This is a genomic window from Marinomonas transparens, assembly GCF_016463975.1.
GTDB lineage: Bacteria > Pseudomonadota > Gammaproteobacteria > Pseudomonadales > Marinomonadaceae > Marinomonas > Marinomonas transparens.
This window is the reverse complement of the sequence record NZ_JAEMNX010000017.1, coordinates 57672-115342: the sequence shown is the minus strand read 5'-3', so window position 1 is coordinate 115342 and position 57671 is coordinate 57672. Positions and strand designations below refer to the sequence as shown.

48 protein-coding genes (2 of these 48 cut by a window edge) are annotated in these 57671 nt (G+C 45.0%); 13 read left to right on the top strand and 35 right to left on the bottom strand.

The window, feature by feature from the left end:
- The 4 genes from I8J31_RS13870 to I8J31_RS13855 form a co-directional block, all read right to left on the bottom strand.
- On the bottom strand, positions 1-532 hold the 5' portion of the coding sequence (locus tag I8J31_RS13870) for an amino acid ABC transporter ATP-binding protein (RefSeq protein ID WP_325101210.1). Its footprint begins 215 nt before the window's first position; 532 of the gene's 747 nt are visible here — the first part of the coding sequence; it begins with the start codon at positions 530-532; its stop codon lies beyond the left edge, outside the window.
- Positions 525-1475, bottom strand: a complete 951-nt coding sequence (locus tag I8J31_RS13865; RefSeq protein WP_199469171.1) for an ABC transporter permease subunit — start codon at positions 1473-1475, stop codon at positions 525-527. Before I8J31_RS13865 ends, I8J31_RS13870 begins: the two co-directional genes overlap by 8 nt.
- Positions 1476-1602: 127 nt before the next feature.
- Positions 1603-2409 (bottom strand): transporter substrate-binding domain-containing protein, encoded by an 807-nt coding sequence (locus I8J31_RS13860; RefSeq protein WP_199469170.1) that lies wholly within the window; start codon positions 2407-2409, stop codon positions 1603-1605.
- A 176-nt stretch (positions 2410-2585) separates the two neighbouring features.
- Positions 2586-3833 (bottom strand): cystathionine gamma-synthase family protein, encoded by a 1248-nt coding sequence (locus tag I8J31_RS13855; RefSeq protein WP_199469169.1) that lies wholly within the window; start codon positions 3831-3833, stop codon positions 2586-2588.
- Between the two features lie 189 nt (positions 3834-4022).
- Between I8J31_RS13855 and I8J31_RS13850 the strand changes: the two genes are divergently transcribed.
- On the top strand, positions 4023-5858 hold the full coding sequence (locus I8J31_RS13850; protein ID WP_199469168.1) for an ABC transporter ATP-binding protein: 1836 nt from the start codon (positions 4023-4025) through the stop codon (positions 5856-5858).
- Positions 5859-5955: 97 nt separating this feature from the next.
- A complete protein-coding gene (locus tag I8J31_RS13845; RefSeq protein ID WP_233402777.1) occupies positions 5956-7314 on the top strand; it encodes a multicopper oxidase family protein in 1359 nt (452 codons plus the stop codon).
- 77 nt (positions 7315-7391) lie between these two features.
- On the opposite strand, the gene I8J31_RS13840 is transcribed toward I8J31_RS13845, so the two are convergent.
- The 3 genes from I8J31_RS13840 to I8J31_RS13830 all read right to left on the bottom strand — a co-directional run bounded on the left by I8J31_RS13840 (position 7392) and on the right by I8J31_RS13830 (position 9513).
- A complete protein-coding gene (locus I8J31_RS13840) occupies positions 7392-7898 on the bottom strand; it encodes a hypothetical protein (protein ID WP_199469167.1) in 507 nt (168 codons plus the stop codon).
- Between the two features lie 254 nt (positions 7899-8152).
- The gene (locus I8J31_RS13835; protein WP_199469166.1) at positions 8153-8461 is read right to left on the bottom strand and encodes a DUF6172 family protein; all 309 of its coding nucleotides are present in this window, start codon (positions 8459-8461) and stop codon (positions 8153-8155) included.
- A gap of 152 nt (positions 8462-8613) precedes the next feature.
- Positions 8614-9513, bottom strand: coding sequence for a LysR family transcriptional regulator (locus tag I8J31_RS13830; protein ID WP_199469165.1), 900 nt, complete (start codon positions 9511-9513; stop codon positions 8614-8616).
- Between the two features lie 155 nt (positions 9514-9668).
- On the opposite strand from I8J31_RS13830, the gene I8J31_RS13825 reads away from it, so the two are divergent.
- Positions 9669-10817 carry an alpha-hydroxy acid oxidase gene (locus I8J31_RS13825; protein WP_199469164.1) on the top strand — a complete coding sequence of 383 codons (1149 nt, stop codon included), beginning with the start codon at positions 9669-9671 and terminating at the stop codon, positions 10815-10817.
- A gap of 381 nt (positions 10818-11198) precedes the next feature.
- Here I8J31_RS13825 and I8J31_RS13820 read toward each other — a convergent pair whose 3' ends face one another.
- The 5 genes from I8J31_RS13820 to I8J31_RS13800 form a co-directional block, all read right to left on the bottom strand.
- A complete protein-coding gene (locus tag I8J31_RS13820) occupies positions 11199-12182 on the bottom strand; it encodes an ABC transporter ATP-binding protein (RefSeq protein WP_199469163.1) in 984 nt (327 codons plus the stop codon).
- A gap of 4 nt (positions 12183-12186) precedes the next feature.
- On the bottom strand, positions 12187-13011 hold the full coding sequence (locus I8J31_RS13815) for a carbohydrate ABC transporter permease (RefSeq protein ID WP_199469162.1): 825 nt from the start codon (positions 13009-13011) through the stop codon (positions 12187-12189).
- Positions 13008-13868 (bottom strand): carbohydrate ABC transporter permease, encoded by an 861-nt coding sequence (locus I8J31_RS13810; protein WP_199469161.1) that lies wholly within the window; start codon positions 13866-13868, stop codon positions 13008-13010. Before I8J31_RS13810 ends, I8J31_RS13815 begins: the two co-directional genes overlap by 4 nt.
- A 99-nt stretch (positions 13869-13967) precedes the next feature.
- The gene (locus I8J31_RS13805; protein WP_199469160.1) at positions 13968-15245 is read right to left on the bottom strand and encodes an ABC transporter substrate-binding protein; all 1278 of its coding nucleotides are present in this window, start codon (positions 15243-15245) and stop codon (positions 13968-13970) included.
- Between the two features lie 57 nt (positions 15246-15302).
- Positions 15303-17624 (bottom strand): alpha-L-rhamnosidase, encoded by a 2322-nt coding sequence (locus I8J31_RS13800; RefSeq protein ID WP_199469159.1) that lies wholly within the window; start codon positions 17622-17624, stop codon positions 15303-15305.
- Between the two features lie 144 nt (positions 17625-17768).
- Here I8J31_RS13800 and I8J31_RS13795 point away from each other — a divergent pair, with 144 nt between their 5' ends.
- Positions 17769-18791 carry a LacI family DNA-binding transcriptional regulator gene (locus I8J31_RS13795; protein WP_199469158.1) on the top strand — a complete coding sequence of 341 codons (1023 nt, stop codon included), beginning with the start codon at positions 17769-17771 and terminating at the stop codon, positions 18789-18791.
- A 3-nt stretch (positions 18792-18794) separates the two neighbouring features.
- Here the strand turns inward: I8J31_RS13795 and I8J31_RS13790 are convergent, their stop codons facing one another.
- From I8J31_RS13790 to I8J31_RS13765, 6 genes are all read right to left on the bottom strand, one after another.
- Positions 18795-20486, bottom strand: coding sequence for an L-rhamnose mutarotase (locus I8J31_RS13790; RefSeq protein ID WP_199469157.1), 1692 nt, complete (start codon positions 20484-20486; stop codon positions 18795-18797).
- Complete coding sequence (locus tag I8J31_RS13785) at positions 20483-21490, bottom strand: ABC transporter permease (RefSeq protein WP_199469156.1); 1008 nt, start codon at positions 21488-21490, stop codon at positions 20483-20485. The genes I8J31_RS13790 and I8J31_RS13785 overlap by 4 nt, the downstream gene beginning before the upstream one ends.
- Positions 21491-21499: 9 nt before the next feature.
- Complete coding sequence (locus I8J31_RS13780) at positions 21500-22507, bottom strand: ABC transporter permease (protein WP_199469155.1); 1008 nt, start codon at positions 22505-22507, stop codon at positions 21500-21502.
- Complete coding sequence (locus tag I8J31_RS13775; protein WP_199469154.1) at positions 22501-24012, bottom strand: sugar ABC transporter ATP-binding protein; 1512 nt, start codon at positions 24010-24012, stop codon at positions 22501-22503. The genes I8J31_RS13780 and I8J31_RS13775 overlap by 7 nt, the downstream gene beginning before the upstream one ends.
- A gap of 234 nt (positions 24013-24246) precedes the next feature.
- Complete coding sequence (gene rhaS, locus I8J31_RS13770) at positions 24247-25242, bottom strand: rhamnose ABC transporter substrate-binding protein (protein WP_199469153.1); 996 nt, start codon at positions 25240-25242, stop codon at positions 24247-24249.
- A 62-nt stretch (positions 25243-25304) separates the two neighbouring features.
- Positions 25305-26087, bottom strand: a complete 783-nt coding sequence (locus I8J31_RS13765; RefSeq protein ID WP_199469152.1) for a DeoR/GlpR family DNA-binding transcription regulator — start codon at positions 26085-26087, stop codon at positions 25305-25307.
- Between the two features lie 223 nt (positions 26088-26310).
- Here I8J31_RS13765 and I8J31_RS13760 point away from each other — a divergent pair, with 223 nt between their 5' ends.
- The 4 genes from I8J31_RS13760 (at position 26311) to I8J31_RS13745 (ending at position 31523) form a co-directional block, all read left to right on the top strand.
- Positions 26311-28404: a bifunctional rhamnulose-1-phosphate aldolase/short-chain dehydrogenase gene (locus I8J31_RS13760; RefSeq protein WP_199469151.1), complete on the top strand. Its 2094-nt coding sequence runs from the start codon at positions 26311-26313 to the stop codon at positions 28402-28404.
- A gap of 36 nt (positions 28405-28440) precedes the next feature.
- Complete coding sequence (rhaI, locus tag I8J31_RS13755) at positions 28441-29733, top strand: L-rhamnose catabolism isomerase (RefSeq protein WP_199469150.1); 1293 nt, start codon at positions 28441-28443, stop codon at positions 29731-29733.
- 165 nt (positions 29734-29898) lie between these two features.
- Positions 29899-30315 (top strand): hypothetical protein, encoded by a 417-nt coding sequence (locus I8J31_RS13750; RefSeq protein ID WP_199469149.1) that lies wholly within the window; start codon positions 29899-29901, stop codon positions 30313-30315.
- Positions 30316-30389: 74 nt separating this feature from the next.
- Entirely contained in the window at positions 30390-31523 is a 1134-nt protein-coding gene (locus I8J31_RS13745; protein ID WP_199469148.1) for a DNA alkylation repair protein, read from the top strand.
- A gap of 38 nt (positions 31524-31561) precedes the next feature.
- On the opposite strand, the gene I8J31_RS13740 is transcribed toward I8J31_RS13745, so the two are convergent.
- Complete coding sequence (locus I8J31_RS13740) at positions 31562-32470, bottom strand: LysR family transcriptional regulator (protein WP_199469147.1); 909 nt, start codon at positions 32468-32470, stop codon at positions 31562-31564.
- A gap of 122 nt (positions 32471-32592) precedes the next feature.
- On the opposite strand from I8J31_RS13740, the gene I8J31_RS13735 reads away from it, so the two are divergent.
- Positions 32593-33417 (top strand): TSUP family transporter, encoded by an 825-nt coding sequence (locus I8J31_RS13735; protein WP_199469146.1) that lies wholly within the window; start codon positions 32593-32595, stop codon positions 33415-33417.
- Positions 33418-33436: 19 nt separating this feature from the next.
- On the opposite strand, the gene I8J31_RS13730 is transcribed toward I8J31_RS13735, so the two are convergent.
- Both I8J31_RS13730 and I8J31_RS13725 read right to left on the bottom strand, forming a co-directional pair.
- Positions 33437-34504, bottom strand: coding sequence for a zinc-binding metallopeptidase family protein (locus I8J31_RS13730; RefSeq protein ID WP_199469145.1), 1068 nt, complete (start codon positions 34502-34504; stop codon positions 33437-33439).
- A gap of 194 nt (positions 34505-34698) precedes the next feature.
- On the bottom strand, positions 34699-35676 hold the full coding sequence (locus I8J31_RS13725; protein WP_325101209.1) for a hypothetical protein: 978 nt from the start codon (positions 35674-35676) through the stop codon (positions 34699-34701).
- A 147-nt stretch (positions 35677-35823) separates the two neighbouring features.
- Here I8J31_RS13725 and I8J31_RS13720 point away from each other — a divergent pair, with 147 nt between their 5' ends.
- The gene (locus I8J31_RS13720) at positions 35824-36291 is read left to right on the top strand and encodes an Lrp/AsnC family transcriptional regulator (protein ID WP_199469144.1); all 468 of its coding nucleotides are present in this window, start codon (positions 35824-35826) and stop codon (positions 36289-36291) included.
- Positions 36292-36695: 404 nt separating this feature from the next.
- Here I8J31_RS13720 and I8J31_RS13715 read toward each other — a convergent pair whose 3' ends face one another.
- The 11 genes from I8J31_RS13715 to I8J31_RS13665 form a co-directional block, all read right to left on the bottom strand.
- Positions 36696-37127, bottom strand: a complete 432-nt coding sequence (locus I8J31_RS13715) for a VOC family protein (protein WP_199469143.1) — start codon at positions 37125-37127, stop codon at positions 36696-36698.
- A gap of 36 nt (positions 37128-37163) precedes the next feature.
- Complete coding sequence (locus I8J31_RS13710; RefSeq protein WP_199469142.1) at positions 37164-38876, bottom strand: bifunctional protein-serine/threonine kinase/phosphatase; 1713 nt, start codon at positions 38874-38876, stop codon at positions 37164-37166.
- Between the two features lie 80 nt (positions 38877-38956).
- Complete coding sequence (locus tag I8J31_RS13705; protein ID WP_199469141.1) at positions 38957-39769, bottom strand: formate/nitrite transporter family protein; 813 nt, start codon at positions 39767-39769, stop codon at positions 38957-38959.
- A gap of 68 nt (positions 39770-39837) precedes the next feature.
- The gene (gene cynS, locus I8J31_RS13700; protein ID WP_199469140.1) at positions 39838-40278 is read right to left on the bottom strand and encodes a cyanase; all 441 of its coding nucleotides are present in this window, start codon (positions 40276-40278) and stop codon (positions 39838-39840) included.
- 568 nt (positions 40279-40846) lie between these two features.
- Positions 40847-42064, bottom strand: a complete 1218-nt coding sequence (locus I8J31_RS13695) for a M20 family metallopeptidase (protein ID WP_199469139.1) — start codon at positions 42062-42064, stop codon at positions 40847-40849.
- 16 nt (positions 42065-42080) lie between these two features.
- Positions 42081-43505: a M20 family metallopeptidase gene (locus I8J31_RS13690; protein ID WP_199469138.1), complete on the bottom strand. Its 1425-nt coding sequence runs from the start codon at positions 43503-43505 to the stop codon at positions 42081-42083.
- 121 nt (positions 43506-43626) lie between these two features.
- Positions 43627-44466, bottom strand: coding sequence for an ATP-binding cassette domain-containing protein (locus I8J31_RS13685; RefSeq protein WP_199469137.1), 840 nt, complete (start codon positions 44464-44466; stop codon positions 43627-43629).
- On the bottom strand, positions 44466-45467 hold the full coding sequence (locus tag I8J31_RS13680; protein ID WP_233402775.1) for an ABC transporter ATP-binding protein: 1002 nt from the start codon (positions 45465-45467) through the stop codon (positions 44466-44468). Before I8J31_RS13680 ends, I8J31_RS13685 begins: the two co-directional genes overlap by 1 nt.
- Positions 45468-45474: 7 nt before the next feature.
- A complete protein-coding gene (locus tag I8J31_RS13675) occupies positions 45475-46386 on the bottom strand; it encodes an ABC transporter permease (protein WP_199469136.1) in 912 nt (303 codons plus the stop codon).
- 11 nt (positions 46387-46397) lie between these two features.
- A complete protein-coding gene (locus tag I8J31_RS13670) occupies positions 46398-47315 on the bottom strand; it encodes an ABC transporter permease (RefSeq protein ID WP_199469135.1) in 918 nt (305 codons plus the stop codon).
- 145 nt (positions 47316-47460) lie between these two features.
- Positions 47461-49011, bottom strand: coding sequence for an ABC transporter substrate-binding protein (locus I8J31_RS13665; RefSeq protein ID WP_199469134.1), 1551 nt, complete (start codon positions 49009-49011; stop codon positions 47461-47463).
- A 195-nt stretch (positions 49012-49206) separates the two neighbouring features.
- Here I8J31_RS13665 and I8J31_RS13660 point away from each other — a divergent pair, with 195 nt between their 5' ends.
- Positions 49207-50142, top strand: coding sequence for a LysR family transcriptional regulator (locus tag I8J31_RS13660; protein WP_199469133.1), 936 nt, complete (start codon positions 49207-49209; stop codon positions 50140-50142).
- A gap of 21 nt (positions 50143-50163) precedes the next feature.
- On the opposite strand, the gene dsdA is transcribed toward I8J31_RS13660, so the two are convergent.
- From dsdA to I8J31_RS13645, 3 genes are all read right to left on the bottom strand, one after another.
- A complete protein-coding gene (gene dsdA / locus I8J31_RS13655) occupies positions 50164-51483 on the bottom strand; it encodes a D-serine ammonia-lyase (protein ID WP_199469132.1) in 1320 nt (439 codons plus the stop codon).
- A gap of 60 nt (positions 51484-51543) precedes the next feature.
- Positions 51544-53031: an amidase gene (locus I8J31_RS13650; protein ID WP_199469131.1), complete on the bottom strand. Its 1488-nt coding sequence runs from the start codon at positions 53029-53031 to the stop codon at positions 51544-51546.
- A 223-nt stretch (positions 53032-53254) separates the two neighbouring features.
- Complete coding sequence (locus I8J31_RS13645) at positions 53255-54409, bottom strand: N(5)-(carboxyethyl)ornithine synthase (protein WP_199469130.1); 1155 nt, start codon at positions 54407-54409, stop codon at positions 53255-53257.
- A gap of 491 nt (positions 54410-54900) precedes the next feature.
- Here I8J31_RS13645 and I8J31_RS13640 point away from each other — a divergent pair, with 491 nt between their 5' ends.
- Both I8J31_RS13640 and I8J31_RS13635 read left to right on the top strand, forming a co-directional pair.
- On the top strand, positions 54901-56415 hold the full coding sequence (locus tag I8J31_RS13640) for a bifunctional metallophosphatase/5'-nucleotidase (RefSeq protein ID WP_199469129.1): 1515 nt from the start codon (positions 54901-54903) through the stop codon (positions 56413-56415).
- A protein-coding gene (locus tag I8J31_RS13635; RefSeq protein WP_199469128.1) for a GGDEF domain-containing protein crosses the window boundary here: on the top strand, positions 56412-57671 show its 5' portion. Its footprint extends 420 nt past the window's final position; 1260 of the gene's 1680 nt are visible here — the first part of the coding sequence; the start codon lies at positions 56412-56414; its stop codon lies off the right edge, out of view. Before I8J31_RS13640 ends, I8J31_RS13635 begins: the two co-directional genes overlap by 4 nt.

Below are 57671 nucleotides of genomic sequence, written 5' to 3'. Positions count from 1 at the left end.
GGTCAAGAGCACTGGTCGGCTCATCAAACAACATGATTTTTGGGTGCATCGCTAAGGCGCGAGCAATCGCCACCCTTTGCTGTTGACCACCAGATAAATGCGATGGGTAGTTATTCATACGTTCAGCCAAACCCACTTTTTTCAGCAGTTCTCGGCCTTCTGTTTCCGCAACATCACGCGTCTTTTTCTTCACCTTTATTGGCGATAAAGCCACATTGCCCAAGGCGGTTTTATGGGGAAAAAGATTGAATGACTGAAACACCATCCCCACTTCTTCACGCACTTTATTAATGTTGGTTTTTCTATCCGTCAGACTGATGTCATCAATATGAATCGTGCCATCAGAAATGGTTTCTAACTGATTAAGTGTTCGCAAAAAAGTCGACTTACCGGAACCACTCGGTCCGATAATGACCACGACTTCTCCACGGTTAATATCTAGCGAAACCTGCTTTAAAGCATGACAGCCATTAGGATAAACCTTTTCCACGTTACGAGCTTGAATAATGCTCTTATCAGATACGTTAGTCACTGGCAGATAACCTCTTCTCAAGACGCTGAATAGCCCAAGACAATGCGCCAGTTAATATCAAATACATAAGCGCAACCGCAAACCAAACTTCAAAGGGTGCAAAGGTCGAACTCACCACTTCTCGACCAGCCTTGGTCAAATCCGTAATCGAAATAACCGATACCAAAGAAGAATCTTTGATCAAGTTAATAAACTGACCCGCCATAGGTGGCAAGGTACGTTTAAAGGCTTGAGGCAAAATCACATTCACCATCGCCTGCACATAATTCATCCCCAAACTGCGCGCCGCTTCCATTTGTCCCGGATGAATAGACTGGATGCCAGAACGCACAATTTCCGCAATATAGGCTCCGGTAAAGACAGACAAGGCAGCAACACCTGCCGTAAAGCGATCTAGGTCTAAAACGGTACCAATGAAGAAATAGAAAATGAATATTTGCACCAATAACGGCGTGCCGCGAATCAGCTCAATGTAGGTAACGGATAAATAGCGTAAGGCAGGGTTGCTGGAAATACGAGCTAAACCAGTAAATAGCCCAATAATCACAGCAAAAATCAAGGACACTACAGACAACTGCAGGGTCATAATAAGGCCCCAAGTTAAGGGGCCAATATTCCAGTGTTTGGTTTCTACCAGAGGATCCCCTTCAAAAACCAAATCGCCGTCATTAATCAGTAAGGTATCGAAGCCTTTAATAACAAGCGGCTCATCGCCAAAATCCGACTCAACCGTAACCAGTTTGTTGGTCTCATCAACGGTCACAGTACCATCGAAAGGTGATCGAATTTCTAAAGGTTCTGTACTAAGAATATACTGAGGAATTCTTTCCCAGCGCCAAGTGTAATCAATGCTTTTACTGGAAGCATAAACGCCAAATCCCAATCCAATAATAATTAGGACAAAGACCGCTTTCCATAAAAGCAGATGTGGATGCTTTTCCATCGGTGAAAGATTCCCCGTAGTGTGCTTTGTGGTATGGCATGATCAAAGTTTTAGAATCGAAAAAACGGCACATCACTGTGCCGTTTCTACTGTATCGCTTTTTCTGATCAAAATTCAGTGGTTGAAATTACTGAACGTTTTTCAACCATGAGTTGCTAGCGAACCACTTTTGATAAATTTTATCGTAAGTACCATCGCCTTTGATTTGCGCTAGGTAGTTGTTAAGGAAATTCAAGAAGTCTGGATCACCTTTACGTACGGCTATACCTAGAGGCTCATAAGTGAAAGGCGTATCAAGGTGAACAACCTTACCTTCATTTTGAGCAGAGTAAATGGCGTTATATGGTAAGTCATAAACAAAAGCATCCGCATTGCCGTTAATTACTTCCAGTGCGCCTTCAGACTCAGTCTCAAATAAATTGATTTTCGCCTTACTCATGTAACGCTTAGTCGCGTAATCCGCTGTCGTGCCCAACTTAGTCGCAATCTTGTACTTAGCATTATTCAAATCGCGGTAGCTTGTTACTTCACCTTTCAATTTTGAACTAAGCAAAATACTTTGACCCACAACAATGTAAGGATCTGTGAAGTTTACCTTCAAATTACGTTCTGCGGTGATCGTCATACCAGAAATAATGAGGTCACATTTAGAAGTCAGCAAAGCAGGAATAATACCGTCCCATGCCGTGTTACGTAGATCAATCTTCACGCCCATCGCTTTTGCCATTGATTTCGCTATGTCCACATCAAAACCAACAATGTTGCCTTTCTTATCACGCATATCAAACGGCATGTAACCCGCTTCTAAACAAACCTGAAGTTCCCCACGAGTAATAATTTCATTAAGTGTCGATTTTTCCCACAGGCTATTATCGGATGCTGAAGCAATAGTGGCACTGAATAACGCCATAGCAGCAATTAGTATTTTTTTCATGTTTTGATGTCCCCAGTTGAATTTAAAACCGCGCTATACGCGCTTATTATCATTTCTAATGGCCTTTCTGACAGCGAATACTACATGATTTTGTGTTAACAGTCCCTAGGAAAAACTTAAGGAATTGCGCCATATTTTCATTTTCCTAGGAATGACATTCACTCAGTCCACGCAGCTTAATCCACTTCGTCTTTAGCACAAGGCGCACTGCAAGAAACGTTCCGAACAAATTCAAACGCCTGCTTTAAGTCTGCAATAAGGTCACAAGTGTCTTCGATACCAACAGAAATACGTACCAAGCCTTCGGATATCCCCAACGCAATACGCTCTTCCAACGTATTTTCCACATGACTGGTCGTTCGAGCTGGCCCATAAATGGTTTCTACTGCACCTAAATTGCCCGCGCAATGGCCGTACTGTAACTGGGGCAATAAGGTTTTCACCATTTCCATACCACCAACCAAGACAAAGCTCACCATAGCACCAAAGCCCCTCATCTGCTGGCATGCAATGAAATAATTAGGGTGACTTGGTAAACCTGGATAGTTAACCGACTCAACCAAAGGCTCTGTTAATAGGTATTCGGCGATAGCCTGAGCACTCGACTGTTGCTGGCGAATTCTTAGGGCCAAGGTTTTCATACCTCGAATAATGAAGTAGGCAGAAAAAGGATCCAATGCTGCGCCATTTATCTCACGGTAATGACGCACTTTTTCTATCAAGGCTTCTGCCCCACACACTAGACCGCCCATGGCATCCGCATGACCACTTAAAAACTTCGTCGCACTGTGCACCACAATATCAACACCAAGCTCTAATGGACTTTGATTCAACGGCGTCGCAAAGGTGTTATCAGCAATCACCAAGGCGCCAACTTTTTTCGCTGCCGCCACCAGCCGTTTGATATCCACAATTTTTAACGTGGGATTAGTCGGTGTTTCTAAATAAAGTACCTCACAGCCTTTGGCAATTTCAGCTTCAATTTGTTCGTGGCTGTGGGTTTCGCATAGGGTCACACTCACCCCCATTCTAGGGAGAAACTCTTCGAAAACTTTATTGGTGCCCCCATAGCTGTCTTTCGTAGACACGACTCGGCTGCCATTCGATAAAAAGGTGTAAAGCACACTACTGATCGCTGCCATGCCAGTACTAAAGGCTACGGCAGATTCGGCATTCTCAAGACCACATAGTTTGGCTTCAAGGGTTTCTACCGTTGGATTACTCATGCGACTATAAATAAAACCGGGGGCAGCCCCAAGCGCCACATCGTACCATTCGTCAATATCCTGATAGCCATAAGCGGCACTCGCCACAATCGGCGTTTGTGTTGCCCGGTAAGGGTGTTCTACCTGCTCACCACTCCACACAGAACGAGTACCATCACCCACATTATTAAGCCCAAAAATATGCGATTTATTCTTCATTTACACCACCAAAACTGTGACCAAACAGCGTCATTTTCAACGCCTTCTTTGGCTCAATATAGCCAATAGATTAAAAAGACAGAAACGATGAATTCAGGGAATAAGGGGCGATTATTTTAATGGCTAAAAGATACATAGAATGACTTATAATAACGACACGCTCAGCATTCATGACCTCTAGGACAATCGATGAAACCCGCACCAGCCGCCCAAAACACCGTCGATAAAAACATGCTAGGTGTGTTTCGCTACAGCCGCCGTGCTATCTTGCTGGTATGGCAAACCTCTTCGGGGTTAACCATTGGTCTGGCGTTAGCAACCTTGATTGCGGGTGTTGTACCCGCTGCGATGGCCTACGTGGGACAATTGATTGTTGATGCGGTTGTGGCTGCCATGGCGCTGTATAAGCAAGATCAAACCCTGCATTATCAAACCGCGCTTAACTACGTGGTACTGGAAGGGGTCTTAGTGTTAATCCTTGCCGCAGCACAGCGGGCGCTGACTGCGCAACAAGCGATTTTACAGGGATTGCTGGGGCAAAAGGTCAACATGTTGATCTTGGAAAAAGCCCAAACCTTAACTCTTTCTCACTTTGAAGACTCCGAATTCTACGACAAGCTAGTTCGCGCCCGTCGCGAAGCATCCAGTCGCCCACTCGCCCTCGTTAATAAAACCTTCGCCCTCATCCAAAACGCCATCTCCCTAACCAGTTTTGCGGTTTTATTATGGCATTTCTCTCCTTGGGCATTGGGGCTATTAATACTCGGTGCTTTGCCCGCCTTTATTGCTGAGGCCAAGTTTTCAGGGGATGCCTTTATTATGTTCCGTTGGCGCTCCCCAGAAGTGCGTCAACAAAACTATCTGGAAACCCTGTTAGCCCGTGAAGACAACATCAAAGAAGTTCGTCTCTACCAATTAGGAGAACGTTTCTTACAGCGCTATGCAGAAATTTTTCTCAAGCTATTCAAAGAAAGTAAGCGTTTAATTCTACGCCGCGAAAGCTGGGGATTCGCCCTCGGTATCATCAGCACCTTAGTGTTTTATGGAGCTTATGGCTGGATTGTCAGTGACACCATTATCGGCGCCATTACATTAGGACAAATGACCATGTACCTGTTGCTGTTCAAACAGGGGCAAGGTTCAGTTTCCGCCTCGTTAACGTCCATCAGCGGCATGTACGAAGACAACCTTTACCTGTCTAACTTGTATGAATATTTGGAACAAGAAACCCCAGCATCGCAACAAGGTTTACAGATCGGCCCCCAACCCAATGACGGCATCCGCTTCGAGAACGTCAGTTTTCAATACCCCGGCAGTGCAAAACCCGCCTTATCAGCGATCAATTTGCATATTAGGCCCGGACACAGTCTCGCCATTGTCGGCGAAAACGGCTCAGGAAAAACCACCTTAATTAAGCTACTTACTCGCCTCTATAACCCGACTGCAGGGCGAATTTTACTCGATGGCTTAGATTTGCTTGAATGGGATGAAACCACCCTATTAAAAAGGGTTGGCGTGATATTCCAAGACTTTGTACGCTATCAATTTATTGTCGGTGAGAACATAGGGGCAGGGGATAATGATCGCTTCAACGATCAAGCTGGCTGGCAAAAAGCCGCTGAACTGGGCAAGGCGACCGACTTTATTGATCAATTACAAAAGGGTTATCAAACGCAGCTTGGTCGCTGGTTCAAAGATGGGCAAGAACTGTCTGGGGGACAATGGCAAAAGGTCGCCCTAGCCCGTGCCTTCATGCGCGAGGAAGCCGACATATTAGTCCTTGATGAACCCACAGCCGCCATGGATGCCCAAGCGGAAGCCAACATCTTCCAACACTTTCAAGAGCACACCAAGGACAAAATGGCGATTCTCATATCCCACCGTTTTTCTACCGTTCGCCTCGCCCACGAGATCATCGTCATGGATCAAGGTGAAATCAAAGAACGTGGAACCCATGAAGCCCTGCTCACACAACAGGGTCAATATGCCCACCTGTTTACACTACAAGCTCAAGGCTATCGCTAAACAAGATGCACAAAAAAACCATCAAAAGCACATCTTTATTTGCTAGGATTCAGCCGCAACTTTTTTGATCCCAATACACCCATAAGGAACAAAGGTTTTGAACAGACGTCGCTTTATCAAATCCAGCGTGGCAGTCGCCGTAATGAACGGCACATTGCCGAGAATTGTCTTGGCGGCTCAACCTTCGGCTGGTTTCGACTATGAACTTATCGTCGCCCCTGCCAACGTCAACATCGTCCCCGGCGGCAGTACACCGGCTTTAAGTTTTAATGGTGGCTACCCTTCTCCCGTCATACGAGCCAAACAACATCAGCCCGTTCGTATTCGCGTAGTGAATCAATTAAATGAACCCACCACCATCCATTGGCACGGTATGAGAATCCCCATTGGAATGGATGGCGTGCCTTTCCTAAGCCAAACGCCCATCATGCCCGGTGAAGCTTTTGACTATGAGTTTACGCCACCAGATGCAGGGACATTTTGGTATCACCCTCACATGAACAGCGTCGAACAACTTGGTAAAGGCTTGGTTGGCGCACTGATTGTGGAAGAAGCGGAAAAACCAGACTTCGATGAAGACCTAGTACTCTGCATGAAAAACTGGCACATCAACGACGATGGTTCCTTTACGGCTCTAACCACACCGCAAAATGCCTTTCGCATGGGAACACCCGGGCGAGTCATGACCATTAACGGTCAAACATCCCCAACCTATGAGGTGCCTGCTGGCGGCGCCATTCGTGTACGCTTCCTAAACGTCGATAACACTGTGGTTTATATGGTCAATTCAACCGATCCAGACGCTCAGATCATCGCCATTGACGGTAACCCGATTGCACAAGCTGTCACCTTAAAGCAACACCCTATGGCACCGGGAATGCGTCTAGATCTTGGTGTTATAGCGCCCAGTAAAGTTGGAGAAACCATTACCTTTAAACACAAAAACAACCCCCTAGTGACCCTAACAACCGTCGCTAGTCATCTGGAAAATCGCAGTCTGCCTAAGTTGCCACTTAACCCTATTCCTGCGCCAGACCTTGATAACGCAGAAACCGTTAAGTTTGCCTTTGAATGGAACGCCAACATCACCCCAATTAAAAAAGATGGAAAGGTAAGTTACAACTTTTGGGCAATGAACCGTCGATCATGGGAAGGCATGTCAAAGGGCCATATTCCAGCACCTTTAGCAACACTAGAGCGAGGTAAAACCTATATTTTTGAACTGTCTAACTTGACTCAATACCACCATCCGATACATATACACGGACACACCTTTACCGTGCTCCACTCCAACAAAAAGGACATAATTCCTTTCCATTCAGATACGGTTTTATTAGGTAAAAACGAAATCGTCACCGCCGCGCTTGTAGCAGACAATCCGGGCCGTTGGATGTATCACTGCCATATCATAGAACACCTAAAAACAGGCTTTATGAGCTACATTGAAGTCACTTAGAACTTAAAAAAGTTAAAAGAAGAAAAGGCGGCACACTATCCTTTTCTTCTTTTTAATATCACCATCACCTAAACCGACTAATTGCCTTTGGGAGTTAATACTACATAAAGCGCCATCACATTTTTCCCAGACTCTTTGGCGATATCGGCCAAAGGTTTCGACTCTTCGGCACTGGCAAAACCACTATCCTTTAACTTAACGACCATCTCGCTAGCCGACATTTCAAACACAGGCGCGACGATCTCTGGAGACTGAGAAATAACCGCCTGAGAAAAAGCAAAAGGCGGTGGTCCACCAGCGCCACCCTCTTCCCCTGCAGGCCAAACAACAAACAATACAGCCGCTATCGTCGATATAACCAAGGATTGAACCATGGCACTGCGTTTAAAATAATTCACAAAGGGACGCCAATTACGCCATAGGTGTAAAACAAAAGGCAGAATCAGCACCATACTCAACCATTCGTGCATGGCATGAAACCAGCCAACCTCAATATGGAAAAACAAAGCCACACCAGAAACCAACGACACTAAAAACAAGCCGGTAAATAATGGGGTTGAATAACTCATAAACCATTGCTTCATTTCATTCTCCAATACCAAAAAAAGAAGTCCTTATTATAAGTAGGGGTATTGTCGAATCGAGACAATTTACCGAAACTTACACTCAAGCTTGCCAGTACGATTTAAGTATTCATGGAGTAAGAAAAAGCATCTTGATCGACATCAGAGAAATGGCGTATTTACCTTTATACGAGACAAAAAAACCAGACCAATCATGATAAATCTAATCACCACAACGAATCTGGTTTTTAACAACTTTGATTGTATTAACTATTTTAGCTTCCGTCTTTCTCAGAGTCCGGACGCTGAGTACGTGTCTCAGCTGTTGCCAGAATTTCTAAGTAAAACGCAGGCCACTCTTGGCTTTCAGCGAAGTCCATTTTTTCATTAATGGCAGCCACATGAATTACTTCAGCAAGCTCTTCACTCTGACCAAACTTGCAATCAAAACCCCAAAAATCCGCGTGTTCAGGCAAGGCTTTATTACGCTCTCTTTTAAGGTACTTTTTAACATCGCTTTTAGCGGCTTCAATTAAACGAGGATAAGCAATTTTAGGGTGAGATAGAGTAAAAGTCTTTTTCATTAGAGTCCTGAGAGGCTTGGAGGTAGGTGGCAATACACCACCTTTGATGGCTGGCATGATAACGGATTATTGAGCGTGACCCAAAGACTTTAATGTCACTTAGGCTCTAATAACAAATCAGCATCAGGGTCTCTCCAATATTATGACACTAATCAGAAATACTCTTTTTTATCCTGATAGGCTTGCTTAATATGCTCAATCAGCAACCGTAGTTTTTCAGGCAAGTACTTGGTAACAGGGTAAATCGCATACACGCCTAACTGTCTGGGTTTATGCTGGGTGAGAATAGCGACCAATTTACCTTGTTGAAGGTCTTCATACACACAACAACGAGGCACATAAACAATACCAAAGCCCGCCAACGCAGCTTTTCGCAAGGCTTGGGCATTATTGGTGGCGAAACTGCCGCTAATGCGAACACTTTGCTCAACCCCTTGTGTTGTAAAACGCCAATCAAAAGAACCTTGAGCCTGATAGGTATAAGCCAGACAGTTATGCTCTTTTAACGCTTCCAGCGTTTTAACCTCACCAAACTGCTCGATATAACGTGGCGAACAACACAGAACCCAACTGGATTGAATAAGAGGCTTAGCAATCAGGCTAGAGTCTTCCAACTTACCGGTACGGATCGCAAGGTCTAAACCTTCTTCCACCAGATTCACAAAGCTATTTTCTAATCGCATGTCTACGGTGATGTTCGGGTATTTCTGACAAAAATCCGCCACCGCTTCGGCAAGCAGTAACTCTCCCGAGATGGTCGGCACAGACATCTTAATACTGCCAGTTAATCCTTGGCTAAACGCCGATACCGAAGCGACCGCATCACTCACTTGGCCTTCTATATTCTTCGCGTGAACGTAAAGGCTCTCCCCAGCTTCCGTCAGACTCAAGCGCCTTGTGGTACGGTGAATCAACTGTACACCTAAGCTCTCTTCGAGCTTACTGATGCGTTTACTCAAAGCTGGTGTCGACAATCCTGCCAGCAAAGCGGCTTTATGAAACGAGCCCGCATCCGCCACATGGACAAATAAGGTTAAATCTGACGCATTCAATGGCAGTATCCCCGAGTTATTGCAACGTTTTAGGAAAGAGTTTTTTAGTTTATGTCATATTTATCTCAAATCAAACTAAGACTATAGTGAGACATGAAAAAAGAAAAAGGGGTCAGAACCCTTTTTACGGACCCCTTTTTACGATGAGGTAAACGATGCGACTCAAAGACTGCCATAACTTTCAAGACTTCCGTACTCTGGCAAAGAAACGACTACCGGGGCCCATCTTCAATTACATTGACGGCGGTTCTGATGATGAGTCGACCTACCGTCGCAATACCGCCGCCTTTGAAACCTGCGACTTATTACCCAGCGTATTAACAGGCGTTAAAGACGTAGACCTGTCCGTTACTGTCATGGGACAAAAACTCGACATGCCAGTTTATTGCTCGCCCACGGCCTTGCAGCGACTTTTCCATCACCAAGGCGAACGTGCCGTGGCGGGTGCCGCTGAAAAATACGGCACCATGTTTGGCGTGTCCTCCCTTGGCACCGTCAGCATGGAAGAGATTGCCAAGCAAACCGACACACCACAGGTCTACCAGTTTTACTTCCACAAAGACCGCGCACTCAACCGCGCCATGATGCAACGCGCCAAAGACGCTGGCGTACAAGTCATGATGCTCACAGTGGACTCCATTACAGGCGGTAACCGCGAGCGAGACCTACGTACCGGTTTTTCCATTCCCTTCAAATTAAACCTAAAAGGCCTACTGCAATTCATCATGAAACCCATGTGGGGCATCAACTACGTCACCCACGCTCCCTTCAGCCTGCCACAGTTGGATGCCCATGTTGATATGGGCAAAGGCGCCACCTCCATCGGTGACTACTTTACCAACATGCTTGACCCTTCCATGAACTGGGACGACGTGGCCGAAATGGTGAAGTTCTGGGATGGGCAATTCTGTTTAAAAGGCATCATGACCCGAGAAGACGCCCGCAAAGCCGTCGACATTGGCTGTACTGGCGTGATCATTTCCAACCACGGTGGCCGCCAGCTAGACGGTTCCCGTAGTTCCTTTGATCAACTGGCGGAAATTGTCGACGAGGTGGGTAATGAAATAGACGTCATCTTCGACAGCGGCGTGCAGCGCGGCACCCATGTTTTGAAGGCTCTTTCGTTAGGTGCAAAAGCCGTCGGTATTGGCCGCATGTACCTGTATCCACTCGCAGCGGCTGGACAACCCGGCGTGGAACGCGCCCTAGGGCTAATGAAAGCCGAACTCGAACGGGACATGAAACTGATGGGCAAAACATCTATAGACCAGCTTACTAGAGAGAATCTAAGGTTTCGGTCTTAACGTTCAAAACGTATGAAGGAATCAGGCCTAAAATAACTTTATATAATGTTAAGAATCGTTAAAAGCCCCATAAAAAATTGAAAAAAATGGTTACCACAAACTAACTGTCAGTCATTAACAATGATGTTCTTAGAAAGCCAAGTTGATAGTGCCTATTGCTTGGCTTTCTTTTTGTAGGCATCCCGTGATCACAACGACACTAGTTTTTTATAAACAATGGGGGATGCATCGATGGAGATGAATCCACGTTAAAGCAAGTCCAACAAAGCAGTAGTCTTAACTTGGCAACACTCTCCCTCTCCCTTCGCAGTTTAAGTATTCGCTATCTTAAGAAAATACCAGTGAAAGCGAAGTAGTTCCTGAAAAGGCATTAACGCTATCCTACTTACTCAAAAAATGCTCCCTACCTTGTTGTGGTGTGGCGTATATTTCGCTTCCTGTGGTGACCGCAAAGTCACCATCCGCCCGTGCCACGAGCGTTCCTAGAGCTTGCACTTGTATATGAACAATCACATCAGCACCTAGGTGTTCTATGTGTTTTATCACGCCTTGCCACTTGCCTGTTTGTGTCGATAAGGTGAGGTGTTCTGGACGGATTCCATAGATATCTGCACCATGCTCTTGTGCGGTTTGCCCTTCAAATAAGTTCATTTTTGGGCTGCCAATAAAACCGGCAACAAAGGGGGTTTTCGGATGATGATAGAGTTCCATCGGTGTCCCCACCTGTTCAACATGTCCGGCGTTCAGCACAACGATTTTATCTGCCATGGTCATGGCTTCAATCTGATCGTGAGTCACGTAAATCATGGTGGCGTTGAGTTCTGCATGTAGCTCAGTTAATTCAAGACGCATTTTGGAGCGCAGCGCCGCATCGAGATTAGAGAGCGGTTCGTCAAATAGAAATACCTCTGGATTTCTGACAATAGCACGGCCAATGGCGACCCGCTGGCGCTGTCCACCAGAAAGGTCTTTCGGTTTACGATCAAGTAAGGCTTCTAGTTGCAGCATTTTAGCCGCTGTATTAACACGTTCATTAATCTCATTTTTAGGGCGTTTGGCCAAGCTTAGACCAAAGCCAATATTGTCCCTGACGGTCAAGTGCGGATAAAGCGCATAGCTTTGAAATACCATGGCAATGCCTCGATCAATCGGATCAGCATGAGTCACATCTTTGTCAGCGATTTCTATCTCACCACTGGAGGCATCGTCCAAACCAGAAATAATGCGCAACAAGGTCGATTTACCGCAACCGGAAGGTCCAACAAAGACACAGAACTCGCCATCATTCACATCTAAATCAATGCCTTTAAGAATCTTAACGCCATTGAATTCTTTATGGATGTTTTTTAGTTTTACGCTTGCCATGGTTTTATCCTTTTACAGCACCAGCCGTCATACCTTTTACAATTTGTTTATTAAAAAAAATAAACATGATAAGAGGAGGTATGGTAACGAGAAGAATGTTCATAAACAGTAAATTCATCTGTGAAGAAAACTGACTTTGGAAGTTGTACAAGGTAAGTTGCACCGTCACATTGTCTTTACCCGGTAAGTAATACAGAGGGTTGGTAAAATCATTAAAGATGGTGACCGATTGCACCAAAACAACGGTAATAGTGATGGGTTTAAGCAAGGGTAAGATGACCTTAAAAAACACCTGCCAAGGCTTAGCACCGTCAATAATCGCCGCTTCATCCAAGTCTCGCGGAATACTGGCAATAAAAGAACGAAACAATAACACCGAGAACGAAAGCCCATAGGCAACCTGTATCAGAATCATGCCATGCAAAGTTTTAAACAGGTGCAATTCTTTCAGCAGCCAAATAGTCGGTACAACGGCTGGTGGAATCATCAAGCCCGCCAGAATCAAAGCATAGATAAAACCATTCCATTTAGATGGCCGTCGTTGGATGACGTAACCAATCATGGCAGCCGAAACGGCTAATAAAGAAATCGCACCAACGGTAATGACAGTGGAATTAAAATACGCCAACAGAAGCATATAGTTTCTGGCTTTAATCACAGCCATGAAATTTTCCCAGAATAGCCATTTAGACGGTAATGAAAGCCCTAGATGCGATGCCTCCGCCGCCGATTTCACCGCCGTTATTCCAATAAACATAAAAGGCGTAGCAAAGAGCAGCACGCCCAGAACAAGAGCAACAATGCCGATGATGACTTGTTGTCGTTTCATAAATCCACCTCTCTGCGATTAAACCAATAGGTAAGAGGAACAACAATCAAAGCAACAAGAACAAACAAAATAATATTACCAGCAGTAGAAAGCCCATAAAATCCAGCTTGATACTGCTTATAAATTACCGAAGCCAGAACATCCGAAGAAAAGCCTGGGCCGCCTTTTGTCATTGCCCAAATAAGGTCAAATGATCGCAAGCCACTTATTAAAGATAACGTCACAACGGTCACTGTCGCCGGGCGAACTAAAGGCACCGTGATGCGAAAAAACATCTGTAACTTAGTTGCTCCATCTATTCGTGCGGCCTCATAGTAATCTGAACTAATAGTCGCCAAACCGGCAATATAAATAAGAGTAGCCAGACCAACGCCTTTCCAAACATCCACTAGCGCCACAGAAAATAATGCCAAATGCGGATCAATCAACCACGCAGGGCCGTGAATACCTAAGTAGCTTAAACCTACATTTATCATCCCTCTCGCTGGATGCATGATTTCCGTAAATGCGATACCAATACCAACGGTAGATACTAAAACAGGGAAAAAAATTAACGTTCTTAAAAAGCTTTGTCCGAGTAAACCAGATGTGAGTAAAACCGCTAATAGCAACCCTAAGATAGACTTCGCAATAGATGTAACTGCACCAAAAACAACCGTATTCACAGCACCCGTAATCAAAAAAGGCTCCTGAAAAAACTGACTATAGTTTTCTAGTCCAATAAAGCGCGTTTCAAACAAATCCCATTGAGTCAAACTAAACCAAAAGGCAGTCACCGTAGGCACCAAAAATAGCACTAGGTAAATTAGCCCGCTCGGTAAAATGAACCAATAGGGATAAGATCGACTACTTTTCATAAGTCCTCCAAGCATCCCCTCTTTCAACTTTAGCGAGGGGTCGCAAAACTACTGCATTCGCTATCTTTTGCGACCCCTTTTAAAAAGGAGACAAAGTCATTACCAATTCGGTAGATTCAATTGTTTAGCTTGCTTTTCAACGTCTTGGTCATAAAGCTCCGCCGCTGATTTTGCTGTACGAATGCTCGACCCTACTTCAACCGTCAGCTGTTCCAGCATTGGGCCTTTTATCGGCGAAAGAAACTCTAAGGCAGGTGCGGTTCGACCCTCGACTTGGAAGTAAGGCAGCATATCTTTCACGGCAGGAAAAACGTTATCAGGTAAGGTACAACCCTTGATGAGATAAGGGCCATTCGCGCCAATGGCATTCGTAATAGTATTACAGGCATCCACCGTCGCCACATAGCTTAGGAAGTCTTTCGCGATGTCTTTGTGGTCACCCTCTTTTGGAAGGTAAAAGGCGTTAGGCATCCACACGGTCAAACCGTTTTTGCTGGCATCGTCACCGGGCTGAGCAAAAAAACCGACATCATTAATCTGATCTGGAGTGTTGATATTAATGGCAGGAATGGCAAAGGTTAACATTGGATAATGAGCCGCTTTCCCTGTAGCAACCATGTTCAAGCCATCGTTGTAAGTCGCCGCGCCATAATAATCATTAAAGTATCCCGCTTCGGAAACTTGTTGAAGCTTTTCGAAGCCTCTTAACGCAGATGGTGTCGTCGCAAATTTTGCCTTGTTATTGGTGTAATCATCGGCGAAGTTAGGCTGTTCTGACTGCACATTGTAATAGTCAGCTAACACAATAAGCTGCGATGTCCACGAATCACGATAGGTTTGTGCAATCGGTGCCGCCTTTGACTTGGCTGCGATAATCGCACAATTGGCCATAAACTCTTTCCACGTCATTGGCACTTTTAGGCCCAACTCTTTATAAAGACGCTTATTATAAAGAATGCCGCCGCCCATGGCTGTTTGTGCTGGCACCGCATAAACATTGCCTTTTTTGTCACTTACCGTACTGGTAAAGCTAGACAAAATATTAGAAAAATTAGCAATGTCGTTGATAGGCTCTAGCGTTCTGGATGGTCGTAAGGCTTGCAATAGCGAACCTGAATTATAGATAAACACGTCCGCCATTTCACCCGTTGCGAGACGCGTTTTGACGATATTATCACCTTCCGCACCACCGGGCCTTAGTTCCATTTCGAACTTAACATCAGGATGCTTTTTGCTATAAGCTAATGTCAGTGCTTGCGTCAATGCAACCGTATCTGGATTGTTATCTATCAGTATACTCAATTCTACCGCACTCGCTGCCGAAACAGCGGAGAAAGCAAAAGCGATAACAGTGAGCTTTTTTACTAAATCTTTCATATTACACCCTCTTTTTAAATTTATTGTTGGGTAAACACGCTGAGGATTTCCCCCATATTATGTGAGACTGAAAACAATCTCGCTCTTTCCGGATGGCACCGTAACACCAGCCAAACTGCCATTCATGGCTTGACCATTCATCGTAACCACGCTTTCCAGTAACCTAGATGACAAAATACCAACACATCCATTTGGTAAAGAAAGTGAGTAAGCTACCTTGTCCTCAAGGATTCTCCAGCTCGCCTCAATCCGACCAAGGCCGCAATCGTGCCACATAGATACTCGACCCAACGCTGGCAAAAACGTTGGTGATAACAACACTTCTTTATAACCGGGGGCATGCGCCACAGGCGACACACCCGCCACTGACTCAAACAACCACTGACACACAGCACCATAAGCGTAATGATTATAGCTATTCATATTCGGGTCATAGATGGTGCCATCTTCAGCAATCGCGTCCCATCGTTCCCAAATGGTGGTTGCACCACGCTCTATCTGATACAGCCAACCGGGCACTTTTCGGTTAAGAAAGACGTTTTCTGCAAGGTCGTTCATGCCTAATTTGGTTAATGCTGGCAACAAGGCTGGCGTACCAATAAAACCAGTACCAATCAGGTATTGGGCATCGACAATCACCTCACGGAAATAGTGCTTCGCGGCATCAAAATACTGCTCTGGCACCAGATCATAAAGAAAGGCCAACGAATAGGAAGTCTGGTCGTTATGGGCAAGCCGACCAGTTTTACTAAAGTACTCATCAACAAACGCTTCTTTGATACAAAGCGCCCTTTTCTCTAGCGCACTGGCCTCTTGCTCTTTCCCAAGTAAATGCGCGATTTTAACGGCAAGATCAGTAGAAATATAATGATAAAGCGTAGCCGCACAATCATCCGCGATAGTGGGGCGAGGCTTGCGATTATCTCCCACTGGTTGCAACCAATCGCCAAAGGTAAAACCATGCCCCCCCCATTGCAGGTTCGGTTTAATAATCGGCCCATCGGAAAGAGACCAAAGGTGATCTAACCATTTTTGCATAGCTGGAAAGCATTCCCTGAGTATATCTACATTGCCATATTGCAAATATATCTGCCAAGGTATGATAGTAATGGCATCTCCCCAACCAGTAGACCCCGCCCAATCCCCATCAAACATCTCAGGGAACAAGCGCGTTGGATCAGGGGAAAAATGCGGAATGGCGCCATTAGGTCGTTGATCATGTATCACATCCCGCAGGTACTTAATCAAAAAGCTTTCACAATCCGCTAGCCAACAGGCCGTGCCTGCAAACACCTGTGCATCTCCCGTCCAACCTAAACGTTCATCACGCTGCGGGCAATCGGTTGGAATTTCAATAAAGTTAGAACGCTGGGACCAAATGGTATTCTGCACCAAGCGATTCACCGCCGGCACATCACATTCAAATCCACCAGTGATAATCGGTACCGAAGTGAGCGGAATCTGTTGAATTGAATGCAGCTTCACCTCACCCGACAGTTTAATTCTGGCATAGCGAAAGCCCATAAAAGTAAAACGCGGCTCGTAAGATTCAATGCCCTCACCTTTCAGAGTGTATTGTACGGCAACCCGTGCATCTCGGTAATTTCTGCGGTCAAAACATCCTTCTTCATCCAATATTTCGGCAAAGTCGATGTAGAGACTCGCCCCTGCGTTACCATCGACCTGGATACGTACCACAGCGGAGCAGTTCTGACCGAAATCAACAACCATGTCGCCATTTTCATACCATGTCTTCACCGGACTAACAGACGCCAATGCTTTGACCGCCGCCGTTTCGTGCGGCACTAATAACGTCTTATCAAATTCGAGAATATTCACCCCATGGGAAGCGATTAACCTCTCTTCACGGGCATCGTAATCTTCCCCTAAATAAATACCAGACTGTGTGACTGGCAAGTAACCCGATTGCCAGCTCGCATCCGTTTTGCAAATAACCTCGCCCGCCAACTCAAGCTGAGCAATGGCGGCAATGGAATCGCCCCAGCAGTTTAGAATTTTGCATTCTTCCCACATGATCTGAGATCGGTACCAACCATCAGCCAGCCAAATCTCGATTTTGTTGCTACCAAGCTGCAAGTACTCATTAACGTGATAAGTTTGAAAAGAAAGACGGTCATCGTAGCAGGTCAAGCCTGGAGTGAGGTAATCGTCACCCACTTGGCGACCATTAATAAAAACTTGGTATAAACCCAAAGCAGAAATAGTCAATTGCGCAGTATGCTCAAGACTGGAAACAACAAATGTGGAGCAAACAAAACAAGCTCTTTTACCGACACCTTCATCGCACGATGGCGCCACCATGTCGGCAACCCAGGTGACTGCAGAGCTTTTTACAGTGCGCAATATATCAGAGCTCATGATAGACAATCCTTAAGTATTATTTTTATTAATGGACGATATTTATTTAATTGAGTGTAGAACGTTATACGAATAATAAGTAGAAACGAAACCTCATTTCAAGTAGTTTCTATAAAAATTTATTTATTTGATAAGCCGTGCTCTATGACAAACCAAGCAACAGTAAAAAAAATCACCATCAAAGAAGTCGCCAAAGACGCAGGCGTTTCCGTAGCCGCCGTTTCCAAAGTCATCCGCAATGCCTATGGCGTCAGCCCAGCGCTACGGAAAAAAGTAGAGCTGTCCATTAAAGTACTAGGCTACCGCCCCAACACTTCAGCCAGAGGCATGCGCGGCAAAACCTTCACCATAGGTGTCTTGATCGCCGGATTAGGCAACGCCTATTTGCCGAAACTGTTGGAAAAAATAAACGCCACCATCGAAAAATCAGACTTTAAAATGCTCATTGGCCTTGGCCAAGGGGAACTCTCCATCGAGTCTTCACTTATTGAATCCATGATTGATAACAACGTAGACGGGCTGATATTAGTTGCCCCTCGGCTATCTGGCACAGCACTCGAAAAATACGCCAAGCAAATACCCATGACAGTTATCGGCCATGTTGAAGACACCGCTGTCAGCTTCGACACTATCAATGGTGACGATTACTTAGGCGCTCAACTCGCCACCAAAGCACTAATAAATACAGGCGTAGAAAACGTAAAAATGATCAGCTTGCTGCTTCGTGAGTTTGACGAATTTGACCTGAATAGAGAACGTGAACGGGGCTTTCTGGCTACACTCAAAGAAGCCAATATTTCCAACGGTGCAGAAGACAGAATTTTCAGATCGTCGGATAACGAAGAACAGCTACGAAAAGACCTAAACCTGTTTTTAGATGATATCAAAACACCCTGCGCCATCTTCTGTTGGAGCGACATCCACGCCGTACCATTGCTAGACGAATGCCAAAAGCGTCACCTCGTTCCTCAGAAAGATGTCTTTATTATCGGCTATGACAACACCCCCATCGCATCCTACGCCGTGGTCAACCTATCCAGCATAGACCAACAAGCCGAAGTACAAGGGGAACTGGCCGCCGACGCCATACTAGAACGAATAAAGGGACGCAGCGAAGCCAAACACTGTCAAGTAGCACCCACTTTAATTGCTAGAAAAACGCATTAGATATCATAACGCAGCAACCAGATCCCGCCATTGCTGTCGATAGAGATTAAGCAAAGGTTTTATCTGTGGTTCGCAGGTTGCTAGGCTGAGTCGCCCTTTGAGTTTGAGACTTTTGTTGGATAACAAGGCCGCGCCGCCGGAGGTGCCGGTGACGTCGCGGGAAGCGTAAATTTCATCTTGGCTGCGCATGCAGGCGAGCAAGGTTAAGAAATTATGATTGTTACTGAACGCGCCTTCTACGATAACGGTATCACTGGTGTCCATCAGGTCTAGGCAATAGTCCGTCATTAAGGCCACGTAGATATCGGCCAAGGCAGATTGCTGGGATGGCGTGAGTGTCAGGCCACGCTCTAGTATTTTGCCATCACAGTGAGCAAACGGGCCGCCTTGCGCAAAAGCAGGCAACGCCATAATGCCGTGTTCAAGTATGAAGCTGACATCACTAAAGGTCGCTGGCGTATCGCTGCGTAAATGTTCCCACTCGCGTCCGCCCATAAAGCGAATAGTCGGTGTCGCGCGGCCCAATGCATCGACATTTGCGAGCATGTCTTTTTCTTCGTGCAAGAAGTCCAACTTGCCATTAATGGTGGCTATGACCGTCCAAGTGCCGCTGGACACTACGGTGAGTTTTTCCATCGGTTGTCCAATGTAAGGCACCAAAGAGGCATTGGAATCGTGCACACCATTAAAGATCACACAGTTCGCTGGCAAGCCGATTTCTTGCGCGAGCTCAGGCAAAATAACCCCAAGCTTAGCGCCGGTTTCCAACACAGGTGGAAATAAAGCATTCCAGTTTTGCTGCTCACAAAAAGCAGAAAATTGGCAGTTTATGGGATTCCAAAGATCCGTATGACAGCCTAACGAGGTGACTTCCGAGGCTTTGTGACCGCTGAGTTTGAAGCCCCAATATTGCGGATACAAAAGCAATGAATCGACTTCTTTAAACTCGGAGGCAAAACGCTGTTGTTGCCAAAATAATTGCGCGCCTAGGTTCAGTCCTTGGGGCAATCTAGGGCTAAAGGATTCTTTAAAGTCAGGCCGAGCGGCATCATATTCCGCCTTAACGTCACTCACACCATCGTATTCATAATCCAAAATCGGCAAGGCGAGTTGATCGCCCTTCATGCAAGCAATGGTCGCCCCGTGGGTGGTAATGGCAATGCTGCTAATGAAGTAGTCTTGAGCTAATTCCGCCAGCGTGTCCTTGATCCAAGCCCAAATAGATGCTTCGTCCACATGGGGATAAGGCGCGGCATTAATCACCTCATTAGTACGCTTGGCAATCTGTAATAATGCGCCGGTTTGTCCGTCCATCAGACAAATTTTGATGTTGGTTTTACCTATGTCTAACACGGCAACAACACGCACTTTATTGGCTTGCTGCACGTTAAATTGGAAAACTGGCTCCAAAGCATCGGCCACAGGTTCAAAGGATGACATCTTAGTTTCCATGATGTCCGCCATGTACTGCCACCAGCGCTGCATCACCGGATGATCAGCCAACACCTTAGTATCTAGCTCATCCGCATCAAAGCTGGCGTAAAGCCGACTTTCGTTACGATCTAGATGGATGTAATAGTTATAAATCCCCTGTTGCTTTAAGTGCTCTGCTAATTCAGGCCAAAGGTTGTCATGGCGACGTTTGTATTCGTCTTCAAAACCTTTGCGCAGATACATGACCGAGGCGTATCTCATAGGACTTTGGCCTTCTTACCTTTATACAGAGAAATCAGCACAGGTAGGCTCACCACGCTAATCAACATTAAGCCGACTATGATGGTCATGACGATTCCAGGAATGTTCAACAGCCCCATGCCAAAGGTCACTAGCCCCATCAGAATCACTGCCAATACCACGCCACCAATGGTGCCGCTGCCGCCTAAAATACTCACACCCCCCAGTACCACCATGGTGATAATACTCAGCTCCCAGCCCATGGCGATACTCGGACGCGTACTGCCCAAGCGGGAAGTCAACAACACTGCCGCCACGCCAGACATAAGGCCCACCAAGGTAAATAAAATCAAACGGTGTTTATCAACCTTGATACCAGAGTAATAGGACGCGGTTGGGTTGTTACCAATGGCAAAGGTATAACGTCCAAAGGTGGTTCTGTGCAATAACCAATAAAACCCCAAGGCGAAGACCACAAACAACACTAGCTCAAAGGAAAACACCCAATACACATAACCTTGACCAAAGAAATCAAAGCCCTCTGGATACTCACGAATCACCTGATCGCCCAATAAAATATAGCTGATGCCACGGAACAAGCTCATGGTACCGATAGTGACTACAATCGAAGGAATCTTAAATTGGGTGACTAAAACACCGTTCACCAAACCACAGGCCGCGCCAACCAAAATACCCATCAGCACCACCAGATAAATCGGTGCGCCCAGTTGCGCGACAAGGCCCATCAAAGTACTCGATAGTGAAATAATCGCCGCCACCGAAATATCAATTTCTTTGGCGATAATCAGCATCGCCATGGGCAAGGCAATCAGCGCTTTTTCAGTAAAATTGAAGGTTGCGTCGGATAAGTTCCAAGGGTCAAGAAAGTAAGGTGATAAATAGGAATTCATCACAAATACCAAGGCGACTAGGATGATCAAAAACATTTCCCAGCGGAAAAACTTTTGTAGCCTATTGGTTAACAGTGCATCAGGCGTAGTTGGTTTTTTTATTATTGTGTCCATGAAAGCCTCTTAATGTGATGGTGCCTGTACCGAGTCATCAGACTCATTCGGCTTACGCAAAATAATACGCGCTTTGTCTTTGTCTGAACTGGCGTTGGCTATCACTGCAATCACGATAACTAAACCAGAAATCGCCATTTGCCAAAAAGGCGACACGCCGATAATAGGCAAGGCGTTATTTACCACACCAATGAACAACGCACCGACCACGCAACCCACCACGGTACCCACACCACCCACTATGCTGATACCGCCAATCACACAGGCCGCAACGACTTGAAGTTCAAAGCCATTCGCCACGTCCACATAGGCCACGGCAAAACGCGACACCCACAAATAACCACACAAACCAGACAAGGTACCCGATACAAGAAAAGCATAAAACTGTACCTTGCCCACATTCACGCCGGAATAAAATGCCGCGGTTGGATTACCTCCAGCCGAATAAAAATTGCGTCCCCAGACACTGTATTTCATCGCCCAGAAAACAATAATAATGGCCACCACCGCGATCCAACTGAGCACAGGAACAGACAGAATTTCGAAGCGAGGAAGCGCAATAAAAGACGGGCTCATTTGATGGGAGTTCACCCAAGCACCATCCGACAACAAAAAGGTACAGCCTCGATAAATACTCATGGTCCCCAGCGTAATAACGATGGATGGCACCTTAAGCAACCAGACAAACAGGCCATTAATCGCACCTAATAAAGCACCTAGGGCTAACGCTAAAACAATCAATATGGCCATGCTAAGTTGAGGAAAATACTGGTTCGTCATGGCGACCACCATGCCAGTAAAGGCCACATTCGCGGCGACGGAAAGATCAATACAGCGGGTTAAGATGACTAACATCTGCCCTAACGACAGCATGATCAAAATCGACGTGTCGTTAAAAATACTAATGCTGTTTGGCAGGCTAATGAAGGCTGGACTGATCATGCCCACCCCCAAAAACAGCGCTAAAACAATCAGGCTCAGTATGCCTTCACGGGAATAAATAAAGCGCTTTAACATGTGACTGTGCCTCCAGTCGCGAGCGAGACCACCTTCTCTGGTGTCGCCTCTTCACGGGCTAACTCACCCACAATCAAGCCTTCGTTCATCACTAAAATACGATCAGACATGCCGAGTATTTCAGGCAACTCCGACGACACCATGATGACAGCCAACCCTGAATCCACCAGTTCAGACATAAATTCATGTACCGCCGCCTTCGAACCAATGTCGATGCCCTTAGTGGGTTCATCAAGAATAATCACCTTAGGGTTAGTGGCTAACCACTTAGCGATAACCACTTTTTGCTGGTTGCCACCGGATAGGTTCATCACCTTTTCTTGCCAACTGGACGCCTTCACCTGTAAGCGTTCACAGTATTGTCGCGCTAAGGACATCTCGTTTTCTTCGTCTATTTGTCCATGTTTCGTAAGACGCTCCATTTGCGGCAAACTGACGTTTTGCACGATAGGTAACTCCAACACTATGCCTTGCTTTTGTCTTTCTTCGGGAACATACACAATGCCATGGTCAATGGCGTCTCTTGGTGAGTGAATGGTTACCTCTTTGCCATTCATCTTGATACTTCCGGTAACATGGCGCGCCGTGCCAAATAACGCCTGCATCACTTCTGTTCGGCCTGACCCAACCAAACCATACACGCCGAGAATTTCGCCTTTTTTAAGGCTAAAGCTGATATTAGCAAACTCGGTGGTGTGGCATAGGTTACTTACCTCTAACAAGGTTTCGCCTATCTCGACGGTTTTCTTCGGATAGGTTTCATCAATGCTACGCGCCACCATCATTTCGACCAGCTGCGTTTCATTGGTATCTTTAATAAAGCCTTCACCCACAAAGCAGCCATCACGGAATACCGTGTATCGATCCGCTAAAATGAAGACTTCGTCGAATTTATGGGTAATAAACAAAATGGCTTTGCCTTTCTGCTTAAGGTTATTCACCAAGTCATAGAGTTCATGGATTTCATGATGAGATAAAGCCGCGGTGGGTTCATCAAGGATAACCACCTTGGCATCGACAGATAAGGCACGGGCAATACCCACCATGTGTTTTTGGCCGATACTCAACTCGCGTAAAATTTGATTAGGGTCCATGTGAGCATTAATTGACGACAAAATTTCCTGTGAGCGCGCCACCATGGTCGGCCAATCGATCGAGAACTTGGTCATTGGGCCTTTTTTCATTGGATAGTTGCCCAGAAAGATATTCTCCGCCACCGTCAGGTCATCAAACAACACGGTTTCCTGATGGATCGCGGTAATGCCTAGGGCATGGGAATCGTGGGGGGAATGAAAATACACAGGCTTGCCATCGAAAATAATTTCGCCACCATCTGGCTGATAAATGCCGGTCATGGTTTTGACTAGGGTCGATTTTCCAGCGCCGTTTTCACCAATCAAAGCCGTCACCTGACCCGGGTATAAATGTAAATCCACCTCATCAAGCGCTTTTACACCGGGGAATACCTTACTAACCTTTTTTAGACTAAAAATCGCATCATTCATAACGGTTGCTCTTATTGTTATTCATTATGAAATTATTAAGTGACAATCTAACCCCACCCTAGCCCTCCCCTTATTAAGGGGAGGGAACATTAAGCTCCGGACTTCCCCCTTCAAAGATGCAAGGGGAGGGAACATTAAGCTCCGGACCTCCCCCTTCAAAAATGCAAGGGGAGGAAGCCAACCAGCTGCTCCTCCCCCTGCTAAGGGGGAGGCTGGGAGGGGGTTAAATGTTAACTAAAAGATAGAAGAGAATTCATCGACGTTAGAAGCGTCATAGATAAAAGGTTTAGACATAGCACCGTCACCATTCTTATCCACTTTAAAGGTTCCCATACGACCCATTGGCCTCTCTGTTTTTGTCCCCTTACCTTTAACAAGATCATAGGCCAGCATAGTTGCAGAGTAGCCTAGGTCAATGGGGTTCCAAATCGCAAAGCTATGGATCGCACCACTGTGTACGTGACCAGCCAATTCAGAAGGCAAGCCCAAACCTGTAACAAACACCTTGCCTGTTAGACCTAAATCACTCACCGCCTGAGCTGCTGCTAGAATGCCCACTGTGGTTGGTGCCACGATCACATCAAGATCAGGGTGGTTTTTAATGAGTGCCGTCGCTTCACGGAAGCTTTTATCCGCTAGGTCATCACCATAAACCGTATCAACCAGTGTCAGATTTGGAAATTTGCTGAGAGATTTTTTCATCTCGTCAATCCAAATATTTTGGTTGGTCGACGTTGGGGTTGCGCTCAAGATGGCAAAGGTACCAGAAGATTTGCCCTTCACTTTAATCGCATCCGCAGCAAGCTGGACGTTCATCTCGCCAATAAGGCTATTACTAGAAGGGTTTAAATGAAGTTGGCGTCCCGCTTTGGCGACACCAGAATCCCAAGAAATGACCTTAATACCACGCTGTTGTGCTTTTTTCAGGGAAGGAACTAAGGCATCAGCATCATTGGCAGACACGGCAATAGCATCGACACGCTGTGCGATCAGTGAATTGATGATTTCAATTTGGCCTTCTGCGGTGGTGGTGGTGGGTCCAGTATAAATAATTTTAACGTCGCCCAGTTCTTTACTGGCTTCTTCTGCTCCCTTATAGGCAGCCTCAAAGAAACCAATGCCCAAGGCTTTTACCAATAAAGCAATGCGAACCTCATCGGCGGCATAAGAGCCTGATGCAAACAGGGTGATAAAAGCCAACACACAAACAGTGATGAGTTTGTTATTCATAATTTTCTCCAAGAGCGCGCTCATCATCACGCAACAAGGCGTTGTCGTTTCTGAGACGCGGTTTATTGTTTTTGTTTTTCTACAATGATCAAACGACAGCCTGCCGATTCGATCACTTCTTGACTCTTGTTATCTATTCCGTCATCAGTGATGACGATATCTATCTGTGATAGTGGACAAATAATCATACTAGATCGATTTTGAAACTTGCTACTATCAACCAAAAGCACCCGCTGATCGGCTCGATTTATCAGTTTCATTACCGCTTGTACAATTTGTGGATCTGTCTCCATCACACCGTGAGAACTAACGCCGTATGCGCCAATAAAAAGGATGTCGGCAAACGTGTGATTGGAAATATCATCAGGAAAGGGACTCAGAATAATATTCTGTTCCCGATGAATTTTTCCGCTCGGCACAGTCACGCTGCATTTACTCTTTTTAATCAATTGGTCCGCAATAGAGAATGAGTTGGTCAATACTTGCAGTTTCAAACCACGCATATACTCAGACATAGCCGAAGTTGTGGTGCCACCGCTGATCATGATCGACATATTATCGGACAATAAATCAACTGCCGCTTTCGCAATGCTTCGCTTCACATCCGTATTAATCGTCTGATTAACCGAATAAGGTCGTCCCAACAAACTCACATCGGAAAGAGGATTAATGGCTTCTGCCCCTCCTCTCACACGACGCAACTTCTTCTGCTTATCCAAAAAGCTTATATCACGTCGTACCGTGGCTTCTGAAGCACCCAGCACATCCGCTAGATGTGCAACAGTCGCAATCGGCCGAGCTTCCACTTCCGACAAGATCACTCTATGCCTTTCAATCTCGTGCATCGATAGTCCTCGATAATCAATATAATTAGTTTCCCGTCATTTTCAAGCACAATCAATCAAAAAAAACTCAAAAAAGACAAATAATGCTTGAAAATGATTGCTTTTGTTTTAACATAAAATCTATTAATCATTCTAACCCGCTGATTTACGCATAACAAAAATAAATTTTAAGCCTTTAATTTAGGACGAAAAACCTTGTTATAGGCGAATTTGAGGTTAAAACATGTCCACGAACAACTTACTACCTAACCTTTGGAACGATGCACACGCATCTCTTCTAACCGCTCCTGAATTATTGCAATACCGATCAAACTTGCTCGGTTCTGATATGCGTGTAACCAACTATGGTGGTGGCAACACATCAGCAAAGTTAGAAATGGACGATCCATTAACAGGTGAAAAAACCACCGTACTCTGGGTAAAAGGTTCTGGTGGTGATATTGGTTCCATGGGATTAGATGGTTTTTCCACTCTCTATATGGACAAGCTTAATCAGCTACCAAATCTGTATCGTGGCCTCGAATTTGAGGACGAAATGGTCGCTTATCTACCCCATTGCACCTTTAACTTAAACGCCCGAGCCGCCAGTATTGATACACCACTACACGCTTATCTACCTTACAATCACGTTGATCATTTACACCCAGATGCGGTAATCGCTATTGCGGCGAGTAAAAACAGCCGCCAGTTAACGCAAGAGATTTTTAATGGTGACATTGGTTGGTTACCGTGGCGACGTCCGGGTTTTCAGCTTGGTATGGATTTACATAAAATCGCCACCGAGAACCCACACTTAAAAGGCGTGGTCTTGGAAAGCCATGGCCTATTTACTTGGGCGAATGACAATAAAGAATGCTATCAACTATCAATCGACATTATTAACAAAGCACAAACATGGCTAGATAAAAACAGCGCAGGCAAAGCGATTTTTGGTGGGGAGCGCTTCAGCACGTTAGCAGATGAAAAACGCCAAGAAATTGCTTCTCGTTTAATGCCATTGATTCGCGGCAAAACCAGCGAAAAACAACGCCAAATTGGTCACTTCAATCAATCTGACGAAGTCCTACAGTTTGTTAATTCACAAGATTTAAATCGCCTAGGCAAATTGGGCACCTCCTGCCCAGACCACTTTTTACGCACCAAGATTCGCCCCTTTGTGGTGGCTTACGACCCCGAAAAAGACAACCTAGATGAAGTCATTGCGTCACTGGATAACGACCTTGCTGCTTATCGAGAAGCGTACGCAGGCTATTACAATCGCTGTAAACGAGACAACAGCCCAGCTCTACGTGACCCGAACCCGGTAATCTATTTGATCCCCGGTGTCGGCATGCTGTCTTTTGCCAAAGACAAAGCTACGGCACGAATCGCAGGGGAGTTTTACGTCAATGCCATCAATGTCATGCGTGGTGCTGACAGCGTGAGCGAATACGTCGGTTTGCCGGAACAAGAAGCCTTCGACATTGAATACTGGCTGTTAGAAGAAGCCAAACTACAACGCATGCCAAAGCCAAAATCCCTAGCAGGCCATATCGCCTTGGTCACAGGTGCAGCAGGCGGAATCGGCTTAGCAACAGCAAAACGTCTTGCCAAAGAAGGCGCCAACATTGTGTTAATGGACATAGACGAAGACGCTCTGTCTATCGCGCAAGCCACCTTAGTCAAGAAGTTTGGTAAAGACGCCGCGTCCAGCATAACAATGGACGTAACCAATGAAGACGACGTGGTTCGTGCGGTCAAGCATTGTGCCGTGGCCTTTGGTGGCTTGGATATTGTGGTATCCAATGCGGGAATCGCCTCCTCCGCACCGCTGGAAGAAACTTCCTTAGCGTTATGGAACAAGAACCAAAGCATTCTATCGACGGGTTACTTCCTCGTTGCCCGCGAAGCCTTTACATTATTAAAACAGCAAGACATGGGCGGTAACATGGTGTTTATCGCCAGTAAAAATGGCCTTGTTGCCAGTGCAAATGCCAGCGCGTATTGTGTGGCAAAAGCGGCGGAGATTCAGCTTGCTCGCTGTGTTGCTCTTGAAGGCGCGCCGCTCGGCATTCGCTCTAACGTCGTTAACCCTGATGCAGTACTGCGCGGTTCCAAAATCTGGACTGGCAAATGGAAAGAAGAAAGAGCCAGTGCTTATAAACTTTCTACCGATGATTTAGAAGAACATTACCGCCAACGAAGCATGCTCAAATTAAATGTCTTTCCAGAAGACATCGCCGAAGCGATTTACTTCTTCGCTTCTGACGCATCCTCTAAGTCGACAGGAAACATTTTGAATGTTGACGCTGGCCATGCACCGTCGTTTACCCGTTAATCACATAATATAAAAACAAAAATAAAGGATTCAGCCATGACACAACTCATCGATCAAAACTTGTTGCAAGAACACAACGCGCAGCAAGAAGCCGACGTCACCAGAGACTATGATGCCTTGGCTGAAAAGCTCGATCGCTCTGGTATTAAAATCGACACCATACTGGCACAGGCAAAAGAATTCGCCGTGGCCGTACCTTCTTGGGGCGTGGGCACGGGCGGCACACGTTTTGCCCGCTTTCCAGGACAAGGCGAGCCGAGAAACATCTTCGAAAAGCTTGATGACTGCTCGGTTATCCAACAGCTTTCCCAAGCCACACCGACTGTGTCCTTGCATATCCCTTGGGATACTCCAAAAGACCCAAGCGAACTGCGCCAATACGCAGAACAATATGGTTTAGGCTTTGATGCGATGAACTCAAATACCTTCCAAAACCAAGCGGGTCAGGAAGAGTCATACAAGTTTGGTAGCTTAACTCACACCAACAAAGCCGTTCGTGAGCAAGCCATTGCGCACAATATCGAGGTGGTGGAACTGGGTAAAAAATTGGGCTCTAAAGCCTTAACCGTTTGGGTAGGCGATGGCTCTAACTTCCCCGGCCAACAGCACTTCAAGAACAGCTTCAGCCATTATTTAGAAAGCATCAAAGAGGTCTACAACCGCTTACCAGACGACTGGAACATGCTGCTGGAACACAAGATCTTTGAACCTGCGTTTTACTCCACCGTCATTCAAGACTGGGGCAGCAGCTACCTTGCAGCGAAAGAAACTGGCGAACGCTGTTTGTCTTTAGTGGATTTGGGGCACCATGCACCAAACGTCAACATTGAGATGATCGTCAGCCGCCTTGCGCAATTTGGCAAACTGGGTGGGTTCCATTTCAACGACAGTAAATACGGCGATGACGATTTAGACAGTGGCTCTATTAATCCTTACCAGTTGTTTTTAATTTTCAATGAGTTAACTGATATTCGCAGCCAAGATCCGGCCTACAGCCCCTTCTATATGTTGGATCAATCCCACAATGTCACCGACCCAATCGAAAGCTTGATGTACAGCGCCGCGGAAGTGCAAAGAGCCTTGGTGAAAAGCCTACTGGTTGATCGCCAAGCTCTGACTCATTATCAAAATGAGAACGACGCCATGATGGCCCAAGCTACGCTTAAGCAAGCGTATAACTTGGATGTGGAAGTAATTCTGCAAATGGCACGCCTACAAGAAGGCGGCGCCATCTCACCCGTTGCCTGCTACCGAGCCAGCCAATACCGCCAAGCTTGTGCAGTCAAACGCCCTGCTGACCCAAATAAAACCGGCTCTGGTATTGTTTAGGGTATAGATAGACAACACAAAAAGCCGTTGTTTGTTAATTAAGCAGACAACGGCTTTTGAGTCAGAATCACCGAGCTCAGTAGTTTTTCTTACCTTTAAACGCCAGCACTGCAAATATCCATAAAATAGACTTAAGCTAATATGCTATATAACGAGGAGAATTCTATGGAAGAATTTAAGTTAGCATTTGAAGCGATCAATATTTACCAAACACAATATGCTCAAGTAGATAAAGTTTGGGGATATTTTAGCGTTGTCACTTTAGCCATGGTTGGCTTTGTCATTGCTAATGGCAGAACAACACAATCTTTTAAAGAACCTATTGCGATTGTATTAGCCTATATCATTTTTTGCTTTGGCAACCATCAAGCACTTGTTGACGGTCAACGACAATTAGAACAATTTGCAACGATAGCTAAATTATTTGCCAATAAAGTTGAATTAGATGTGAGTGCAATAGCCCCTATGTCGCATTCTGAAGTTCAATGGTTTCACATAAGCGTCATTATTGCAGTTTGTGTTGGCGTTCTCACTGTAGCATGGTTACGCAGGTCACATAAAAAGCCAATTAAGCAAGATTAACCACTAACCCACTGACTGAATCTGTCACTGGTTCGATCTATAATCTCCACCAGTATTCTATAAGGCCACACCAGATGGAACCCTTTAAAGATAAGTTTAACCTCGCTGTTATCGAATCCATGGCGGTGCATTTTCAGTCGGCTTGGGGTGATTTTGACCACGCTGGTTTCATTGAATACGCCACCAATGACTTAGCCAATTTGGAATTAAAAGAACGCTCTAAGCAAATTACAGACGCCATGTGGCGCTATTTACCTGATGACTTTGCTCTGGCGGCTGATGCTCTATTAGCCAGTTTGCGACCTTACGCCCATGAAGATATTTATGGTTTAACGCCTGATGAGGAAGGTATTGTCGGTTGGGCCATTATGCCCATGGCGGATTACGTCGGTCTGTATGGGCAAGCGCACCATGCTTTGTCCATGACCTTGCTAAAAGAAATGACTAAGCGCTTCTCATCCGAATTTGGCATTCGCTATTTTTTACTGTCAGATAATAAATCAAAAACCTTAGACACATTAAAACAATGGACGACGGACGAGAACTACCATGTACGTCGTTTGGTATCAGAAGGTATTCGCCCTCGCCTACCTTGGGCAATGCAGTTGCCAGAGTTTATTGTTGATCCAAGCCCCATCATTGAATTGCTAGAAACATTAAAAGACGACGATGAAGAGTATGTGCGGCGTTCCGTGGCCAACAATTTAAATGACATCGCAAAAGACCACCCAGACCTAGTGGCGGACATTGCTCTTAAGTGGATAGGTGATGCAGACGAGAAACGTAAAAAGCTGATTCGCCATGCTTGTCGTACGCTGTTAAAGCAAGGTCACCCCAAAGCACTACAAGTATTTGGTTACTTACCTCCGCAATTGAAAGACGTCCAGCTTAACGTCAAAACACCCGAGGTATTTATCAACGGGCATCTGGAATTTGAACTGAACCTTGTATCAAGTTCAGCGAAAAATCAGTCATTGATGATCGATTACATTATTCATCACCAGAAGAAAAATGGACTCACGGCCCCGAAGGTTTTCAAAGGTAAGAAAGTCATACTTGAAGCAGGAGAAACGCTTAATTTCAGCAAACGCCACCCGTTCAAAAAAGTCACTACACGGGTCTATTACGCAGGGCAACACACTGTTGAGATCACCATCAATGGTATCTCTGTTGCTTCCACTGAGTTTCAACTTTCGCTTGATGAATAGCCTTTAATAAACACCAAAATAGAAATGGCGACTCATCGCTAATCAAGAGCTTCTTCTGACAGGTGCTCTTTTATATAATCGAGAAAGGCGTTAATTTTTGCTGGGCGTTTATCCCGTGTGGACGACACCAGCGCCACGATATTGGCACTCGGAAAAGAGTATTCAGGCAACACCACTTGCAAGGTGTTGTCTTTCAATTCGTTCGCCACGTTCCATTCCGAACGCTGCATAATGCCATAGCCATTCACCGCCCAATCTTTTACCACCGGCCCTACATTACTCATCAAAGACGCCTTAATTCGCACATTACTAGATTCGCCTGTCGTTTGATGGGTCAGCTTCCACATGGTGACATCGTCATCATTTTCTCTGATGACAAGGCATTGATGGTTCAATAAATCTTGGGGAGTATGAATAGGTTCCGCATTTTGTAAGTAATGCGGGGACGCCAATAATAACCGTCGGTTTTTTTGCAAGATAATGCGTTTAAGGGAAGAATCTTTTAACGGGCCGATGTAAATCACCACATCGGGCGGGTCAATCGGAGACCAGTTTGGCGTATCAGACAAAATCAACTCAATGTGAGTCAAAGGGTGGATTTTATGAAACTCGGCCACCAGCGGCGACACCCGTTCAGTGCCGTAACCAACGGGCGCAACCACTCGAATTTTTCCAGAAATAGCCTGTTTCTTTTCAGCCACCTTGTCTTCTAACAACTCAATCTGCCTCAACACGGCCAAGCCTTCTTGAAACAAAACATTCCCTTCTAAGGTTAATGAAATGGCTCTTGAACCCCGTTCGACCAACTTCACATTCAGCTTTTGCTCAAGTGCTTGGAGGCGCTGAGACACGCTTGGCGGCGTCACATTAAGCTTTCTCGCGGTAGCCGCCAACGACTTACTTTGAGCAAGAGAGACGAAAAATTCAATGTCTTGAGACGTTAACATTAAGTTAAACCTAACTATTAGATTAATAAACCATTAATTTTTATACATGATCTTTGATGTTACTAATATGACCAGCGTTTATCCATGACTACTTTCATGCACCATTAAAAGGATCACCCTTTATGACCGAGTTCGCTTTTAACCTAGACAGCCACGTGCTGTTGTTTTTATTCTTGGTTGCCATCTGCGCTGGAGTGGTCGATGCCATTGCTGGCGGTGGTGGCTTAATCACCATCCCCAGTTTATTGATCGCCGGCGTACCGCCTATCCTGACCCTCGGCACCAACAGACTTCAAGCGGTAATTGGCGAAGCAACGGCTTTTATCACCTTCTTATTTCACAACCAGATACAGGCAAAAGGATTACTCACGGGAATCGTCTTCACCGCCGTTGGCGCTTTGATAGGGTCTTACTCAGTAAGCTTGTTCGATAAGCATACTCTCGAAATACTGCTGCCCATCTTAATGGTGTGCATTACCCTTTATGCGATTTTCTCAAAACGAATAAAAGGCTCTGAAGCGACGACAGCCAAAATCAGCAACCGCTCTTTTATGATAACTTGTGGCTTATTGATTGGGTTTTACAACGGTTTTTTTGGACCGGGCACCGGCTCTATCTGGATGCTGGCCTTTGTTATTTTACTTGGCTTTACCATCAAACAAGCGTCCATTATGACCAAGCCTCTCAACTTAATGGGCAACCTCGTTTCCTTGTTTTTCTTTATTGGCATCGCCTCGGTGGATTACCGCATAGGGCTCGCCATGGGCGCAGGGCAAGTCATAGGTTCTTACATCGGCAGTAAATTTGTCATCGCAAAAGGCGACAAAATCGTTCGACCTGTGTTTATCGCCGTTACCTTGCTCATGACCAGCAAACTGATTTATGAAAAGTTTTCATTGGAGAACATTTCTACAGCCCTGTCTTCCGTACAAAGTTATTTTGCTTAGGCTTTATGACAGTAAAGCACTAACCCTGATACAACAATTCATGGATGAATTTCAGCTTTTCCCTAACCGCAGGCACGATAATAAAGGGATACAGATCTGGCTGTCCCATACTGCGGTTTAGGTTATTAACCGCAAAGGTCAGCGGTAAATATTGCGCCAAAATGTCGTCAAAGTTGGCATGATTATAAGGGTCGATATTGACCATCACCGCAAGGTTAGATTGCAATGGGTTTAAGGGCTGCAAGCTAAAACCAAACTGACTGGCCGTCTCTAAGGTATCGACAATATGTAGATAATGCGCCCATGTTTCAGCCCAATCTTCCCAAGGATGGGACGAGGCATAAACACTGACATAGTTTTCCTGCCACTTATCGTTTGGCGTTTCATAATGTTTTTCTAAGGCATCCGCGTAGCTCACTTGCTCGTCACCAAATAAAGCACGAAAACTCATCAAGGTAACTTCGTCCGTGACAACAAGTTGATCCCAATAATAGTGGCCCACTTCATGTCGAAAATGCCCTATTAGCGTTCGATAAGACTCTTTCATATCCGAACGCATTCGCTCCCGGTCAGCTGCATTCGCTTCTAAGGCATTAATAGTCACCTGCCCAAGCGCATGACCCGTTGTGGCTTGCGCATCCTCAGGCACGACGTTTTCTTCGGAAATAAAATCAAAAGACAACCCATCTTCTGGGTCTTCTTGTTTATTAATAATCGGTAAATTGAGCTGCAACAAAGAGTAAACTAATTGATGCTTCGCAGACTCAAGTTGCTGCCATGCTTGCAGTTGCTCAATTCGCCCAAGGTTCGGTATATGGCGATTCAACTCACAAGCCATGCAAAGTTCGTCTTCTTCTTGCCCATCCACCAACCAATTACAAACGTTGTGCTGATGATTATCACAATAACGCCATACCTTAGGAGGCGACGACATATCAGCAAGCGCCTGATAACCACCATCAACTGGCTTAAGTGCGCTCAATATCATTTGCTCTGGGATAAAGCCCAATTCAGAACCACAACTCATGCACATGGTATTTTCAAACAACACAGTTTGGTTACATTGCTGGCAGCTAAATATTTTCATAATGCCTCGAATGGTTGCCTCTTATTCAAAACAACAAAGCCAAATTAAAAGAGCAATAAACAACCGTGAAGTAGACGGTTAATGATTGAGTGCATACTTACACTAGTCGCACTTAGACACAATCAAAAGAAAATATATCTTATCGGTAACTCTAAGCTCTTGGCTTATTGAATGACTTATAAAATGCAGTATATCTAGATTTTCTTATAGAAATATTTCAAACATATGGCTTCATCGATCCGGTTAATTGCTATGACTAAAAGACTGGTAACGGCGAGCGAGAAGACGATTCGCCCCCAAAAAATAGTCGTGAAATCAGCGCCAATTAACAATATAAGTAAGGTGTCTTCGATCAAGCTGTGAAGTAAATTCAGCAACATGATGGAGACAAAAATATCCCTTGGTGAAATATGTCCTCGTTTTGCTTCATTAATCAGCAGACCACCACCAAACGACAAACCAAGAGTAATGCCAACCACGGTTAAATTCGTTGCATCTCGGCTGATACCTAATAAAGACAAAATCGGCTTAAGTATGATGCCCATCAGCTTTTCGACGCCAAGCAGCTTTAAAATACGCAGGAAGGTAATGAGTACAGCAATAATCACAAAGATCATCACCAAACTTTTCACCTGATCAATCGCCCATGCCATATAGCTAGGGTCACTTGCTAGCGTATGCTGCCACACCGATTCTGCTGGGTAATTTAACCAATCACCAGCTTGATAGGTTTGATGAAGCATCCACGCCATTAACAAGCTACCACCAAGGCGAACACCCAATGTCATGGCAATGCCAACGCCTGCTTTTTTAGCGATGGCCGCTTCAATTGGCAACCCGTGAGCGATCAACATCAAGATGCCAAGAATCGAAACTTGCGCCACGGTTAAATCCGCGTCCGTATTCATAAACACCAACAACCCAGCGTATATATTGGTCACCAGCGTGGTCGCCCACACCAAGCCCATTTCGCTGGGCAATCCCACCAAAAACATAACAGGGCTCAACCATTGGCTCAGCAGCACAATACCGCCTAGCTCTTCTATTACCTTGATGACAATAATCATCGGAATCATGATCTTAAAAAGCGTCCACGTAACGCTGATAATTTCTTTCCATAGCCCACTAAACAAAGGCCCGTTAAATAACTGTCCAAAAATGCGTTTGTACACAACCTGTACTCCCCAAAAATAATGGCAATAGTCTATGTACATCCGAAGAAATATGTCGCTTAATCTAATCCAAACAATAGATAATTATTTTTAATTAATGACTATCAAAGAAATTATTATTAATTAAAAATATAAAATGAGAAATTTATGGAACTAGACAATATAGATCGAAAAATCTTAGGGATTTTACAGCGCAACAATCGCCTTGCGAACGTAGAATTAGCCGAAGAAGTGGGGTTGTCACCACCCGCCTGCCATAAAAGAGTAAAACGCCTAAGAGATGAAAACATCATTATCGGCGACGTTTCCATCCTAAACCCAGAATTAACCGGAAATAAGCTGACATTACTGGTATCAGTAGAAATGGAGCGAGATCGAAAAGAAGTGTACGACGCCTTTAAACGTGTCGTGAACCAAGCGCCAGAAGTGAAACATTGCTATCAAATAACCGGAAACTACGACTTTGTGATGGTGGTCGGTGTACCCGACATGCAAGCATTCGAGCGATTTGTAGACCAAGTACTCCATACAGACACCAACATTCGAAAATTCCAAACCTCGGTATCCCTTCGCACAGTTAAATCCACCACAGAAGTGCAATTAAGCGAGTTTTGAATTAACTCGTTTAATTGAACATTTTTAATGCGGCTTGCAGAGGTTGCATATTAGTGAGCACAACGGAGTCACACCGCTGAAAAACACACCTACATTACCCAGCTATTTCAAGTATTATGAGATTACAGAGGAAGAACTGGAGTACCTGCAAAGCGAAGTAAAAAAGTTTAGGGTATGAGAGGGGGAACGCCGTTATAGCCCACTGCCTTTTAAATCATCAATTTTAAAAGATACTTCTACTTCCGCTTTTATCTTTTAGAAAAACACTGCATGTTTATTCCTAAAACGAACGAGTACGAATGCTCTTCTCCATTGACACTAAAAGACTTTCCTATTTCCTACCAGTGCAAAACGCGCACCATTGGGGTGTTTAAAATGATTAAAACCGATAGGCAATAATCGAATCAGCATAACGCTTTCAACCGACTGGAAATAGGATGCCCTTCTTTCAACTGTAGCAAGTCCCACAGGTTGCCATACAGGTCTTCAAACACGGCGACGGTGCCGTAGTCTTGCTCAGCGGGCTCGCGTATAAAACGAATGCCATCTATCACCATGCGGTTATAGTCGCGCCAGAAGTCATCGGTGTTTAAAAATAAGAACACACGGCCACCTGCTTGGTTGCCGATGAAATCAAGTTGTTCTGGTTTAGAGGCTTTTGCCAATAGCAAAGTCACGCCTTTTGAACCCGGTGGCGACACCACCACCCAGCGTTTGTCTTGTTCTGCCTGATAGCTGTCTTCTACCAGTTCGAATTTTAGTTTATTCACATAAAAATCAATGGCTTCGTCGTAGTCGCGGACCACTAAGGCAATATGCACAATGTCTTGCTTCATAAATGTCACTCAGTAAAAAAACCTTTCTTTATACTACTACCCTTTTAGAGCCAAACACACGATCACTAGAAACAACACCAAAGACACCCCCTGCCAAAACATAACAGGATTACGCTGCATCAACGGTGGGCGAGTTCGGTTTAAAAAAGTTTGGTTCGGGTGATGTAGGTCGTACACAAATTCCGATACTTCGTCATAGCGTTTTAATGGGTCTATCTGTAAGGCTTTATGCAACGCGTCGTCAATCCATACAGGGAGCTCAGATTCTTCGGTAATCACACTACGATAGCTTAGTCTTTGTTGCGCTTTGACGCTGCGTGTTTGGGCAATTTTAGTGCTGTAGGGGAATTTGTTACCCGACAACATTTGATAAGCAATAACACCAAGTGCGTAAATGTCTGAACTTGCAGTGCCGGCGTGGCCCAGAAAGTATTCTGGCGCGGAATAGCGCATGGTGCCGCGTAGCACTTCTTCGTCTTTAGTATTGCTAACGCCTGCGATATAGGTAGAACCAAAGTCGATGATCTTCACGGTATTGTTTTTATCAATCATGATGTTCGCAGGTCGAATGTCTTGGTGAATCATGGCTTTACGGTGAAAAGCCTGTAAACCGTTGGCGATTTGCTCGATGATATTACGAACCTGTTCTAACGAAGGCTTGGGGTTATCTATCATCCATTGGGCAAGGGATTGGCCTTCGATGTATTCACTCACAAGGTAGAGATAATGCCGCTTTCGTGATGACTCGATGGCTTTGACAATATGTGGATTATCAACCCGTTTAGCGATCCAGTCTTCTAACATAAAGCTTTCAAGGTATGCTGAATCGTCGCCTAATTCAGCCGATGGCACCTTAATGACAACTGTTTCTTCGGTGTCTATATCTCGCGCCAAAAAAACATGGCTGCGGCTACTGATATAAATCGAGCGAATAATGTCATAGCCATCAAAAACCATTCTTTCCGTCAATTTAGGCGGCAAAGGCAATAAGGCAATATCTTGTTGAATGTCTTCTTGTTGGTAACTGGGGACCTGATTCACTCGAACGATTTGCACACTCACGTTGTCCTTGCTACCTGCGCTAAGTGCAAGCTCTAACAGTTGCTCTGCGGCCTCATCTAAGCCTGTGGATTCGGTAATGCAGTCCGCAATTTTTGCGCCATCAAGGAACTCATACACACCATCGGTTGCCAGTACAAAAACATCGCCCTGTGCAATAGTAATCGCCTGATAATCCAATTCCAAAATGGGCTGAATGCCCAAAGCGCGCGATAAGTAGCTTTCTTCACTGGACACAAGGCGACGGTGATCTTCCGTCAGGGGCTCTAGTTGCGCATCGAACAAACGGTATATTCGACTATCACCTAAATGGAAAATATGGGCGCTATTAGCACACAGTACCAAGCCACTAAAGGTACAAACATAGCCCTTATCTTTGTTAAAACGACCGGGGCCATTCTGGGTTTCAGAATAGAGAGCCGCATTGATGGATTTAAGGACTTTTTCACCAGACGATTTGATCGACCAACCTTCAGAGGTGCGGTAATAGTCTTCTAAAAAATCGCTCACTGCCATTTCACTGGCGACTTGGCTCACTTCACTTGAACTGATGCCATCAGCAATGGCAAGGGCAATGCCTTTTGTCGTCAATAATGGCCCCTCTGGAGCCCGATGGCCTAAGAAATCCTGATTAACAGGTTTCACGCCTTTATTTGTCGCGCTGCCAATGGTGACATTCAAAGGGATCATAGAACTTTACCTTACTAGAACAAAAAAACGCCATAGGGTTAATAACCTACAGCGTTTTTTCAACAGTTCAATTGAAATTATTAAGCCAGTTTACGCGAAGCAGACGTTCTTACATGAGTCAGGTATAAAGGCAAACCAACTAATAGGAGACCACCGGCCAAATTTCCTAAAACGGTTGGAATTTCGTTCCACACTAGGTAGTCCATGAAGGTGAATTCCCCACCCATGATCATAGAAAATGGGAACAAGAACATGTTTACGATGGAATGCTCAAAACCCATAAAGAAGAACAGCATAACCGGCATCCACATAGCGGCCATTTTTGCACCAGCCGATGTCGAGATCATCGCACCCACCACGCCCATAGACACCATCCAGTTACACAACATACCGCGGATGAAAATAGTAAACCAACCACCAGCACCATGGGACTGATAACCCAGAGTACGGGACTCACCAATGGTACTCACTTTAGCGGCAATCGCACCGCCATCGGTAGCGAAGCCATAGGTTAAAATAAAGGACATCATGAAAGCCGTGGTCAATGCACCAGCAAAGTTGCCAATAAACACCAAGCCCCAGTTACGTAATACCAACCCTGGCGTCATGCCCGGGCGCTTATCGAGCAGAGCCAAAGGCACTAGAGTAAACACACCGGTTAATAGGTCAAATTTCATCAAGTACAACATGATAAAACCAACAGGGAACAAACACGCCCCCAAAATTGGGCTACCTGTTTTAGTGGCAACAGTAATGGCAAAAATTGCGGCCAAGCCAAGAATTGCCCCCGCCATAAATGCTCGAATAATGGTATCTTTTGTCGACATGTAAGCTTTTTGCTCACCAGCATCGACCATTTTGGTCACAAATTCACTTGGTTCTATATACGCCATTTTTACACCCTCTTCTCATTTACATTTGTATTTTCGTTTTCTAACTAAACCAACCAAAACTCAGATAACTACCAAGCGTTATAAGGTAAAAACTTCCCATTCATAGTTAAAATCACTCGGTCTCCTTTCGGGTTTTCTTCCTTATCCACTTCCATAGAAAAATCGATGGCGCTCATAATGCCGTCACCAAACTTTTCTTGGATAACCTCTTTTAAGGTATCGCCATATACACCCACAATTTCGTAAAGGCGATAAACCAGCGGGTCTTGAGGAATGGCTTGATCCCACGTTTTAGTGGGGTATTCCATTAATACCGATTTCGCTTCTGCCGGAAGTCCAAGAAAAGACACCAACTTATCAGCCACGTCTTCTGGGCAGCTGTTCATACCTAAACAAGCCGATGTCACCCATACGTCAGACATGCCCACAGCCTCAGCAATGGTTTCCCACGATAAACCTTTCGCTTTTTTAATCTCAAAAATGGCTTCTGTTACGTCTATTTTTTTCATCCGCTTTCCTCACCAAAAGTTATATTAAAAATGACTCTCGCTAATTTGTTTTCGATAGTAAAAATTCAATACTTAACATCACCTCCGTTATCTTGATTCGAGGCTATGTACAATAAAAAACAAGCTCGACAAGAAAGCAGACCGATTTAAGGCAAGGTTTGAAAAAGAGAAGTGATAAGAGAAAGGCACGCCAACCCTTAATCAGATCTCTCCTAAAAAGGAGCCTGATCGAGTGCTACCGAAAGGTTCAGTAGCGGGCGACGATGCCATATATGTGATGTTGACCGCCATTGGCCAACAGTTCATTTAATATTATCCAGCAAAAGCAGTGCCAGTTTTTATAAAGAAAATTAAAAGCTTATGAGATGTGTGCATAAAAATCGAAAGCCATTGATAAATATAGCTTTTAAAGATAATCAAAAAATGAAACGGGGACAGTGCACTTGGTATTAGAAATAAAATATGAGAATGCCCGCTTTCGGTTCGCACCAATTAAAAGCATTAAACTATCAATAAGGCAGATCGTTTTTAATTCATCTTAAGGCGTTTATAGCGTAAATAGCAGGCTTTAAGGTAGTAAGAGTATCGACTTAGCCACAGCCTGAGTACGAGACACAAAGGTATCCAGTAAACACAGCTCACCATCCGTATGCATTTTAGCACCAACAGGCCCTGTACCACATAAAGTAGGCACGCCCATTGAGGAAGTGAGGCCTGCATCAGAGCAGCCGCCGGTGAATTCACCTTCCACCGAAAAGCCTAATGATTGAGCTTGTTGTTGATAATGCATAAGTAAGGATTCACTCATACTTGCCTCGAATGGGCTAAACGCTGATACAACTTTTACGGTAGCCGTCACGCCATCAATACGTGGCGTTTCAACAATGGATTGAATACTCGCCATGGCTTCTGACATTTGCTCTTGGGTAATGTAGCGTAAATCCAAACGCGCCGTTGCATCGGGCGCAACCGTGTTAGACGACATACCGCCACTAATCAGTCCCACATTAGTCGTCACACCTGTTTCGTAATCCGTTAACCCATGAAGCTCGGAGATAATCAAAGCCAAAGCTCCAATTGCACTGGCACCATCACTGTGATTAACACCAGAGTGAGCAGCTTTGCCCTTCACTTTAATCTCAAAGCTAGCGCCGCCTTTTCGAGCTGATACCACATTGCCACTGATCCTACCGGGCTCAGCGTTAAACACCGCTTTTGCCCCCTTCACCATTTGATGGATCACATAGCGTCCTTCTGGTGAGCCAATTTCTTCATCTCCTGTAAATAAACCGACCACAGGAAAAGGTAACTCGCCGATATCGGTATGACGGATCAAATGCTGTAAACCCTTTAACACAAAGCAGTTAAGCACCAAGCCAGATTTCATATCCGCCACACCGGGTCCAAATGCGGTCATGCCTTCACGACTAAAGGCACGTGTTTCGATTGTACCTTTCGGGAAAACCGTATCTCGGTGTCCCATAACAAATACGGCTGGTGGCGGATTTTTTTTGTCAAAAACAGAATCAATTCGAGCTTCTAACACATCGCCAGAATTCTCCATTTTATGCCAAATGCATTCAATCCCATCGGCTTCTAACCATGAAGCCATTAAATGCCCAGCTGCATCCACTCCTTCTTTGTCATAGCTATTGGAATCCGTATTCACCAAGTCCTCTAAACACTCAATCATGGCGTCTTCCTGTGTCGCCAACCACTCACACAACACATCTGCATAAGGCGCTAATAATTGATGATCCATTGGTTTACCTTCCTCAAGTGACATACAGATTCCCTTAACTTTATTTAGACTGACGCTTTACTTGCATCGCATTGCCTTGTTCAGATAGATCCCAGAATAGTCCAGTCATAATCTGCAAGGCTTCACGACAAACTGGTGCCAAAACATGTTCATTAGGTGCATGTTGGCTACAAGCAGGATAAGAATGCGGCACCCAAACCGTTGGTAATTCTAAAATATTCGCAAACACATGGTTAGGTAATGAGCCGCCTAAATTCGGCAGTAACACGGGCTTTTTGCCTGTGGTTTGTTCAAGAGAGCCCAGCGCCCAACCTACCCAAGGGTCTTCTGGGTCAAGTCGTGTGGCGTCCATTAATTCCCCATTGGCCGACAACTCAACGTCGGTAAAGCCATGTTTGTCTAAGTGTTCTCGAATATGCGTTAAAAAGTTTTCCGTATCACTTTCTACCACAAAACGTAATTGGCAATAGCCTATGGCATAACCGGGAATGGCGTTTACTGGCATCTCTGGGTTACCAGTTTTACAGGCCAACATTTCCAAGGTATTCCAACCAAACACCTGCTCTGCAGGCGTCAGGCTCGGTTCACCCCATTCAAGGTCGATCTCTGGGCTGTTCGCGCCTTCGCCAACAGGAATATCTTTTAATGCCTCACGAACAGAGTCAGGCAAACGAGCCGGTAACAAACCGGGGATGAGGATTTTGCCTTTGGCATCCACCATAGACGCCCAAGCGTGGGCCAAACGGGTGCCCGCATTGCTTAATAAGCCCCCCCAATTTCCTGAATGATGGCCACCTTCTCGCAACTTCACCGTCAAGTCGAAATTAAAGCCACCACGAGAACCAAGGAAAATAGTCGGGCGCTCTGCGCTTAATCGAGGGCCATCTGAAGCGATAAAAAGATCAGCTTTTAACGCTTCTTTATGAATTTCACACAATTCGGCAAGACCCGGAGAGCCGGCTTCTTCACCCATTTCTAAAATAATCTTAACGTTAAAGCCTAACTTTCCGTCTTTGGCATCCATTACTTTTTTAAGCGCGGCAAGGTTAATCGTATGCTGACCTTTGTTGTCGGCAGACCCTCGACCGTACCAATGGTCACCCTCTTCCTTTAATTCCCAAGGGGATAAGCCTTCTTTCCATTGCTCGTCATAACCACGTACCACATCACCATGACCGTACGTTAATAAAGTCATGAATGCAGGATCTTCAATGCGCTCTGCCAGCAAAAATGGCCAAGATCCCGGTTGCTCGGCATCCGTCACTGGGTTCGCAACAATACGAGTATCGAAACCTAATGCGGTTAATTCAGGCACAATAATGTCGTCTAAATAAAGGCGTAATTTATCAAAACCCTCTAAATTTTGGCTCTCACTTTTAATGCTGACACGTTGTTTTAATGCTGCAAAAAATTCGCCTGAGTCAAAGTAAGACTCGGCTGTTTGTATGGTATTTTGACGACTCATGTTGCCTCCTAACACAGCTTTTTTTATGCATAAAAAGCCGATAACACTGAATTTTGAAAACACTAATCCCATCGCCGAAAAGTGTCAGGCAATGAAATGAGCAATAAAGATTAAATAATATTTATGATGCCTGAGCGCTGTCCCATGCACTTGAATCTAACACTTCAGGTAAACCCAAAGCGGGTTCTGGCGTCAGTACCGAAGACAACAAAGCCTTGGTATAAGGGTGCTGAGCATTCTGAAAAATTTCATCACGAGTGCCTTGTTCAACAATTTTCCCTCGATACATGACTGCCACCTTATCCACTAAATGCTCAACCACGCCAAGGTTGTGGCTGATAAAGAGGTAAGTGAGTCCTAACTCTTTTTTTAGATCCATGAGCAAGTTTAATATTTGTGCTTGTACTGATACGTCCAATGCAGACGTTGGCTCATCGCAGACTAGAATCTTAGGCTTCAAAATCAGAGCACGGGCAATGGCAACACGCTGACGCTGGCCACCAGACAATTGACCCGGATATTGCTTAAGCAAACGTTCCGGTAAACCAACTAAATCACTGATGTCTTTTACCGCTTTTTTCTGACTCTCTTTGTTACCTTCTTTATGCAATTGCAATGGCAAACGAATGATTTGTTCAATGGTTTTACGAGGGTTTAAAGACGAATACGGGTCTTGGAAAATCGGTTGCAGCTGACGCGCCATAGACAAACGGGATGAAGCGCTTCTCGCCTTATCGTTTATCAATACATCGCCATCGGTTGGCTCAAGCAAACCTAAGATCATTTTCGCTAGGGTACTTTTGCCACAACCAGACTCACCGACTAAACCCAAGGTCTCACCGGGGCGAATACGTAATGAAATGCCGTCAACCGCTTTTAGCAAAGTGGGTTCTTTAAAGGCACCATTCTTCAAATGAAAATGGCGGGAAAGGTTTGATAATTCCAAAGCATAATCTGGCATTACATCGCCTCCTGAAGTGTCGTTGCAGTAATAGGACAACGCACCTGATGAAGTGAAGTTGAATTCGGCTCTAATTCCAAAGATGGCGTTCGTTGGCTACATTCACTGGTTGAAACATGGCAACGATTAGCAAAAGCACAGCCTTTTAGTTCACCAATTAAACTCGGCACCACGCCCGGAATAGATTCCAAATGGCTACCCGGTGCAGTTTTCCCAGGAATCGGAATACAATTTAGTAAGCCTCGCGTATAAGGGTGCATTGGGTTCGAGTACAGTTCTTGGGCTGTCGCAGTTTCGACAACTTGCCCTGCGTACATGACCGCTACACGGTCGGCAATCCGCGCCACCACACCTAAATCGTGAGTAATGAAAATAACCGCGGTTCCGAATTCTTGTTGCAGCTCACGTATCAATCGTAAAATCTGCGCCTGAATCGTCACATCCAGCGCGGTCGTTGGCTCGTCGGCAATAATGAGATCAGGTTCACACATGAGCGCCATCGCGATCATAACCCGTTGACGCAAACCACCAGAAAGCTGATGAGGATATTGATCCAAACGCTTCTCTGGCATTGGAACACCAGCACGAGTTAATAAGTACACAGCCCTTTCTTTGGCCTCTGCACTGCTAACGCCTTTGTGTCGCATGATGGCTTCACAAAGCTGATTGCCTAGCGTGTAAGACGGATTCAATGACGTCATCGGCTCTTGGAAGATCATCGACATACGCATGCCACGGATTTTATTGCGCTCTTTTTTCGGCAAAGACAATAAATCCAAACCGTCAAAATCCAGAACCTCAGCGGTTACCTCTGCGCGCTTGGGTAACAAGCCCATTAATGCCATCGAAGTCATTGACTTACCGCAGCCTGATTCTCCGACAATGCAAAGCATCTCGCCTTTATCCACATGTAAGTCAATTCCGCGAACCGCTCGCAATACACCATTGGCCGTCGGCAGACTCACTTGTAAATTCTTTATGTCTAAAATTCGATTCATCATTCAGTCCTCAGTTACGGCCTTCTGGGGCATTCATATCACGCAAGCCATCACCCACCAGATTAATCGCCAATACCAACAGCATTAACGTAATACCAGGAATGGCAATCACCCAAGGTTTGAAAAACATGTAAGACTTACCTTCCGAGATCATTAACCCCCAAGAAGGCATCGGCGCTTGTACCCCTAACCCCAAGAAAGACAAGGTGGCTTCTAGCAAAATGGCATGGGCCATCTCTAAGGTCATAACAACAATCAAAGCACTTAAAATATTAGGCAATAGCTCACGAATCAGAATGTAAGAGGTGGATGCCCCAATCACTTTTGCCGAAGCAATGAACTCAGCTTCCCTCAGCTGTTGTGTGGTTGAACGAGCGACTACGGCAAAGCGATCCCATAACAACAACCCAAGCAGCACCACCACGGTTTCCACCGAACCACCGCCAACCAAGGACGCCATCGCCAAGGCAACAAGCAATACAGGCAAGGCCAAACGAGTGGTAATGATGTAGCTGATCACAGCATCCACTCGGCCACCAAAGTAACCAGCCAAAACGCCTAGAGTCGTACCAATTAACCCAGAAATCAGCGCCGCCAATAAACCAATACTTAACGAAATTCGCGCTCCGTACAGTAAGCGGCTCAAGTAATCTCGGCCCAGCTTATCCGTCCCAAAAATGTGATCCCAAGTGCCTTTATCGTGCCAAACAGGGGGAATCATTCGTTGGGAAATGTTTTGCGCAAATGGGTCATGGGGAGCGATCCAAGGAGCCAGCAAGGCCAACACTACAATGACACCTAAAATAGAAGAACCCAGCAACAAGCCACGATGACCCACCACACGATTCATAATACGGCGCCACTCAGGCACAACCGGTAGCCCAGATGTGGCCGCATTCAAAGAAAGAGTAGATTCAGACATAATAAAAAACCTCAGCGAACACGCAAACGTGGATCAAGCATGGCGTTGAGCACATCCGCCAATAGGGTTAGGACGATATAAAACACGGCAATAATCAGCACCACCGCTTGCACCACAGGATAGTCATTACGGGAAATAGCATCCCAAGCAAGCTGACCTAAGCCTTTCAGTGAGAAAACAGACTCAATCACAATTGAACCGCCCAACATAAAGCCCAACTCCACTGCTGCCAAAGCGACAACAGGAATAACTGCGTTACGTAATGCATGCTTGAAAATAACAGAGGTTTCGCTCAAGCCTTTAGAGCGAGCCGTACGAATATAATCTGAGCCCAATACTTCTAACATACCGGTACGAGTTAGACGCATCATAGCTGGGGTGGCGTAATAGCCCAATGCGATAGCAGGTAAAACAAAATGCTGCCAAGTAGAACTACCACCTGCTGGCAACCAATGTAGGTTCACCGCAAAAATAACGATAAGCGTCAATGCAAACCAGAAGCTCGGCATGGCCTGACCGACACATGCAATGGTCAAAGCAAGGCGATCAACCCAAGTATCTTGTTTAATGGCAGCAATCACCCCAAGAGGGATCGCCACTACCGTCGCTAATGCTAACGACACTGCACCCAAGGTTAAGGTGACGGGCATACGCTCAGTAATCAGCGACATTACAGAGTCTTGAAAATAATAAGAACGGCCAAAATCCCCCTGAAGAGCAGACCACACCCAATCAAAATATTGGAACACCACAGGTTTATCTAAACCAAAATCGATGCGGATTTGCTCTACTTGCTCCGCCGTTGAATCCGGCCCAGCAATAGACACGGCTAAGTCACCCGAAAAATGCAACAGCATGAAACTCACGATAGATACCGTGATCGCCACACTAAATGCCACTAACAATCGGCGAAATATAAACACCAACATAAAAACACCTCAAAAAACGCCTATACGATCTAATGGTTAACCGATATATCTATACTAAATGCGACGACTGGATGTGCTATCTACGAAATAGAGGAGATCTAACAAAAGGGCAGCACCTATGCAAAGAGCATAGGTGCTCAGTAACCTAGTTCCAGCTAGATTCTACGAAACGTGGTAGTTCATCAGGATAAGCTGTGAAATTAAGTTCTTTGCTAAACGCATAGTTACTAGAGTAAGAAAACATTGGCGCCCAGTATGCGTTTTCAGATATCGCTTTAATCGCCGCCGTATAATTTTCTTTACGTATCACTGGATCAACACTGGAGTCTGCTTTTTCAAGATAACGGATGACTTTCTGATCGCTTGTTATGTCATCCGCGCCACCTTTAAAATAAACACTGATCATTGCCGACGCATCGTTTACAGAGTATGACCCCCAAGTTTGAAAAGCTAATGGAACATTACCAGAGCGCTGCTCTTTACGAAGTGCGGCATAAGTCAACATATGCAATTTCGCTTTAATGCCCACCGCACGAAGATCACCCAACATTGCTTCGGCTAAATCCATCTCACGGTAAGCATAAAGGTCAGTTTCAAAGCCATTTGGGTAACCGGCTTCTGCTAACAAAGCCTTAGCTTTCGCTGGGTCGTATTTATATTCGATTGCGGCAGAGGAGTCACAACCAAATTGGGTAGGGAAACAAGGCGTATAGATAGGGCGGCTTCCGCCTCGTACTAACTCATTAGCAAGCGCACTACGGTTAATCGCATGATTGACCGCTTCACGAACCAATTTATTTTGGAAAGGCGAATCTTTTTGTTGCTCACTGGCGGTATCCATTGCCAGATAACCAACACGCATGGTCTCAGAGCTAATGACCTGCAAATTCGGCATCATGCGTAATTCATCCGCCTGATCCGAAGGCACACGCCATGTCCAATCGATTGCCCCTGTCATTAGCTGAGCAAGGCGAGCATCTGGGTCGGTAATCACCTGAAACTTAATCTTACCAATAGCCGGCTTTTTAACAGGGCTGTCTGTAAAATAATTCTCGTTGCGCTCTAGATTCACCCCTTCCCCACTCATTACCTTGGTAATCTTGTATGGGCCCGTTCCGATAGGGGCTTTGGAGTAGCCTTCTATTCCAACTTTATTAAAGTACTTGGCGGGATAAATAGGTGTTGGACCGGATAAATATTCCAACGCAGCAGGAAAAGGTTTTTTCAACACAACACGAACCGTATAGTCATCCACTTTTTCAGCATGGTCTATCCAGTTAACGTTCTGCCTAGTGACCACTTTTGCTTCTGGCGTATTCACATAATTAAATGTGAAGACCACATCATCAGCCGAAAAAGCATCGCCATTTTGGAATGTCACACCTTTACGAAGGGTAAGAAGAATATTGGTAGAATCTTCCCACTTCCAACTGGTTGCCAACATAGGTTTATATTCACTTGTACTTGGATCGCGATAAATAAGCGTGTCCCAAGCCAAACGAGAAAGAATGATGCCTTCACGGGCATTGTTATGGTAAGGACTCACATTTTCAGGCTCAAGACCAGCGGCATAGATCAATGTGTCATCCGCTTTATTTGCCATCGCGGGTACAACAGCCCCCATGACAGAACAAGCCAATAGCACACTTAATAACGTACGACGTGGAGCAAACTTACTCGCTTTGAGTTTCTTCATTGATCTAACCCTTATTCATATCAAGTTAAAAAATTCTTACCCTTTCTTCCACATTAAGGAAATATATCTATTGCCGCAATTAAAATAAATGCAAAGAATCATTGCCAAAAAAGCATGGGTATGGCGAAATAAGAATGATTATAAACAGCTAATAAATTTCTCGTATAACACGCTAATAAAACAGAGCAATACAATATGAAAGCCTCACTACGCCTACAAGACACCGCTTTACGTTACTTTTTAGAAGTAGCTCGATATGGTTCAATCAGCGAAGCTTCTTTGCACCTAAATGTAGCAGCCAGCGCCATCAGCCGACAAATAGCTAGCTTGGAAGACATCCTTGATGCAACGCTTTTTGAACGCAAACCCAGGGGCATGGTGATGAGTACAGCTGGGGAAATGTTGGCCGTTTATGCTCGTAAAAATGCTTTGGAATCGGATCGAATTGTGGCGGAAATAGCAGCCTTAAACGGACTCCATCGGGGCCGCATTAATCTGGCCTGTTCTGAAGGTTTCTCTATGGACTTTATCCCTCGCACCATAGTGAATTTTCGCCAGCAATATGAAGGTATACACTTTCACATCAACGTCAGCGCACCGGCAGAAGTCGCACAAAGAGTGAGCCATGGTGATGCAGACATAGGTATTACATTAAGCTTATCACCCGCAAAAGACATACATGTTGCCTATCGACAACCTTCTCCCGTGATGGCGATGATGCACCCAAGCCATCCACTTGCTACAAAAAAATCTGTCACTATGGCACAAATACACCCTTACCCTATTGCGCTTCCTGAAGAAAACACAACAGTAAGACAACTGTTTGATATTTGTTGCAGCCGTTTAAGTTTATTATTTGAACCCGTTTTAATCTCCAACAATATTGCTTCTTTGAATCATTTCACTCACTTCAGCGGTGGGATTCACTTCGGTGGTGAAATATCCTGTCGTCACCAAATTGCCAGTGGTAATCTTGTGGCGGTTCCTATCCGAGACAGGGGTATGGACATACGTAATATCGAAGTACAAACCCTATCTGGGCGAACTCTACCCGCTGTGGCAAAAATATTTTTAAACTTTCTTGTTGAGAAGATGAAATCCGAAGAAGATTTGAAAAACACTAAGCCCTAATCCATTTATTCCAAAATAAGACTAGAGCAATGCCTTCCCATAGGAATAATAGGCTTCTCTTTCTTCGTCTGGCACAAGATCGCCACCGGTTGCCCACATTATATGAGTGGCTTGTGGCATTTTGTCTTCTAGCTGGTGTGATTTTAGATAATCACGCCCTGATGTTAACAAACGCATCACGCCGACCAATCCGGCCGTAGCCGATGGCTCCACCTGAATGCTTTCTGCGTCCGCCAGCATGGTCAAATAACGATGCATATTGTCATCGGAAACCGTATAAGCACCGCTCAACAACTGATCCATCATAGGGCCAACAAAGGCCGAAGGCCGACCGACCGCAAGGCCATCGGCACAGGTTAGGTTGTCTATGCCTAGGTCTTGCACAGCAATTTTGCTATGCAGGCCTGTTTCCATGCCCAATAACATACAAGGGGAATGGGTTGGCTCGGCAAAGAAACAATGTACGTGGTCACCAAATACTTGTTTAAGCCCAAAAGTGATGCCGCCCGGAGCACCGCCCACACCACAGGGTAAATACACAAACAACGGATGGTCTGCATCTACTAATATGCCCTGTTCATTCAGCTGTTTTTGCAAGCGCAATGCTGCCACGCTGTAACCTAAAAACAACGAAGTAGAATCTTCATCATCAATAAAATAGGCGCTGTCGTCTTGCTCGGCTTCTTGGCGGCCTTGTTCTACGGCCACACTGTAATCCGCCGTGTGTTCCACTACGTTCACGCCCTTGCTTTCTAATAGGGCTTTTTTCCATTCTCTAGCATCCGCCGACATGTGAACTGTTACTTTAAAGCCCAGTTTCGCGCTCATGGTACCAATGCTTAAGCCAAGGTTTCCTGTCGAGCCTACGACAATCTGATGAGCTGAAAATAAAGCCCTAAAAGCATCTGAGTCAAAAGTACGATAATCATCACCTTCTCTTAATAAGCCACTCGCTAACGCCAAACGCTCCGCGTGTAATAACACCTCATAAATACCGCCTCGCGCTTTAATCGAGCCCGCGATAGGTAATTGATTATCGCACTTCATCAATAGACGACCTTCTATATCCGCCCCCATAAGGTCAGACAAGACAGACTGCATGGCAGGAATCGGCTTTAATTCCGATTCAATAATGCCATGATTGACAGCTGTGTCAGGGAACACGAGAGCAAGATAAGGAGCAAAACGAGACAAACGATCCGCAGCATCCTGCATATCCGACATTTGCAAAGGCAATTGTCCTTGCACAGACTCGAACGCAACTTTCTTAGGGTTAAACCAAGTTGTTTCATTTAGCGCGACAAGAGACTGGACAACAGGATTCGTAGTGAACTCAGACAATGGATATTCCTTATAAATTAATAGGTTACTTTGTCCAAGTATCAGATATATAGGAACAAGTTAAAACCCCATAAAACCTTCTGCTTCTTTTAGCGCAGGCGACCAAGACAACGTAGCAATATCGACTCTAGGTCTTGCAAGCTCAGGCGTTTTCTCTAGCAAAGCTTCTAACGCTTTTGCAAAGGCTAAGGTCGATAAATCTGAGCCGCGTCGCCCAATGATTTGCAAACCAAATGGCATGTTGTTCTTGTCACGACCAACTGGCAAGGTAAGCGAAGGATGGCCTGTTAAAGTGGAAACATACGCCATAGACAACCAGTGGTAATAGCTTTGCGTTGGCTGACCGTCAATATGAGTGGGATAAAGTTCGTGCCAATCTCTTGGGCTTATTGTCGTCGTTGGCGCAAGAATGAAATCGTATTCTTCAAAGAAGGTTTGCCAATGGCGATATAAGGTCGTCTGACCTTCTAAGGCCTCAACAACATCTAACGCACTATAAGACTCCCCTTCTTCCACATTCATTTTTACATTAGGGCCTACTTGATCTGGATATTGGTACATCAGATCTCTGTGCTTTCCAGAAAAGTTAAGCGCTCTTAATACCGCAAACACCCGATCGGCGTTATCACTGTTTGGATGAGCATCATCACAGGTGGCAAACACAGACGAAAACTGTGCCAGCTTGTCGCTAAAAGACTCTCTGATAAGCTGCTCCGTCATGGCAAAACCAAAGTCGGTGGTCATCGCCACCTTAGCGCTGCTCAAGTCGTAATCAGGTAAATGCCGGTAAGCCGAGGCATTATGCAGACTCACGCCCTCAACCATAGGCACCCAAGGGTCACGACGATCAGGGCGAATCATTTCAGACAACATCAGGCCGATGTCTTCCACAGACCTCGCCATCGGGCCACTAGACGGCAGGGGAATCAAACCAATGGAACGAGTATGCCCCGGTACCACGCCGGGAGAAGGACGAAAGCCTACAACCCCACAAAAAGCCGCAGGGTTTCGTAGACTACCGCCCGTATCAGAACCCGTTGCCAGCGGCGTCATACCACAGGCTAACGCCACAGCGGAGCCACCAGAAGAACCTGCCGCAGAACGAGTGACATCAAACGGATTCGCCGTAACGCCATAAACTGCATTACGAGTATTACCACCAGCGCTCCATTCTGGGTTATTGGTTTTTCCTAACGGCAAGGCACCTGCACTTCTTAATTGCGCGACCATAGGGTCATCCGATGTCGCCATGTTGTCTTTAAAAATGGTGCTACCAAAAGTGGTTGGAAAGCCTTTTAAATCCACCATGTCTTTCACGCTCAGTGGCAAACCATGAAGTGCACCTAACGGCTCGCCTTGATCAATGGCTTGCTGAGCTTTTTTAGCTTGCTTGAGTAGATCATCTGGATCACTACAAATAATGGCATTAACGGCATGATTTACCAGATTCATTCGGTCGATACAGCTTTGCGCCAACTCTGTAACAGACAACGCTTTTTGCGCCATTAAACGTCGCGCCTCGGTAGCATTTAAATCACAAGCTTCCATCAATACCTTCTTAATCTAATAAACAGTAGTAAATCTAATGAGAATAAAGGGATACAAAGCATCACAGAAGAGGAATATTTAGACGCTGCCTTTGCCTTTATAGCAAAGCACCTTTGAAATAAGCAGGAAAGGTATGGTTGTATTTTATATGCTTCGTTTATTCAACTGTGCGTTACAATCTACTGTTGAGTAGACCGTAACGAACAAGTACGAAAAAAAACAACTAGCTCACCGTGGCTAATGGCCCATAAGGTGGCGTTAATTCACGGTTCTGGAATGACAGGATTAATGGATTTTTGATAATGCCTTCGTCTATGTTAATGGCTCGGCGTATGGTTTCATTTTCCTGCCAGTTTTCACGGCCTTCTAGGACATTTTCCAAATACACAATTAGCGCAGCTGAAATCGAGCGGGTGGCGCTTTCCCATAGGTAACTTGGTGTGTGATCCACCGCGTAATAGTCTGTGGTGTTGTATTGAAACATGGGGTCTTTAAAAGAAGTCGGCTTAGCGAAAAAGAAGCCCATGCCTTCGTCACAACTCACGTCTATGATCAGGCTATTGGGTTTAAGGTACGCCGCTTCAGATTCAATAATAAAGTTGGTTGGGTGATCGGTTTCTTGGTAGGTGCCGTTCACAATAATGTCGGTTTCGCTAATCAGCTCATTCAAAGGTCGCTCAGAACCATCATGCTCAACCACCATCATACGGGCTTCATCGGCTTTTCCTTCTCGGACTTTGATGTAATGACAATCCAGTACTTCTTCTCGCACCTCATGGTCTGGACGCTGAACACAAATGGTAATGTCACGGAATCCATGGGCTTTTAAGGCATAAATCGCACCACGGCTCACGGCACCAAAGCTGAAAATAATGACTTTACGTTGGTTACCATAATGTCCATCGATGCCTTTTAATTGTAAGGCATGAATCACCGCGCAATAGCCGGCCATTTCGTTGTTTTTATAAAAAGTATGACGGCCTACTTGCCCACTTGGTGACCATACAAACATATCTTCAAAGGCGATTAAGGTCTGTTTTCTATCCAATGCTGCTTGGGTAATAGCCCGTTGCTGCACACAGTGGGCGTAGCCCCACAAAATGCCACCTTCCCGTAATTCTTCTAAGTCTTCCAAGACGGGTTTGGCAATAATCACCGCGCCTATTTCAGCCAATATGTGATGGCGCGTGGCAATGCCACCCGTTTGCGCGGCAATTTCCTCATCACTGATGTTAAAAGCCGCGCCGTAGCCTTCTTCAAAAATCAGTTTTTCACGCAAGTAGGCCGGAATACGCGATAAATGTTCTGGGTGAATTGGGTAACGACGCTCGTCTATTTTTCTGGATGTGCCGATAACGCCGAAGGTAAGTTGACTCATACCGTTTCCTTTCTATAAAAGATAAAACTTGGTGAGTTCACAAACGCGTGATCAACCACGCCAATAAACTTTTTTATGATGATAAATGTCTTAGAAAATAATGCTATAACGCTGACATGTAGTGAACTGAGGAGGGAGAATCTGAGCCTTGTAAAGGCAATCAATCATTGCAGGGACCAACCACTGTAACATTAAAGTCAATCAATATCTGACTTAGCTTAGAAGCAGTCCTAAAGATAAAAAATCGACAGGATATCAAACCGCTGGCACAAACATTCCTCTAAAATGGCAGCGAGAGTAGCTGACCATTTGGTCATTTATATAGTGTTTTCTCAACATCTTTATGCAACACTGACAAGTATTTCATGTATATCTGATTGTTTTATTTCATGATAATGTATTAATCAATCTGGCCAATTTTATCTACACAAGCCCTATGAAAGCGTATTTTAACAGGCCTCCAAAATACCGACACTTGCAGAAACACATATATGACCAAATGCCACATATTCATCAAGCTATGCCTATTTTTAAGTATTCTCTTCAATACAACTGCCTTCGCAGAGCAACATGCCACTATCATTTTTGATGCTCAAAGACCCATCATCAACGATATAAGAAAAGGCAGCTATGCCCAATTAGCCAGCTTGCTTAACCAAGAGCGCCGAAACAACTTAAGTACCTTTTTCATTTTTGGTGGCGAGAGCTTAGGCCCTAGCATGATGTCATTCATGGATCGAGGCGCCCACATTATTGATATATTAAACAGCCTTGAACCCGATGCGATGGGGATCTCAAAACGAGAGTTTGCTTTTCAAGAAGATGAGTTAATCATACGCTCCTATGAAGCGGCCTTCCCTATGGTATCGAGCAGCCTATACGATCCTCTTAGCCAAAGTGCGCCAGATGGAATACTCCCTTACAAAGTACTTAAAAAAGGTAATGTGAAGCTAGGATTTATCTCAGCCTTAGACCCTTCAAAAATGGAAAAATATCCAGTCAAACGCTTCCAAATCATTCCGCCCGTTGAAGCTATCACTCAAGCTGCAGCCGCACTCAAAGAGCATAATGTTGATTTGGTTATCCTCCATTACTCTGACTACATGCCTGTTGTTAACAACCTACTTGAACAAGGTGTAGTAGATGTCGCCTTGTTTAAAGACGAGTATTTTCAGCAAAACCCCTACAGCCACCAACAACGCCATCCTAATAATATTGTGATTGATGAAAGTAAAAATGCGGATGTCATACAGCTATCTTGGCAACAGGACAATCCAAAAGACAGTTTGAAAATCAACACCAATGAAGTGGATCTGACTGCTTTATATTTCCAACCAGCTGTCTTACAACAGGTGCAGGAATACGATAAACGACTCGATATTCTACTAGAAGAAAAAATAGGAAAAACCACAGCGAGGATAGACCTACATAGGAAAACACTACGCACCTCGGAAAATAGCTTTGCTAACGTTGTCGTGGACACGTTAAAAGATTTTACTAATGCCCACCTAAGTCTAGTAAACAGTGGCACCATACGCAGCGACACAAGCTTTCAAGCCAATACCGAGCTAACAAGAAAAGACTTTCTGACCATGCTGCCCTATCGGAATAACCTTGTGCTGCTCGAAGTAACAGGCCAACAAATCATCGATGCTTTAGAGCACGGTTTAGGTAAAATCGAATCAACAAGCGGGCGATACCTACAAGTCTCAGGGATTACAGTTAAGTACGATTCAACACAACCTGCTGGGAAGCGCCTAATTTCCGTACACATGAATGGCAACCAACTAGTTCCCACACAAAGCTACCGCCTTGCGACATTAGATTATCTTTATAAAGGTGGAGACGGTTACACCATGCTTAAGACAAGCAAGAGCCTATCGTTCAAGCAAACATCCAGTCTGTTATTTTCTGATATTGTCATTGCAGCAGTGCAGAAAAAAGGCATTATTTCGCCCTACACAGATGGTCGAATAGAAAACATTGCCGTTAAGACCACACAATGACAAACAGTTCGCAAGCACAACCAAACCAAACAGCCACACGGCTGAAGAAAAGCTACTGGGGATTAAGCTTAGGCAAGCAATTTGCCTTACTGTTACTCATTGTCATATTGCTTTTTGTCACTGTAGGGTTCGTTTTACAAAACAGGTTGGAGCAAACTCAGTCGATACTACAAGACCTAACACTGACCTCTTTACCTGCAATGGTCAAAGCTAATCAAACGGCGGTTATGTCAAACGAATTACTTGCTTCCCTTAAGCGCTTCTCCTCGGCTATGACACCGCCAGAAATGCGTATTGCAAAATTCGAAATAGAAAAAAAACTCAACAAAATACAAGAAAAAATAAATAAGACAAAGAGCAGCCAAACTCAAATTCACCAATGGGCACTCATTCAAAAAGAAGTAACAGAATTAACCCACTTAATTGAAGAAAAGTTCACCCTAGCGGCCCACATAAAGAAAAAGCTCGACAAATTATGGGCATTACAGGCATCGGCAAAACAATTAAATGAATTAAAACAGAACCTGACGCACACGGACGTCATACTACAAACACAATGGCAACTAACCTTTCTACAAACCACGACCCTTGCTTATGTCACGGCTAATATAAGACAGTTAAGTGAATTACAAGAAATCCGTCTTACTACACAGCAGAGCCTAGATAAGCTAGAGTCAATAATAGGCAAACTGCCCAGCGACTTACAAAGCCAAATTCCTCCCCTCAACGCCAGCCTAGAAAATACCCTCATAGGCCCCCAGGGCCTTATCGAACAGCAAGCACAATATCTGCGTATTGTCGGCCGGAGTAGAGGCCGAGAGTATTTCATTCACAATATGATAAACGACTACAGCAACATTGCAGGCCGTATATCTCTTAATGAAAATGACACCCTGAATGAAAAAGCCGCCGCACTCACCAATGATATGAAGGCACAAAAAGAGTGGTTCATTGGCGCTTTCTTTCTCCTAGCGGCCATGATCAGTGCTATTTTGGCCATCTATATTCATATGATTAAACGTTTGAAATTACTCACTCAAAAAATCCATACCATGACTGAGAATCAACCCAAACATGAAGCAAATGAAAATGAAATTGACGAATTATTTGAGGCTTTCGACCAGTTTTCAGAGACCATCAACAGCCAAACAGCCAGCTTAAAAACACTGTCTTTAACCGACAGCCTAACCAACATCTCAAACCGACGTGCATTCGACCAACAGCTACAACTTGAGATAACGAGCAATCAAGCACTC

Bases quoted from the DNA above. Each gene is read 5' to 3' on its own strand.
- I8J31_RS13785 (WP_199469156.1), bottom strand. From the start codon at position 21,490: ATGGACACAATAATAAAAAAACCAACTACGCCTGATGCACTGTTAACC.
- rhaS (WP_199469153.1), bottom strand. From the start codon at position 25,242: ATGAATAACAAACTCATCACTGTTTGTGTGTTGGCTTTTATCACCCTG.
- I8J31_RS13850 (WP_199469168.1), top strand. From the start codon at position 4,023: ATGAAACCCGCACCAGCCGCCCAAAACACCGTCGATAAAAACATGCTA.
- I8J31_RS13750 (WP_199469149.1), top strand. From the start codon at position 29,899: ATGGAAGAATTTAAGTTAGCATTTGAAGCGATCAATATTTACCAAACA.
- I8J31_RS13775 (WP_199469154.1), bottom strand. From the start codon at position 24,012: ATGAATGATGCGATTTTTAGTCTAAAAAAGGTTAGTAAGGTATTCCCC.
- I8J31_RS13640 (WP_199469129.1), top strand. From the start codon at position 54,901: ATGACCAAATGCCACATATTCATCAAGCTATGCCTATTTTTAAGTATT.
- I8J31_RS13690 (WP_199469138.1), bottom strand. From the start codon at position 43,505: ATGAGTCGTCAAAATACCATACAAACAGCCGAGTCTTACTTTGACTCA.
- I8J31_RS13805 (WP_199469160.1), bottom strand. From the start codon at position 15,245: ATGAAAGATTTAGTAAAAAAGCTCACTGTTATCGCTTTTGCTTTCTCC.
- I8J31_RS13740 (WP_199469147.1), bottom strand. From the start codon at position 32,470: ATGTTAACGTCTCAAGACATTGAATTTTTCGTCTCTCTTGCTCAAAGT.
- I8J31_RS13800 (WP_199469159.1), bottom strand. From the start codon at position 17,624: ATGAGCTCTGATATATTGCGCACTGTAAAAAGCTCTGCAGTCACCTGG.
- I8J31_RS13660 (WP_199469133.1), top strand. From the start codon at position 49,207: ATGAAAGCCTCACTACGCCTACAAGACACCGCTTTACGTTACTTTTTA.
- I8J31_RS13825 (WP_199469164.1), top strand. From the start codon at position 9,669: ATGCGACTCAAAGACTGCCATAACTTTCAAGACTTCCGTACTCTGGCA.
- I8J31_RS13840 (WP_199469167.1), bottom strand. From the start codon at position 7,898: ATGAAGCAATGGTTTATGAGTTATTCAACCCCATTATTTACCGGCTTG.
- I8J31_RS13835 (WP_199469166.1), bottom strand. From the start codon at position 8,461: ATGAAAAAGACTTTTACTCTATCTCACCCTAAAATTGCTTATCCTCGT.
- I8J31_RS13795 (WP_199469158.1), top strand. From the start codon at position 17,769: ATGACAAACCAAGCAACAGTAAAAAAAATCACCATCAAAGAAGTCGCC.
- rhaI (WP_199469150.1), top strand. From the start codon at position 28,441: ATGACACAACTCATCGATCAAAACTTGTTGCAAGAACACAACGCGCAG.
- I8J31_RS13650 (WP_199469131.1), bottom strand. From the start codon at position 53,031: ATGGAAGCTTGTGATTTAAATGCTACCGAGGCGCGACGTTTAATGGCG.
- I8J31_RS13780 (WP_199469155.1), bottom strand. From the start codon at position 22,507: ATGTTAAAGCGCTTTATTTATTCCCGTGAAGGCATACTGAGCCTGATT.
- I8J31_RS13790 (WP_199469157.1), bottom strand. From the start codon at position 20,486: ATGAGATACGCCTCGGTCATGTATCTGCGCAAAGGTTTTGAAGACGAA.
- I8J31_RS13680 (WP_233402775.1), bottom strand. From the start codon at position 45,467: ATGATGAATCGAATTTTAGACATAAAGAATTTACAAGTGAGTCTGCCG.
- I8J31_RS13820 (WP_199469163.1), bottom strand. From the start codon at position 12,182: ATGGCAAGCGTAAAACTAAAAAACATCCATAAAGAATTCAATGGCGTT.
- I8J31_RS13720 (WP_199469144.1), top strand. From the start codon at position 35,824: ATGGAACTAGACAATATAGATCGAAAAATCTTAGGGATTTTACAGCGC.
- I8J31_RS13710 (WP_199469142.1), bottom strand. From the start codon at position 38,876: ATGATCCCTTTGAATGTCACCATTGGCAGCGCGACAAATAAAGGCGTG.
- I8J31_RS13730 (WP_199469145.1), bottom strand. From the start codon at position 34,504: ATGAAAATATTTAGCTGCCAGCAATGTAACCAAACTGTGTTGTTTGAA.
- I8J31_RS13855 (WP_199469169.1), bottom strand. From the start codon at position 3,833: ATGAAGAATAAATCGCATATTTTTGGGCTTAATAATGTGGGTGATGGT.
- cynS (WP_199469140.1), bottom strand. From the start codon at position 40,278: ATGAAAAAAATAGACGTAACAGAAGCCATTTTTGAGATTAAAAAAGCG.
- I8J31_RS13765 (WP_199469152.1), bottom strand. From the start codon at position 26,087: ATGCACGAGATTGAAAGGCATAGAGTGATCTTGTCGGAAGTGGAAGCT.
- I8J31_RS13685 (WP_199469137.1), bottom strand. From the start codon at position 44,466: ATGCCAGATTATGCTTTGGAATTATCAAACCTTTCCCGCCATTTTCAT.
- I8J31_RS13670 (WP_199469135.1), bottom strand. From the start codon at position 47,315: ATGTTGGTGTTTATATTTCGCCGATTGTTAGTGGCATTTAGTGTGGCG.
- I8J31_RS13675 (WP_199469136.1), bottom strand. From the start codon at position 46,386: ATGTCTGAATCTACTCTTTCTTTGAATGCGGCCACATCTGGGCTACCG.
- I8J31_RS13695 (WP_199469139.1), bottom strand. From the start codon at position 42,064: ATGTCACTTGAGGAAGGTAAACCAATGGATCATCAATTATTAGCGCCT.
- I8J31_RS13735 (WP_199469146.1), top strand. From the start codon at position 32,593: ATGACCGAGTTCGCTTTTAACCTAGACAGCCACGTGCTGTTGTTTTTA.
- I8J31_RS13645 (WP_199469130.1), bottom strand. From the start codon at position 54,409: ATGAGTCAACTTACCTTCGGCGTTATCGGCACATCCAGAAAAATAGAC.
- I8J31_RS13665 (WP_199469134.1), bottom strand. From the start codon at position 49,011: ATGAAGAAACTCAAAGCGAGTAAGTTTGCTCCACGTCGTACGTTATTA.
- I8J31_RS13860 (WP_199469170.1), bottom strand. From the start codon at position 2,409: ATGAAAAAAATACTAATTGCTGCTATGGCGTTATTCAGTGCCACTATT.
- I8J31_RS13865 (WP_199469171.1), bottom strand. From the start codon at position 1,475: ATGGAAAAGCATCCACATCTGCTTTTATGGAAAGCGGTCTTTGTCCTA.
- I8J31_RS13760 (WP_199469151.1), top strand. From the start codon at position 26,311: ATGTCCACGAACAACTTACTACCTAACCTTTGGAACGATGCACACGCA.
- I8J31_RS13745 (WP_199469148.1), top strand. From the start codon at position 30,390: ATGGAACCCTTTAAAGATAAGTTTAACCTCGCTGTTATCGAATCCATG.
- I8J31_RS13715 (WP_199469143.1), bottom strand. From the start codon at position 37,127: ATGAAGCAAGACATTGTGCATATTGCCTTAGTGGTCCGCGACTACGAC.
- I8J31_RS13705 (WP_199469141.1), bottom strand. From the start codon at position 39,769: ATGGCGTATATAGAACCAAGTGAATTTGTGACCAAAATGGTCGATGCT.
- I8J31_RS13815 (WP_199469162.1), bottom strand. From the start codon at position 13,011: ATGAAACGACAACAAGTCATCATCGGCATTGTTGCTCTTGTTCTGGGC.
- I8J31_RS13810 (WP_199469161.1), bottom strand. From the start codon at position 13,868: ATGAAAAGTAGTCGATCTTATCCCTATTGGTTCATTTTACCGAGCGGG.